Source organism: Sorangium sp. So ce693 (assembly GCF_051521375.1).
GTDB classification, from domain to species: domain Bacteria; phylum Myxococcota_A; class Polyangia; order Polyangiales; family Polyangiaceae; genus Sorangium; species Sorangium atrum.
This window is the reverse complement of sequence record NZ_CP150347.1, coordinates 8671313-8728983: the sequence shown is the minus strand read 5'-3', so window position 1 is coordinate 8728983 and position 57671 is coordinate 8671313. Positions and strand designations below refer to the sequence as shown.

The following is a 57671-nucleotide window of genomic DNA, read 5'->3' as shown; positions in this document are numbered from 1 at the left end:
TCGGAGACGACGAAATCGATGAGGCCGCCCGCGAGCGCGGCCCAGAGCTCCTCGCGGTTCTGCCGCTCCCGGATCGGCGGAGCGCACTTGAAGGGCGTCGCGCCGTCCGGGATCTCCTCGGCGGCGAAGTGCAGGTAGTGCGGCGTCGTCTCGGCGGACAGCGCGGCGCCGCCGTCGCGCGCCCGCCGCAGGATGTCGAGCGCCGTGGCCGACGAGAGGTGGACCACGTGCGCCGCCGCGCCCGTCGCCTGGCAGAGCGACGCGAGCAGGGCGATCGCCTGGTCCTCCGCCTCTCGCGGGCGCGAGCGCAGGTAGGCGGCGTACGTGCGCGGATCCAGGCCGGCGATCGCCGCGCGCGCCGCGTCGATGGGGCCGGGGAGCTCGGCGTGGACGAGCAGCGGCGCCCCCGTGCCCGCGAGCACCTCGAGCGCCGCCCTGAGGTCCGCCTCGGCGACGTGGCCGAACTCCGCCACGCCCGAGTCGACCATGAAGCACTTGAAGCCGAGCGCGCCGGCCTCGAGCAGCGGGACCAGCTCTCCCGCGTTGCCCGGGACGGCGCCTCCCCAGAAGCCCACGTCGACGAGGCATCGGCCCTGCGCCGCGCGCGCCTTCTTCTCGAGGTGCGCGACCGTTGTCGTCGGCGGGATGCTGTTGAGGGGCATGTCGACGAGCGACGTGACGCCGCCCGCGGCCGCCGCGCGCGTCGCCGTCTCGAAGCCCTCCCACTCGGTCCGCCCGGGCTCGTTGATGTGCACGTGCGCATCGACCAGCCCGGGCATCACCGCCGCGCCCTGAGCGTCGACGACGGGGCAGCCCTCCGGCAGCTCGTCGTAGCCGGCGACGGAGACGATGGTGCCGCCCTGGATGTGCACCGAGGCCGGCCCCGCGGCGCCCCCGGTGACCACCCGCAACCCGCGAACGATGAGGTCCGGCGTCATCAGGGACGCGATCGTACCACGGCGCCCGGCGGACCGAGGCGGGCCGCTCGCCGAAGCGCGCGCCTGTCCGCGCGTCACGCCATCTTCATGCGATCGATGAGCTCGGCGAGCTCGGCGTGCATGGCGTCCTCGGAGGGAGCGCGGTACCGGCGGAGGTGGCCGGGCAGGACCCACGTGAACCGGTGCTGGAGGAGGCGCTCCATCGAGCGGATCTGCTCCGCCCAGGAATACCAGCAGACGTCGCGCGACGCGTCGAGTCGCCCGAGCTCGCCGGAGAAGAAGAGATGATCCCCGGTGAAGAGGTATCGGTCCCTGAGGAGGAGCGCGACGCTGCCTCGCGTGTGGCCCGGGACGGGGATCAAGGTGAGATCGGGCGCGAGGGCCACGGGGTCGAGCCCCCCGATCTTCACCTCGGCGAGCGCTGTTCCGTCGTCGACGTCGCTCTCGTGGATCACGCGATCACACCCGAATGTGTCGCGGAAGATCCGGTGATCGGCGACGTCGTCGCGGTGGGTGAGCACCAGGGTCCGGACGCCGCCGAGCTCGCGGATGCGCTTCATGAGCGGCCTGGCGGCGCGGGGCGAGTCGACGAGCACGTTGCCCTCGGGTCGCCGGATGAGGTAGCTCGCCGCCCCGAACGAGGACGACGAGGAATAGCCGCAATAATAGACATCCTCGTCGATCGGCTCGGGGAAGGCGAAGGTGGCGGCCGCCATTCCAGCCGCCGGCGCGGTGGTGCCGATGGAGGCGGTCGGACACGACACGAGCGCCATGGCCGCGCGGAGGTGCTCGTCCGGCGTCGCGGGCTGGCGAGTCACGATGCTCTGCTCGAAGGCCGGCGCGCGCGCGAACACAGAGGGGGCGAGCTGGCGGCAGACGTCGCAGTCGATGCACGACCGGTCGACGAAGTAATCGCCGGGTGCGTTCGCTGGCAGGCGGTCCTCGAGGCGAGCCATCTCGTTCTCTCAGGATGACACGCGGACGGCGGGCGTGGGGGCAGATCCGTCGCGACCACGTCCACGGTGAACGGCCATCACTCCAGGCTTGGCGCGAGTTCTCGTTCCGTGATGGTTGTGTGAGGGCGAGAATGGATGTCGTGGGAAACCGGGTGAGCTGAAACAGGGAGTCTCGGGGATACCGGCGCCCTCTGTCCCGCTGCGTGCGCTCGGTCCACCGCGGGCCACCCGGGCGACCAGCGGCCCAGCTCTCGGCGCGTGGCCGCCGCCTCGCGCTCAGCGCGCCCCGGCGCCGCCTCCCGCGCGGCTTGAGCTCTCGCCGCGCTGCTCCTACCCTGCGTCGCGTGAGCGCCGCCGACCGAGCTGCGCCGCACTCGAGCGGCGCGCCAGGGAGCACCCCCGCTCCCTGGGAGCCGCTCTTCTACGAGAAGAGCCGGCTCTACTGGCCCATCCGCCCCCTGGCCAAGGCGTTCGCGGGGTGCGCCGGCTGGCCGCCTGTCGAGGACTACAACCGGGCGCTCGGCGAGGGGTTCCCCGTGCGCTTTGCGGAGCAAAAGCCGCGGCCTCGTCGGCGCGGGCGGCGCGGGCCCGTCGACCCCTCGGCGCTCTACGACGCGCGCATCCACGTCGAGGGCTGCGTGCCCACGCGTCCGAGGAACTGGCACGACTTCCTCAACATGCTGGTGTGGGCCGCCTTCCCGCGCGCGAAGGCCGAGCTCCACGCGCGCCAGCACCGGGCGATCGCCGCGCGCCTCCATCCAGGCGCGGAGGCGCTCCCTCCGGCGCGCACGCGCGAGCTGGACGGGCTCGCGCTCCTCGACGAGGGGGGGCTCCTGCTGCTCGCCGACGCGCGCGCGGCGCCCCTCCTCGGCGACGCCTCCGATCTGGAGCGCTGCGCCGGCGAGGTGCGGGACGCCGTGCAGCGGGGCGAGGCCGCGGCGCTCGTCTTCGGCCACGCGCTGTACGAGAGCCTCCTCCAGCGCGGTCCGATGGTCCACGCGATGGTGCAGCCCATCCCGTGCGACGGACCGCTGCCCGCCGCGCCGGCCGCGCTCGTGGCGCTGGCCGACGCGCGCCTCCGCGACGTGCTCCGGTCGTCCGACAGCTTCGCGCGCCCGGAGCGCAGCCCGCGCCTCCCCCTGGACGAGCGCGTGCTGTGCAAGTGACGGCGAGTGACGGCGAGTGACGGCGAGTGACGGCGAGTGACGGCGAGTGACGGGAGCGCTCATGTCGCGCCCCGCAAGACCCGATGAAACAAGGAGACGGCGGGGGAGCGGGTGGCTCGGCCGCGTCCAGGACCTCTACGGCGATCTCGGCCGGACGAGCCCGCTGAACGCGATCGCCGCCTGAACGCGGCTCTCAGGGACGCCGTCGCGCCGTGAGCGCATAGCGGCTCTCAGGAGCGCCGTCGCGCCGTGAGCGCATAGACGAGCGGCAGCCGGCGCTCGAACTTCTTCATGCGGAACTGCCCTGGCGGTCCCTCCACCATGTCCGGAAAGATGTCGTAGGGCGACCAGTCGAGCTCGCGCAGGCGCTCCAGCGTGAGGCCCGCGTCGAGGAGCGCTGACACCACCGTCCCGATCCCGTGGTTGAAGCCGATCTCCTTCAGCGTCACGGGCGCGCTCCTGTCGGCGTACGTGCCTGTTTGTTCGGTGACGATCGGCTCCCCGTGTCCGTCGTATGCGTAGGCGATCTGCTCGAACGCGTCGTCGAAGATCCACACGAGAGGGTGGAATTCGACGAGGTGCAGGGCGCCCCCGGGCTTCAGGCACGCCGCGGCCGCGCGCGCCCAGCGCGTCATGTCCGGGAGCCACCCGAGGACGCCGTACGAGGTGAAGACGATATCGAACGTCTCGCCGCCCAGGGCCTCGGGAGCGTCGTAGACGTTGGCCTCGACGAAGCGCGCGTCCACAGAGAGCTCCTTCGCCAGCGTGCGCGCCGCCGTGATGGCCTCGTCGGAGAGGTCCAGCCCGGTGACACGGGCGCCCAGCCGCGCCCAGGAGAGCGTGTCCTGCCCGAAATGGCATTGCAGGTGCAGCAGCGACTTTCCGCGCACGTCGCCGACCTGCTCGAGCTCGATCGGCTTGAGAGAGCTCGCTCCGGCCCGGAACGAGGCCAGATCGTAGAATTTGGACGCCAGGTGCACGCGGGTGCGCGCGTTCCAGGCGGCGCGGTTCAGCGCAAACCAGTCGGCTTCGGACATGGGGATGTTGTTATCACAAGGCTCGTCGCGCGGTCTGCGTCGGATTGCTGCCGCGCTCGGACGCCGTCCCTGCGATGACCCTGCGATGAAACGTGCGCCCCTGGGCTCATCCCCGCCTACGTCGGTCGTCACGCCGCCACGACGGCGCTCACCTCATCGACAGCCGCCTTCGGGTCATACCCCAGGTTCGGCGACAGCCACCGTTCCACCTCCTCGACCGTCATCCCCTTGCGCTTCGCGTAGTCGGCGACCTGATCCCTGCCGAGGCGGCCCACCATGAAATACCGCGCCTTCGGGTGCGCGAGGTAGATGCCGCTGACGCTCGCGGCCGGCGTCATCGCGCAGCTCTCCGTCAGCTCGATGCCGACCGACGGCGCGTCGAGCAGCGCGAACAGCTTGCGCTTCTCGGTGTGATCCGGGCACGCCGGGTACCCGAACGCCGGCCGGATCCCCCGGTACTTCTCCTCGATGAGCTCCTCGCTGGTCAGCGCCTCTCCCGCGCCGTACCCCCAGTCCTTGCGCGCGCGCTCGTGGAGCAGCTCGGCGAACGCCTCCGCGAGCCGGTCCGCCAGCGCCTTCGCGACGATCGCGCTGTAGTCGTCCTTGTCCTTCTCGTACGCGTGCACGATCTCGTCGAGCCCGAGCCCCGCCGTCACCGCGAACGCGCCGACGTGATCGGCGAGCCCGCTCTCCCGCGGCGCCACGAAGTCGGCGAGCGACAGGTGCGGCCTCACCCCGCCCGCGGCCTTGTCGCCGCCGTCTCCGTCCTCCTCGGCGCCGCCCTGCCCCTTCACCTGCTGCTGGCGCAGCATGTTGAACCGGAGCAGCTCCCGCGCCCTCGCCTCGTCCGCGTAGACCACGATGTCCCGCTGCTCACCGCTCGCCGGCCAGAAGCCGTAGACGCCCCGCGCCGTGAGCAACCGGCCATCGATGATCCGCTGCAGCACCTTCTGCGCGTGATCGAACAGCTCGCGCGCCGCCTCGCCATACTGCGGGTGCTCCAGGATCTGCGGGAACGGCCCCCTGAGCTCCCACGCGGTGAAGAAGAACGTCCAGTCGATGTACCTCGCGACCTCCGAGAGCGGCACCTCCACAGCGCGGCGCCCCGCGAACGACGGCCTCGCGATGTCCTCCGGCCGCCACGCGAGCTCGAGCCGCCCCCTGTCCGCCGCCGCGAGCGTCACGAGCGGCTTCGCCCGCTTCCTCGCGAAGAGCTCGCGCAGCCGGGCCTGCTCCTCCCGGTTCTGCGCGTCGAAGGCAGGCCGGTTCGCCCGATCGAGCAGGCTCGACACAACGCCCACGGCCCGCGACGCGTCGAGCACGTGCACCACCGTCCCGCTGAACTCCGGCGCGATCTTCACCGCCGTGTGCTGCCGGCTCGTCGTCGCCCCGCCGATGAGCAGCGGCAGCCGGATTCCCCGGCGCTCCATCTCGCGCGCCACGCTGACCATCTCGTCGAGCGACGGCGTGATGAGGCCGCTCAGCCCGATCATGTCGGCCTCCTCGCGGAGCGCCGCCTCCAGGATCCTGTCCTGGTGCACCATCACGCCGAGGTCGATCACCTCGTAGTTGTTGCACCCGAGCACCACGCCCACGATGTTCTTGCCGATGTCGTGGACGTCGCCCTTCACGGTCGCCATCACGATCTTCCCCTGCGACGACGAGCCACCCGCGGCGGCCTTCTCGGCCTCCATGAACGGCAGGAGGTGCGCGACGGCGCGCTTCATCACGCGCGCGCTCTTCACCACCTGCGGCAGGAACATCTTCCCGGCGCCGAACAGCTCGCCGACGATCTTCATCCCGTCCATCAGCGGCCCCTCGATGATGGAGAGCGGCTTGTCGTACTTCCTCCGCGCCTCCTCCACGTCCGCCTCGATGAAGTCGACGAGCCCCTTCACGAGCGCGTGCGACAGCCGCTCCTCGACCGGGCCGTCGCGCCAGGCGAGGTCGAGCTCCTTCTTCTTGCCCTTGCCCTTCACCTGCTCGGCGAACTCGACGAGCCGCTCGGTCGCGTCCGGGCGCCGGTTGAAGAGGACGTCCTCCACCCGCTCGAGCAGGTCCCTCGGGATGTCCTCGTAGACCGCGAGCTGCCCCGCATTCACGATGCCCATGTCCATTCCGGCCCGGATCGCGTGGAACAGGAAGGCCGAGTGCATCGCCTCGCGGACGACGTTGTTCCCGCGGAACGAGAACGACAGGTTCGACACGCCGCCGCTCACGCGGGCCCCCGGGCAGGTCGCCTTGATGATCCGCGTCGCCTCGATGAAGCTCTTCGCGAAGTCGCTGTGCTCCTCGATGCCGGTCGCGATGGCGAGGATGTTCGGGTCGAAGACGATGTCCTGCGGATCGAAGCCCGCCTCCTCGGTGAGCAGCCTGTACGCGCGCTGGCAGATCGCGACCTTGCGCTCCACCGTCTCGGCCTGGCCGATCTCGTCGAAGGCCATCACCACGACCCCCGCCCCGTAGCGCCGCACGGCGCGCGCCTTCTCGAGGAAGTCCTCGGGCCCCTCCTTGAGGCTTATCGAGTTGACGATCCCCTTGCCCTGGATGCACTTGAGCCCCGCCTCGATGACCGACCACTTGGAGCTGTCGACCATGACCGGGATGCGGGCGATCTCGGGCTCGGTGGCGACGAGGTTCAGGAAGATCGTCATCGCCTGCTCGGAGTCGAGCATGCCCTCGTCCATGTTCACGTCGAGGATGTTCGCCCCGCCGCGCACCTGATCGAGCGCCACCTCCAGCGCGGTCGTGAAGTCGCCCTTCTTGATGAGCTCCATGAACCGCGCCGAGCCGGTCACGTTGGTCCGCTCGCCGATCATCAGGAAGTTCGTGTCGGGCCGGATGACGAGCGTCTCCAGGCCGGCGAAGCGCCCGAAGCCGTCGCGCTCCGCGGGCACGGGCCGCGGCCGGAGCTCCGCCGTCGCTCGGGCGATCGCGCGGATGTGATCCGGCGTCGTCCCGCAGCAGCCGCCGACGATGTTCACGAGCCCGCTCTCCGCGAACTCCGCGAGCAGCCGCGACGTCGTCTCCGGGAGCTCGTCGTACTCGCCGAACGCGTTGGGGAGGCCCGCGTTCGGGTAGCAGCTCACCCGCGCCCGGGCGAGCTTCGCGAGATCCACGAGGTACGGCCGCATGTCGCTCGCGCCGAGGGCGCAGTTGAGGCCGACGCTGAGCGGGCTCGCGTGCTCCACGCTCGTCCAGAAGGCGTCGATCGTCTGGCCGGAGAGCGTCCTGCCGCTCCTGTCGGTGATCGTCACGCTGAGCAGGATCGGCAGGCGCCGCCCCTTCTCCGCGAAGACCTCCTCCATCGCGACGAGGCACGCCTTCATGTTCAGCGTATCGAGGAACGTCTCCGCGAGGATCACGTCGACCCCCCCGTCGACGAGCCCGCGCACCTGCTCCGCGAACGCCCGCCGCAGCTCGTCGAAGCTGACGGCGCGGAACGACGGGTCGCTCACGCTCGGCGAGATCGACAGCGTCTTCGGCGTCGGCCCCATCGAGCCCGCGACGAAGCGCGGCTTGCCGGGCGTGCGCGCAGTCCACGCGTCGGCCGCCTGCCGGGCGATCTGGGCCCCTGTCAGGTTGATCTCGTAGGCGAGCGACTCGAGCCGGTAGTCGGCCTGGGCGATCGAGGTGCCCGTGAAGGTGTTCGTCTCGATGATGTCGGCGCCGGCGTCGAGGTACGCGCCGTGGATCTCGGAGATGACGTCCGGCCGCGTCAGCACGAGGAGATCGCTGTTGCCCTTGAGGTCGATCGCGTGATCGCGGAAGCGCTCGCCGCGGTAGTCGGCCTCGCCCAGGCGGTAGCGCTGGATCATCGTGCCCATCGCGCCGTCGAGGCACAGGATCCTGTGTTCGAGGATCTCTTCGATGCGCGCGGGGCGTTCGCTTCCGTTCATGACTCTGCTCATCTCCTGCGCTTCTTTCCCGTGGGGGGTTGCGGCCGCAGGGCAGCCGTTCTGCTGCGAGGGCAGGGCGGCCCGGGGCCCGCCGCCGTCCGGCTCGCGGTCCGGGTGGGGAGCGGTCGAGGCCGGCCCCAGGCGACGGCTCCAGACCGAGATTTTTATCTCTCAATCCGGATTAACAGATTGAACACTGCCGGGCCTGTCGGCCGGCGTCAAGCGTCGGTTGCGAGCGGGCGGCGGCGGTCCCGGCCGCGGACTCATCCGTCGACGCTGCGACGCTGCTGGATGAGCGGTCGGGGTCGCGTCTGGGCGCACGGGCGGGGCGAATGGCGGGCTGGTGGTATCCTTGGACGAACGGGCGGCCAGGGCGCCGCCCGACGCCGCTCCGGCTGAGGCACTGGCGGACATCGCTGAAGGTGCGTATCTTTGGCGAGCCCTGAGCACCCCACCCAGGGCACGGCCGGCCGGGCTCACCGCACGGTTCGCCTTCTGGCGGGGCGAGCGCTCCGTCAGAGACAGGACCTGCCGTCCCCCGCCGACAAAGCACGCAGAGGAGATTCCAGGATGATCACGATCACGCAGAAGGCAGCCGAGAAGGTGATGGAGATCGCGACAGCGGAGGAGCTGCTGGGGCAGGGGTTGCGCCTGCGCGTCGTGGGCGGTGGGTGCGCCGGCTTCTCGTACGACCTGTACTTCGAGGACAAGCCCACGGAGTTCGACGAGGAGTTCGAGGACAGAGGAGTCAAGCTCTACATCGACCCGTTGAGCTTCCAGTACCTGGACGGCACGGAGATCGACTACGTGGAAGGCCTCCACGGCTCGGGCTTCAAGTTCAGCAACCCGTCGGTGAAGAGCACCTGCGGCTGCGGCTCCTCGTTCTCCGTCTGATTCCGTCAGATTCCGTCTGATCAGGCGCCCGCCCTCTTCGCGGGCGTCGCTTCCGTCCTGGTTCGCGCCGCTCATCTCTGGAGCGGCCGACGCGAGATGCACACGGGTCGCGAGAGCGCGTCTGCCCGGAGCATCGCGGACTTCCTGGCTCTCTAGCGCCTCCGGTTTGGGTCGTCCCTCGCGCGGGCGAGCCTGAGGCGCATGCGCCAGCGCTTCGCAGCCATGGTGTACAAGCTGCCCGCCCGGGGCGGCATGCCAGCTGCATCGCAGCCTGGGTGGGCTGCTCTCTTCGGAATCTCGAACCAACCACTTCGGCGGCAAGTGCCGGCGAGGCGATCAACGCGATCGAGGTCCGGCCCCGGCCGACCTCGACAGCAGGAGCCGGGGTCCGGCATCGGCCGGCCTCATCAACCGAACCGGGGTCTTCGGACCTCGAAGGAAACCCTGTGCAAACGTCCCGAGATCAGGCCAGCGCGGTTTCGCGCTACATCACGCATGTTCGGCAGATCCCGGAGCTGTCGCGCGAGGAAGAAGTCGAGCTCGCTCGACGGTGGCGGGACCACGGCGACGAGCAGGCCGCAGCCGCGCTCGCGCTCGCAAACCTGAGGCATGTTGTCTCGATAGCCATCAGCTACCGGCGTTACGGGATCCCGCTCGCCGATCTCATCGCCGAGGGGAACTTCGGGATCGTCCACGCGATCCGCAAGTACGACCCGGACCGCGGAAACCGCTTCGTGACCTACGCGGCCTACTGGATCCGGGCGTACATCCTGAACCACGTCATCCACTCCTGGAGCCTGGTCGGCGTGGGCTCGGGCCCGCTCCGCTCGAAGATGTTCTTCCGGTTGCGGCGCGAGCGGGCGCGCATCGCGGGCCTCGTGGGCGAGGGGGAGGAGGGGGATCGGCTGCTGGCCGAGAAGTTCGGCGCGCCCGCGGAGAAGGTGCTGGAGATGGCTCACCGGCTGGAGGCCCGGGACGTCTCGCTCGACACGAAGGTGTTCGAGGACGGCGCCCGGTCGCTTGTCGACACGCTGCCCGCGGACGATCAGGACCAGGAGGAGCGCTTCTCGCGCGCAGAGGAGGGGGCCCTGCTCCGGGAGCGGCTGACGCAGGCGGTGGAGAACCTGGACCCGCGGGAGCGGTACATCGTCGAGACCCGGATGATGGCGGATCCCGAGGAGGAGCTGTCGCTCGCCGAGATCGGGCGTCGCCTGGGCGTGTCGCGCGAGCGGGCTCGGCAGCTCGAGGCGCGCGCCAAGAAAAAGCTGCGCGACCGCCTCCAGCCGCTGGCAGCGTAGCGATTTGCCACAGGTGAGCGGCGGGCGAGCACAAAAGCACGAAGCCCCGCCGGGGCGGAGCTTCGTGGTCGCAGGAGACGTAAGCCGAGTTCTGTTGCGCGGGGAGTCGCCCCCCTCGCGCTGGCGATCATTCCTCTAGGACGCGCGTCGCCGCGCGCCTCAAGCAGCCAACCCGGAGGCCTGGGGCGGGCAACCCTTGCCGCGGCGGCTGTCGCCGTCGCGGACGCCTCCCTACGCGGCCTTGCTCCAGGTGGGGTTTGCCGTGCCGCCCTTGTTGCCAAGGGCGCGGTGGGCTCTTACCCCGCCGTTTCACCCTTGCCGCGCGGCGAGCCAGCGGAGGCTCGGAGCCCAGCCCATCCGGGCAGGAGGCTCCTTGCCCTCGCGAAGCGCGCGGCGCGGCGGTCTATTCTCTGTTGCACTTTCCTCGAGATCGCTCTCACCGGGCGTTACCCGGCACCCTGCCCTGCGGAGCTCGGACTTTCCTCCCGCGGCCGGGTTTCCCCGCCCGCCGGCGATCGCCTGTCCCGCTGCGACGCGGCAAACATAGTCAAGAGCCGGCCGAACGCCAACACCTGAGGTCGGAGAACGGGCGGCGCGAGCCAGGGGGTGGAGCGCGCAGCGCGCGTCGTGGACCTCGGGGCACGTCACGGGCGCGATCTCGCAGAGCGCCTCGATCGCGGTACGCGGTAAGCGGTACGACAGACATCGCCGCCGCTGGGACCCGTCAAACCACCCCTGCAAGGAGAAGTCGTGTTGTCTGCATGCCGTGGAGTGTCTCGTCTTGTAGTTTCGAGGCCAAGCTCCGGCGGTGACACCGCGCGTGGTGCGGTCGACGGGGAGTGGAAGTACGGCTGAACGAGAGAGCGATATCTCGACGCGAGTCCATACCGATCGATCCTGAGGATGCCCGGCGAACGCCGGCTCCGCGTGGTCGAACTCTCTGGAGGGGCGGGAGCGGGAGCGCTGTAGAGATCCCGGGTGAAACGCTCTTTGTGTGGCGTGCTTACTCAGCGTGCCTCGTGGACACACCGCACTTCGGCGGAGGTGGCAAACGCTCCGCCTGGGGTTGCCCCCATGCTCGTATCCAGCGATCAGGGACAGGCGCGCTCCCTGTCAGGTTCAGGTGCGGCGGAGCTTCTGCGCCATCTGGGCGCCCAGTTCGGCCGAGCGGTTGGACGCCGCCTCGACCGCGTCGATCAAGGTGCGGCGGAGGCCGCCTGCCTCCAGCGTGTGGAGCCCCGCGATGGCCGTGCCGCCGGGGCTCGTCACCATGTCCTTCAGGCGGCCCGGGTGCTCGCCGGTCTCGAGCTGGAGCTTGGCGGCGCCGTACACCGTCTGCGCCGCGAGCAGCAGCGCCGCGTCCCGGCCGAGGCCGACCTTCACGCCGCCGTCCGCGAGCGCCTCGATCATCAGCATGACGTAGGCGGGGCCGCTGCCCGACAGGCCGGTCACCGCGTCGAGCAGCGACTCGTCGAGCACGACGACGCGGCCGACCGCCTGGAACAGGGTCCGGGCGATCTCGACGTCCTCGTTCGTGGCGTGGCTCCCGGCGGCGATCGCCGTGGCGCCGGCGAGCGCGATCGCCGCTGTGTTCGGCATGCTGCGGATGACGCGCGCCCCCTCGGGCAGGCGCGCCTCGATGGCGTCGATCGGCACGCCGGCCGCCACCGAGATCACGACGTCCGAGCGGCCGAGCCCCGACGAGATGGGGGCGAGGATGCGATCGACGACCTGCGGCTTGACGGCGATGACGAGGACGTCGGCCCACTGGCAGAGCGCCTCGTTGTCCTCGGTGGTCTCGATGCCGTAGCGCCCGCGGAGAAACGAGAGCCGCTCGCCCTTGAGATCGCTCGCGCGGATCTGCTCCGCGCCCACGGCGCCGCCCTGGACGAGGCCGCGGATGAGCGCCTCCGCCATGTTTCCGCCGCCAAGAAACCCGATCTTGCGTCCTCGCAGCAGACCCTCATCGCTCGCCATCGCTCGCCTCTCCTCCAGGAGGGCGCACCCTAGCAGCCTTGCCGAGCGCGCGGCTCAAATCTCGACGGACACCGCCGTCCGGCTGCGTGCCGCCGTGGACGGGCAGGCAGGCGCGGGGCCCGCTCGCCAGCACCGAGGCGAGCGCCCTTGTCAGCCGAGGCTGCGGCGTTATTGGTGCGGCGGAATGAACGCTGTCGCTCCCATGTTCGTCGATGGCAGGACGGGACCTTTCGACTGCCTGACGGAGATTTCATGATTCAAGCGGTTTCCTATCGTTCGCGCGCTTCGGCCCTCGCCTTGCTCATGGCAGCGGGGCTGGCCCTTGGCGGCTGCGGTCAACAGGCCCACGCCGCGCCGCCTTCCACCCAGGCCGCTGCCTCGCCGCAGGCCGCGGCGCCGCCGGTGGCGACCGTGACGCTCCCGCCGGCGACGGCGCCGGTGCCGGCCACCTTCGATGTCGCCGCCCTGTCAGAGCGGGTCAAGCCGATGGTCGTCAACATCACGACGACGCATGAGGTCCAGGGACCCGAAGGGCTCGACCCCTTCCAGTTCTTCTTCGGTCCGCAAGGCCCGCAAGGCGGCGGCCGGCTCAACCCGCGGGGCCAGCAGCCGACCCAGACGGCGCTCGGTACCGGCTTCATCATCGACCCGAGCGGCTACGTCGTGACGAACGAGCACGTCATCCACGACGCGTCCGGCGTCCGCGTGCGGCTCGCCGACGAGCGGGAGTTCGATGCCGAGGTCGTCGGCCGCGATCCCAAGCTCGATCTCGCGCTCCTCCGCCTGAAGGGCGCGAGCGGCCTGCCTGTGGCGCCGCTCGGGGCGAGCGAGCAGCTGCGGGTCGGCGAGCACGTGCTCGCGGTCGGCAACCCCTTCGGGCTCGGCCACACGGTCACGCTCGGCATCGTCAGCGCGAAGGCGCGCGCGATCGGCGCTGGGCCGTACGACGACTTCATCCAGACCGACGCGTCGATCAACCCGGGCAACAGCGGCGGCCCGCTGTTCAACTGGCGGGGCGAGGTCGTGGGCATCAACACCGCGATCCGGGCGGGCGCGAACGGCATCGGCTTCGCGATCCCGATCGACGCGCTGAAGGACGTGCTCCCGCAGCTCCGTGAGAAGGGCTTCGTCGAGCGCGGCAAGCTCGGCCTCCTGTTCCAGCCCGTCACGCGCGATCTCGCCAGCGCGCTCCACCTGGACGGGCCTCGGGGCGCGCTCGTCGCCGAGGTCGAGCCGGGCGGCGCGGCCGCGCGCGCCGGCATCAAGCCGGGCGACGTGATCGTGAACGTGAACGGCGTCCCCATCAACCACGCCGAGGAGCTGCGGCGCAACGTGGCGCGCAACGCGCCCGGCGCGGAGATCGCGGTGACGCTGGTGCGCGCCCAGAAGCAGCAACAGGTCACGGCCAAGCTGGACGCGCTGCAAGACGAGGAGGGCGACGCGGCGGGCCGTGAGCGGCCGAGCCAGGGCGCCCGGCCCGAGCGCCAGCTGAGCGCCGAGAAGCTCGGCATCCAGGTCTCCGAGGCCCCGGGCGGCGGGGTGCGGGTCGACGGGTTCGCCTCGGGCAGCAAGGTCCAGGAGATCGAGGTGGGCGACGTGATCCTCGAGGTGAACGGCGCCCCCGTGAAGGATGTCGCCGGCCTCCGCGCGGCCATCGGCAAGCTCAAGGACGGGTCGGTCGCCCTCCTCAAGGTGCGGCGCGGGAAGCTCGTCCAGTTCGCGGCCGTGCCGATCCCCGCGCGCTGATCCTGCGCCGGGCGTGGCTGGCGCGGCTGGCGTGCGCCGGCCTGCGCCAGCCAGGCCAACCCCGTTCCCGCGTCACCCCACGCCTCGCTGCCGGTCGGCGGCGTCCTCCCCATCCAGCGGCGCCCTCCCGGCGCGCGCCGCCTCCGCGAGCGCGCGCTTCTCTGCCTCCGTCTGCTTCACGCGCTCCTCGAGCACGTCGGTGCCGAGGTAGCGGAAGACGTAGACCCCCCCGACGAACATGCAGAGGAACAGGGTGAGCACCCGCCAGAGGATGACGTACGGCACCACGAACGCGCCGTGGACCCAGGGCGACATGAGCGCGTTCGAGCCGAGCTCGGCGACGCCGCTCGCGCCGGGCGTGGGGGTCATGTAGAGCGCGAAGTTGAGCAGCGTCTGGATCAGGACGACCTGCACGATCGGCGGGCCTACCGCGACGAACGTCGAGGGCGAGGTGGGAATGCCGAGCCCGAGCAGGATGAAGTAGGCGACGGCGAACCGCGAGCAGAAGAAGCCGAACGTGAGCAGCAGGGCGGCGGCGTAGGCGCGCTTGCCGCGGCGCATGTAGATGCGGAAGCCCTGGTGGAACTCGTCCACGCTCAGCAGCAGGCGCGCGGTCGTGGCGCCGGGGGCGGCGAGCGCGGCCTCGGCGCGGGCTCGCAGCCGGGGCACGCGCCGGGCGCCCAGCAGGGCGGCGCGCAGCAGCTTCCCGAGCGGCACCGACAGCGCGCGGACGATCCCCTTGAGGAGGGGCGGGTACGCCGCCGCGGCGATCAGCGCGACGAGGGCCGAGCCGAACATCGCGACGGTGAAGATGAGCAGCCACTCGATCTGCGGGCCCGCCTGCACGACCAGCATCCCGCCCTGCTGGAGCGCGAAGATGACGAGGGCGGACAGGAGGAAGAAGGTGATCGTGCACGAGGCGGTGAGGAGCTCGGCCGTGGCCACGTCGACGAGCCGCATGCCGCCGTGCACGAGCACGGCGGCCTGCGACGGCGCCGCGCCGGCCTGCCCGGGGGTCACCCCGGCGCAGAACATCAGCACGAACTCCGAGGTCACCGCGGTGCGGAGGCGGAGCTCGGGCCAGAGGACGCGCCCGAGGCTCCAGATCCTGAGGCCTCCGAACACGCCCTCTTGCAGCGCCAGCACGGCGCCGACGAGCAGCCAGCCCGGGCGCACGTGCGCGAACGCGGCGGTGAGGCTCGCCTGCTTGTCGTGGATCTCGCTGTAGAGGACGTAAGCGAACGACGCGAGCGTCAGCGTGACGATGAGCTGGATGCCTCGGATCAGGGTGGCGCGGTTCATACAGGGGCACGCAGCCGGGGTGATCGCATGCGCACGCCCCCTATACCCTGTCGCCGGCGCTCGCGACCGTCATGCCTGCGCTCCTCCAGATCGACACCCTCCCCGCGGCGGACCCGACCACACGACGCACGCGCGCGCCGGGTGCGAAGGCCGCTTCGCGCAGGCACTCCCTCCCTCGCCGCGCTCCCTGGGCTCCTCCAGCGCGCCGCGTTCGCCGCGGTCCTCCGTCGTCGCACCGTCGCATCGTTGCGCGCATTCGTGCCTTTCGGGGCCAGGCCGAGGAGATGTCTATTGCGTCTCCGGGGGCGGCTCGCGATGCTGCGAGCGTCATGGCGGGACGAAAGATCGCTATCAGTACCGGCGGAGGCGACGCGCCGGGGCTCAACGCTGTGATCCGCGCGGCCACGCTCGGCGCGCTCGAGCGTGGCTGGGAGGTCTGGGGGATCCGGCAGGGGTACCGCGGGCTGCTCGACGACGCTCCGGACGGGCTCATCCGCCTGGATCGCGAGCGGGTCCGGGGCATCGCGCACCTCGGGGGCACCATCCTGGGCACCGCGAACCGCGGCGATCCGTTCCACTACCCGACGCCAGGCGAGCACGGGCTCGTGCCCCGGGATCGGTCCGAGGATCTCGTGCGGCGGTTCCGCGCGGAGGGGTTCGATGCGCTCATCTCGGTGGGCGGCGACGGCTCCATGCGGATCGCGCACCAGCTGCTCCAGCGCGGGCTGCCCCTCGTCATCGGCGTACCGAAGACGATCGACAACGACGTCTGCTGCACGGACCTCACGTTCGGCTTCGACACGGCGGTCTCCATCGCGACCGAGGCGCTCGACCGGCTCCACACCACGACCGAGGCGCACGAGCGGATCATGGTCGTGGAGGTGATGGGGCGGCACGCGGGCTGGATCGCGCTCAACGCCGGGATCGCCGGCGGAGCCGACGCCATCCTGATGCCGGAGATCCCGTTCCGGTTCGAGGCGATCGCCGAGAAGATCCGCCTGCGGGAGTCGCGCGGGCGGCGCTTCTCCATCGTCGTGGCGGCCGAGGGGGCGCACGCGCAAGGGGGCGAGCTGATCATCAAGGACGCGGGCGACGCCTTCCGCCGCACCGCCGTGCTCGGGGGCGTGGCCGAGCGCGTGGCGAAGGAGCTCGCGGCCCGCACCGGCAAGGAAGCGCGCTCGATGGTGCTCGGCCACCTCCAGCGAGGCGGCGGACCCACGACGGCGGATCGCTTGCTCGCCCTCCGCTTCGGCGCGGCCGCGGCGCGCTGCCTCGTCGAGGACTGCGGCAGCGGGATGGTGGCGCTGCGAGCGAACCGGATCGAGCTCGTCCCCCTCGAGGAGGTCGCCGGCAAGACGAAGACGGTGCCGCTCGACTCGGACACGGTCGTCACGGCCCGTGAGATGGGCCTGTGCTTCGGAGACGAGGCGCCCGGCCACTTCGTCGCGCCCTGATCGGCGAGCGCGCGGCTCCTCCGCGGTCTTCCCCCTTCCCGGCAAGGGCCATGTAGGATTGTGCGGTATCGCGCCCGGCCGGGCGATTTCCGCTCGGCGCGCCGTCGACAGGATTGGCAGGCGGACGGCGACCGCGCGACCTGAGCTACGCCGCCAGCCTCGTGTTTGACACTCGTCGAAGGGGGCCGATATCTTGGTTTCCCCTCCGAACCCGCGCACACCCCGGAACATGACGAAAGTCCTCGTATTTGAGAGCGATCCGGCGTTTGCCGGGGAGCTCCGCACGGAATTGGGCCGCCTCGGCTGCACCGTTCAGGTGGTCGACGACGGCAACGTCGGCCTGCAGGCGGCTGCGGCCGAGCGCCCTGACCTCATCCTGCTGTCGATCGAGCTGCCACGCATGAACGGCTTCTCGGTCTGCAACAAGCTCAAGAAGGACGTGCAGCTCAAGGACGTCCCGCTCGTCATCATGTCGAGCGAGTCGAGCGAAGAGACGTTCGAGCAGCACCGGAAGCTCAGGACGCGCGCGGAGGACTACATTCACAAGCCGATCGCGTTCGGCGAGCTCCTCGAGCACATCCGCAACTATGTCCCGATCGACGGGGACGACGCGGAGGCCGATCCGATCATGATCGATGAGGCCGAGGTGCTCGAGGCCGACATCGACGAGGACTCGGGCGATCCCACGATCATCACGGCCGCCGTGTCCTCGAACGGTACGCCCGCGAGCGTCGCGCCCCCGCCCGCTGCTGCGCCGTCGGTCCCGCCGCCGGTGCCGAGGCCGCCGTCCGCCGCGCCCCCGCCGCCCGCCGCCGCCGCCCCGTCCGTGGTGCCGCCGTCCGCGGCGCCGAGGCCGCCGTCCGCCGCGCCGAGGCCGCTGTCCGCGGCGCCGCCGCCTGCCGCCATACCGTCGGCGCCCCCTGTCGCCGCCGCGCAGGAGCGCGCCCGGGCGTCAGCTCCGCCGAGGCCCCCGCAGGGCGCCGCGCCGCGGTCCGATGTCCGCAAGTCGGACGAGGACATCGAGGAGTTCATCGGCGGCGCGTTCACCCGGCTGATCCGCGACGAGGAGGAGGAGCGGACCGACGTCAGGCCCTCGGTCGCGCCGTCGACGCGGACGCTGGCGCCCACGAAGACGCCCGTACCAGCCTCGGCGCCGCCGCCCGTGAGCTCGTCGCCGGTGGCCGCGTACCGGGCGCCGGTCTCCGAGCGCGGGGCCGCGTACCGGGCTCCGATCTCCGAGCGCGGAGCCGCGTACCGGGCGCCGATCTCCGAGCGCGGGCGGCTGACCCCTGCGCCGCCCGCGCCGCCCCGCTCCGACGCCGACCCGGCCGAGATCGAGCGCCTGCGTGGCGAGCTGGACAGATCCAAGGGCGAGATCGTCCGCCTCACCAAGGAAGTCGCGGCCGCGCGCGCGACCTCGCTTCGCCTCGAGGGCGAGCTCTCCTCGGCGAACGACGGCAGCCAGGAGGCGGCCCGCCTGCGGCGCGAGCTCGACGAGCTCAAGGTGAAGCTCGCGGCCGGCGGCGGCGCCGGCTCCAGGCCCGGCGGCGTGTCGAGCCGCGAGTTCCTGGATCTGCGCGAGGCGCTGAACAAGAAGGACAAGGAGATCCTCGCGCTCCGCGACCAGATGTCGCGCAAGGACAAGGAGCTGCTGGAGCTCCGGGATCAGTCGCTGTCGCTCGAGCGGGAGAAGGCCGATCAGGTCGACAGGATCCTGGAGCTCGAGCGCGCGAGCGAGGACCTCGACGGGCAGGTCGCGTCGCTCCGCGCGGACAAGGAGCTCGCCGCGAAGCGCGCCGACGACTTCAAGGCGCGCGCGGAGAAGCTGCAGGGGCAGATCGCCGCCCGCGACGCGGATCTCTCGGCGGCCCGGCAGGCGCTGATGGACGCGGAGGCGGCGCACACCGAGGCGCTGCGCGCGGCGGCGGACGAGAAGACACAAGCGATCGCCGCCGTCGAGGCCTCGGCGCAGCGCGAGCTCGAGGAGAGCGCGCAGGCGGAGCGCGAGCGCTTCGAGCAGGCGGCCGCGGGGCACCGGGCGGAGATCGAGCGGCTCAACGCCGAGCACGCCGCCCGGCGCGAGCAGCAGGCTGCCGAGCATCGCGCCGCCACCGAGAAGCTGACCGGCGAGCACGCCGCCGCCACCGAGAAGCTGGCCGGCGAGCACGCCGCGGCGCTGGACCGCCTCCGGGCCGAGCATGCGGCGGCGGCGGAGGGGGCGAAGACCGAGCACGCCGCTGCCATGGAGGGCCTGCGGTCCGAGCACGCCGGGGCGCTCGACGCGGCGAGGCGCGAGCACGAGGCCGCCGTCGAGGCGCTGCGGCGCGAGCACGAAGCCGCGACGGAGCGGCGCGACCGGGAGCACGCCGCTGCGCTGGACACGGCGCGCAGCGAGCACGCCGCCGCGCTGGACACGGCGCGCAGCGAGCACGCCGCCGCTCTGGAGCGCGCGCAGGCGGAGCACGCCGCCGCGCTCCAGGGGACTCGCGCCGAGCACGCCGCCGCGCTCGAGAAGCAGCAGGCTGGGCACGCGTCCGAGCTGGAGTCGCTGCGGGGCGAACACGCGTCCGAGCTGGAGTCGCTGCGGGGCGAACACGCGTCCGCGCTGGAGTCGCTGCGGGGCGAACACGCGAGCGCCGTCGAGGCGCTCCGGAGCGAGCACGCGGACGAGATCGGACGGCGGGATCGCGAGCACGCGAGCGCGCTGCAACGCCTCCAGACCGAGCACGCGCGCGCGCTCGAGGGGCAGGCCGAGGAGCACGCGCGGGCGGTCGCTCAGCAAACGGAGGAGCACGCGCGGGCGCTCGCGGCCGCGCGAGAGAGCTTCGCAGCGCAGCTCGCGGCGCGGGAGCGCGAGTTCATCGAGGAGCGCGAGCAGGCCGTCCGCGACGCCGAGCAGGCCCACGCGAAGCGGGTGGCCGAGCTCGAGGAGCGCGCCGCCGAGCGGCAGGCGCAGCTCGAGGCCGCGCACGCGCAGACGCTCGCCGACACGCGCGCGGCGCACCAGGCCGAGACCGCCGAGCGGGAGGCCGCCTGGGCGGCGCAGCGGCGCGAGCTGGACGAGGTCGCCCGCGGCCTCTCCACCGAGCTCGGGCAGGCGCGCAGCCAGATCGCGAACCTCGAGGCCCGGACGCAGGAGCTCGATCAGCAGCTGGAGCAGCGCGCGGGCGAGCTCTCCGCGGCCGCCGCGGAGCGCGAGCGCTTGCTGGGCGAGCTCGCCGAGCGGGCGCAATCCATCGAGGCGCTCCAGGGCCGGCTCGCCGAGGCCGAGCGGCGCGGGAGCGAGCTCGGCGCTCAGCTCTCGCAGCGGACCGAGGAGCGCGACACCCTGCGGGCGCACGGCGAGCAGCTCACCGAGCATCTCGCCGTCGAGCGCGCCCGCCTGCAGAAGGCACGCTCGAAGTGGGGCGAGGACCGCGTCTCGCTCGAGCGCGCGCGGGAGGCGCTCGCCGCGGCGCTGTCGCAGATCGATCAAGCCGAGGCGCTCTCGATCGAGTGAGCCCTCGGCGCTCCCTGGAGGGCGCTCGGGGCGATCAGCGCGAGAGCGCGGCCGCCCCGAACGCCTCGGGGAGCAACGCCGACAGCGAGGTGGTCCGCGGCGCGACGCCGTCGGCCTCGGCGGCGATGAGGCGGATCGGGAGATCCACGGCGAACTCCGCGAGGGTCTGCCGGCACATGCCGCACGGACTCCCGAGCACGGGCCCGCTGGTGGCGACGGTGAGCGCGATCGGATCGCGCTCGCCGGCCGCGACCATCTGCACGATGGCGGAGCGCTCCGCGCAGATGGTGAGCCCGTACGAGGCGTTCTCGACGTTGCAGCCGGTGAACACGCGGCCGGATCGCACGACGATCGCCGCGCCCACCCGGTAACTGGAGTACGGCGCGTGCGCCCTCGTCCGGACGGCGAGGGCGGCCCGGTCGAGCGCGTCCCAGTCGATCGCCTGCGCCGCCTCGGTGGAGGCGGGCGCGTCGCCGGCGTCGTGGCGGGCGTCGTGCGGAGCGCGGCTCACGACGCCGAGCTCCCGGCCGCGACGTCGGCGCCTACGCGGCGGACCCACGCCGAGAGCAGCGCCGTGAACCGGGCGCGCGCCTCCCGGGCCGTCTCCTCGACCTCCTTGTGGTCGAGCTCGCGCTTGGTCAGCCCCGCGGCGAGGTTCGTGACGCACGAGATGGCCGCGGCCGGCACGCCCATGTGCCTGAGCGCGATGATCTCCGGGACCGTGCTCATCCCGACCGCATCGGCCCCGAGCGTGCGCAGCATGCGGATCTCGGCGGGCGTCTCGTACGTCGGCCCGAGCAGCGCGGCGTAGACCCCCTCGCGCAGGGCGACGCCCGCGTCGTCCGCCGCCGCCCTGGCGAGCTCGATCAGCCGCGGATCGTGCGCGTAGGTCATGTCGGGGAAGCGCTTGCCGAGCGCCTCGTCGTTCGGCCCGACCAGCGGGTTCGCTCCCATCAGGTTCAGGTGATCGGTGAGCAGCATCAGGTCGCCGGCGGCGAACCCCAGGTTGATGCCGCCGGCCGCGTTGGTCAGCAGCACGGCGCGACAGCCGAGCCGGGCGAGCACCCGCACGCCGAACACCACCTTCGCCAGCGGGTGCCCCTCGTAGAGGTGCGCGCGCCCCTGCAGGCAGGCGACCGGCACGTCCCCGACGCGGCCGGCGCAGAGGAAGCCGGGGTGCCCGGCGACGGCCGGCCGGGGCATGCCGGGGATGTCCGCGTAGGGCACCTTCACGAGCTCGGCGAGCTCGTCGCCCCAGCCGCCGAGCCCTGATCCCAGCACCACACCGACGCGCGGAGGCACTGGAATTCGTTCACGAATGACGCGCGCGGCTTCGTCGAGCTCAGGCAGGAGGGTCACCGCGACAAGCTACCCCAGGGCCGCGCAAAGGGTAAACGTCGCAGCGTAAACGTCGCAGATGCACGGCGGCGCCGCGCGTGATAGGGTCGCCGCCCTTTCGGGGCAAGTGACGACGATGGGTACCAAGATCGAAGATTTCTTGAAGGAAAAGAAGATCGACCCCCGCCGCATCATCGCGGCGTCGGTGAAGATCGAGCGGCTGCAGCCGGAGGATCGGGCGATCCGCCTGACCAAGCGGCTGGCGCGTGGCAGCGAGGACGCCGCCAAGAAGAAGGAGGCAGCCGGGACCAAGAAGCCGCGCAGCGGTCGTCCCGTGACCGACCGCACGCTGAGCGCCGCGCTGCAGGGCAAGCCGATCAGCGGCCCCGCGAAGACGCGCGTGCTTCGCGCGGTCAACCGGCTCCTCGAGCAGAAGAAGCAGGAGAAGGTCGAGCTGTCGGCGCTCTTCGACCTGCCGAAGAAGGGCGGCGCGGCGGGGGCCGAGGCCGCGGGCTGAAGCCGACGGGGACGACCCGGACGGCGCCGCGATCTTTCGGACTCACCCGGCTGGAGCGCTCGTTGGCCTGAGGCCGGCGCGGGCTCCAGCCGGGCCTTTTTTGTCAGGGGCTGAAGGCGCTCGCTACACGCGATCGCGGCGGCGGGAGCCGAGATCGAGCAGGTCGGCGGCGACGAGGGCCACGGTCAGCGATACGGCGATGAAGATCATGCGCCGGAAGGTCGCGCCAATGTGGCTCAAGGAACAACTTTTCTGCGTTCGGCGTAACCGCCGCCCGTGGGGGAGCGACCGTGCGGCGCCATGAATGATCCGGCGGCTCGGCGCATCAGAGCCCTCCGTGCATACCGTGGCGGTCGAGACGGGGGCGCTGTGGGTGCACCTCTCGCGGTCGTTCTTCCCTGGTGACACGGCTGCGCCGGACGGCCGTGGCGACGACCTGCCCGAGTGCGCTGCCAGAGACGCCCACGCGGCGCTCGACGTCGCGTTTGCGGGCGGTGACCGCGCTCGTCGTCCGGCGCTCGTCGTCTCTCCGTCGAGCTCCATGAGCGCCGAGGGGGCGGGTAGGCTTCCGCAGGTGACCGAGCCCGACGACGGGGGCGAGTGGATACGCCGCTTCCAGAGCGGTGACCCGACGGCGTTCGCAGAGATCTTCCGCCGCTACCGCCGCGACGTCGCGCGGCTCGTCTTCAGGATGCTCGGGCCGACCGCCGACGTCGAGGACGTCATCCAGGAGGTGTTCATCCAGGTGCACCGGAGCCTGGGCGACTTCCGGGGGCAATCGAAGTTCACGACGTGGCTCCACCGGGTGACGGTCAATGCCGTGCTGATGGCGCGGCGCGCTGCCCGCTGCCGGCCGGTGTTCGTGGGCGAGCTCGGCGTCGATATCGAGGTGGACCGCGGCATGCTCCCGGACGAGGACGCCGCTCGCGCTCGCAGGATCGACGCCTTTCGGCGGGTGCTGGAGCGCCTGCCCGAGAAGAAGCGGGTCGTCTACGTCCTGCACGAGCTCGAGGGGATCCCGCCGACCGAGATCGCCGAGATCGTCGGCGCGCCGGTCCTGACGGTGCGGACGCGCCTGTTCTATGCGCGCCGCGAGATCGAGGCGATGATGCGCGCCGAGCCCGCGCTCGCCCAGCTCGCCGCCGAGCTGGCCGAGGGCGGCGCGGACAAGCCGGACGGCGCCGGTCCGGCAGCGGCGCGCGCGCGCGTTTCCGTGGGGGGCGCCGCCGTGGGATATCCCGCGGCGGATCCATCGGCTGTCGACGCGGAGGACGCATGAGCGGCGCAAAGCACTACGACCGGGCACGCGAGCACATGGAGCGGTTGCTCCGTGCCGAGGAGCCGCCCGAGCCGCGCTGGGAGACCATCGAGCGCGAGCTGTTCGCGCGGATCGAGCGGGCCGCTCCTGTCCACCGCGCCGCGCCGCCGCAGCGATCGCCGCTCGGGCGCGCGCTCGGGTTCGCGGCGGCGGCGGCGGCCATCGCGTTCGCGGTCCTCGCGGCCGGGCGCTCCGCGCCGCCCGTCACGGCGACGTCGACGCCGCCGCGCGCCCGCGATCTCGCCGAGGTCCCCGCGGCAGCCGGCGGCGACCGGGCGTCCGGCGACCTGGACTTCCGCGCCCTCCGGCCTGGCGACTCGATCGAGACCGCTGACCACGCGGTCTCCTTCGTCGACGTCGGCTCGGTGCGCTGGACGCTCCTGCCGGACAGCCGCGCCGTCGTGCGCGCGGTGGGCGCGGCGGGGGTCGGCCACGTGATCTCGCTCGAGCGGGGCTCGGTGCGCGCCGACGTCGTCACGCGCGCGCCCGAGGAGGGGCTCGTCGAGGCGTTCGCCGTCGAGGTGGACGGCACCCGCGTCGCGGTGCACGGCACGCTCTTCACCGTGACCCGGCTGGAGGGCCGCGTGGAGGTCGACGTGGAGCACGGCACCGTCGCGGTCGGCCCCGCGGCGTACCGCGGCGCCACCACCGCGCACCTCCTCGTCGGCCCGTCGCGCGGCACCTTCTCGCTCGACGGCGGCCGCGAGGCGCGCCTCCTCGATCGCCCCGCGCCGCAGGGCGGCGCCGCCGAGGTCGCGCCGCCGGAGCCTGCGCCTGCGCCTGCTCCGCCCCAGCCGGCCATCGGCGCGCGTCCGCCGGGCGGAGCCGCTCTGGCCCCGGCGGTCGTGGCTCGCGCGGAGGAGCCCGCCGCCCCGTCGGTCGCCGAGCCGAATGCGCCGCTGTCGCCGCTGACGACCGAGCCCCAGCCTGCCCTCGCGCCGCCGGTCCCGGAGGCGCAGGAAGCACCTAGCCCGCCGGCGCTCACGCCGGCCTCCGTGCAGTCGCTGCTCTCGAGCTGCTTTGCGCGGGAGAGCGCGGGCAGCAGGTCCTCGGTCCGCCGCTCGATCGTCTCGACGCTGCACGTCTCCGTGCGCCCCGACGGCAGCGTCGCCGCCCTGCGCTTCAACCCGCCGCTCCGCCCGGCGCTGCAGTCCTGCGCCGAGGGCCTCTACCGAGGTCGCTTCGCGGGAGGATCGAGGCAGCTCGACATCCCCCTGACCATCGACGACTGAGCGGCGGCCACCCGCTTCGGAGACGGGCCCATCTCGACGTTTTCGGTGCTCGAGTGCGCCTGCGCGCCGAAAACGTCGAGATGGACCCGTCTCCTGTGCGGGTGGCCGCCGCTCTAGACTGCCGCTCTAGAGCGAGCCTAGGAGCTGGGTGAGCGCGTAGGTTTCTCGCGCGCCCATCACGCCGAACTGCACTCCCATCCCCTCGGGGGTGGTCCATCGTACAACCGACGGGATCACGGCGGCCTGCTTCAGTCCTTGCAGGGACAGCAGCACCTCGACGGTCGCGCCGAAGGGAGCCGGCGAGCTCGTCTCGATGAACATCCCGCCGAGGCTTAGGTCGCGGCATATCGCGTCGACGCGCGGGCCGTCACCGATCCGGAACGCGATCGAGAGCTCGATTTGCTTGCGCGGGTGCTTCCGGTGATCTCGCACGTTCCTCGCTGGCTAGCTGCGCGGCGCTGAGGCGCGCCGCGTGGGGTATTCTGGAGCGCAGAGGAGACGATCAATGTCGCGAGCCGAGAGCGTCGCTGTCAAGCGCCGGGAGCCGCACTCGAGTTCTTCTTCGAGTCGCTCGAGTCGCTCGAGCAAAAGCGGCAGCAGCAGCACCCCCGCGGTCGCGTCGTCCACGAGGGCCGACGCGGGGGCGCGCCGCGGCTGGAAGCGGCACCTCGAGGGCTGGGAGCCAGGGCTCGTGGCCGTGTTCATCGCGGGCTCGGCCGCGGTCCTCGCCGTGCCGCGGTCGGTCGAGCCGGCCGAGCTGCCGCTGCCGCTCGCGGACGCGCGAGCCCTCGCGCGCGTGCGAGACGCGGACATCACCCGCGCTCGCGAGGCCGAGGAGCTCGGGCTCGACACCGAGGTGCGCGAGCTCGGCTCCGCCGTCCGCGCGTTCGGGCTCGTGGACGCCGACGCGGATCATACCGAGGCCGAGCTCCTGGCCGCGCGCGCGCGCGTGACCGGCGCCGTGGGTCCCGCCCTCGCTCAGGGGGACGAGGCGGTGCTCCGGCTGCGCGCCTACCAGCTGAGAGCGTTCGTGCGCGAGGTGCGCCGCTTCGAGGCGACAGGCGAGGAGTCCGACGAGCTGCGCGAGCTCGGCGGCGACTTCGTCGGGCTGCTCCGCCGAAACGCCTGGCTGGAGCAGGGGGAGGCGCAGCGCGGCGGCGGGGAGGGGGCCCGCCGCGTCGCCATGGATGGCGTCGTGCTCGGCGTGCTCTTCAAGAAGCGCTGGAGCGCCATCGTCGGCGTCCAGCGAGATCCGTTCGCCCCGGCGCTCGACGAGGAGCGCGCGCTGTTCAAGTTCTTGCTCGCGCACCCGACCGTCGCCGCGAGGAGCGCGCAGGCCCTTCCTGCTCCTCCCGACGAGGAGACCGCGGCGCGTCTTGAGCAGGCGGGCGGCTCGGGGCCGCGCGCGCCCGCGGCGGCGATCCGCGCAGCGGAGGCGCGGCGCGCCGAGGAGCAGTATCGCCTGAAGAAGATCGACGAGATCGCCGCGCTCGACCCCTCCTATCCCAGGCACCTCGCCCGCGGCGTCACCCTCTATCGGCTGGGGAGCTTCATGCAATCGGCGGAGGCGTTCCGCAGCCACCTGGACCAGCACCCCGACGGGGCGCACACGCTTCGAGCGCAGAACTACCTGCGCGCCGCGCTCGAGCGCGCGCGCGAGGAGCAGTTCTAGGAACGGTCTCCAGTCGACCGCGCCGAGCGATCGCGGCCGCGACGCATCCCCCGGGGCGGGTGCTACGGGCCCCTGCGCATCCCGCCCGGGCGGTAGGGTCGCCCGCTGATGCCCTTGGCAGGGTTGCCTTGCCCGCCGCGCCCTCGGCGCGTCTCCATCTCGTTCCAGATCCCCTGCTTGGCCGAGGCCTGTAGGAACCGGCGAGCGGCCGGAAATACCTCCTGCTCCTCGCACTCGACGTGGCGATGGTGCGCGACGCGCAGGTCCTCGATGAGCTGAGGGATCGTCTCCACGGCCTCGGGGCCGCCGTCTCTGTCGATCGCGGCGCGCAGCGCGTCGATCGCGCGCTGTTGCGCCTTGTGCTCCTGCCGGAGACGCTCGAGGGTCGGCGCGATCGCCTCGAGCACCGCGAGCCGCGGGTACAGCGAGCGCTCCTCGTCCTCGCGATGCCGGCTCATCGACCGCTCGAAGTAGGACACCACGCTGGAGAGACCCTCGAGCGCGGCGGCGCGCCCGCGCGGCTCGCTGAGCGCCCGCGCGGCGCGCGCGAGATCGTTCAGGTTCTCTTCCAGGCTCCGGTGAGCGGCGGTGAGCTTCTCGAGCGGATCGTTCCGGTCATCGGACATTCATCGATGATCGAACGACAAGGCGCACGCGTGGAAGCCCTTTATTCCTTCCACGCGCTGTTGGCGCGCAGCGTCGCGCGCTCCGCGCGCCAGTAGCGCTCCGCGTCGCGCGCTCCGCGCTGGTCATCCGACCAACTCGCCACCTGACCAGCGGAGACCCCATCACACATCCGGCGCCGGCCATCCCGCGCGGGATCGCTGGCGCGGTCTACGGAAGGCCCGCGTTGCGGGGCAGATCGAGGTGCAGCACGGGCGCAAGCATCTCGCGCGCGAGGTGCACCTCGAGCAGGTCGATCACGGGGCTCTTCGACACCGCGCGGAGACGCTCGTCCGCGCCGGCATCCCCCGCCGCCTTCCTGGCCATCGCCGTGTAAAATTGCGCCTCCACCCGCTGCGCCGCGCTCCGGGCGAGCCTGCCGAGATCCGCGTCGTTGAGCCCACCGTTCGCCCAGGCCGCGAGCTTCCCCGTCCAGGACGCGCGGCTCGTCGCGCTGTCCAGCGCGCGGCCCGCGGTGCCGTCGGTCGCGACGCCGAGGGCGCGCTCCAGCAGCAGGACCCAGAGCCCGCCGTAGACGAGATCCTCCTCGTCCACGTTCGCCTCGAGGCCGCGCTTCAGCGCGCGCCGCGCGGCGGGGAGATCGCGCTCCACGAGCGCACGCCCCACGGCGTCGAGCATCGTGGCGCCGAGCTGCGGCGGCTCGGCCGCGACCAGGGCGAACGCCCGGTCGTACGCCCGGGTCGCGCCCTTCTCGTCGCCATAGCCGTCGAGGATGCGCCCGAGCAGCCGCTCCGTCCGCGCCTTCGCGCCGGGATCCCGGGCGCGCTGCCGGGTGTCGAGCGCGGCGGCGAGCGCCGCGTCGAGCGACTCCTTCGCCCGGTCCTGCGTGCCAGCGTCGCGGTGGAGCTCGAACGCGAGCAGGTGCGCCTGGATGATCTCGAGCGGCGCGCTGCGCGCGTCCGGCGCGCCCAGCGCCCGCCGCACGTCCTCGAGCGCGGCCTGGGGCTCGCCGGACTGCCGCTCGGCCATCGCGAGCAGCGTGAGCCCGTTGACCGTCGGCTCGGCCGCCGTCGCCGCGCGGAGCAGCGGCAGCGCGGCCACGAGGTTGCCAGCGCGCAGCTCGACCGACGCCATGAGGGAGCGGACGCGCGCGCCCGACGGATCGAGCGCGCCGCCGCCGCGCGCCGCCCGATCGGCGAGCACGAGCAGCGGCCCCGCCGCGTTGTAGGTGCGCCGGGCCGCCTCGAAATCGTCGTTCGACGCCTCCTCCGAGAGCGCGCTCAGCACGAGCCCGAGCGCGGCCCCGAGCGCGCCGGGGCTCGGCCGATCGCCGAGCGCGCCGGCGATCACGAGCGGCGTCGCCTCGGACATGCCGAGGCGGATCATCACCTGGGAGAGGAGCGTGGCGCTGTCGTAGTTCAGCGGGTCGCGCCGGTAGGCCTCGAGGGCCGCGCCCCAGATCGCCCCGTCGAGCAGATCCTGCCGCATCCCGGTCTCCGCGTCGCGCTCCTGCGCCTCGTGCTGCGCGAAGGCGGCGGCGAGCGCCTGCCACGAGACCGCGTCGTCGTCGGTGGCGGCGGCCTTGAGCCGCTGGTAGAGGCCCGGCGGGATCACCCGGCGCACGCTCGTGCGGTCGATCTGGTCGATCGCGCCCTTCGCGTCCCCGAAGCGGAGGAACAGCGCCGCCAGGCTCGCGCCGCCCGACTCCAGCGCGCGCGCCGCCTCGACCGCCTCCTCGCGCTCCGGCCTCGCGCCGCCTTGCCGGTACTCGATGTTGAACTCGATCGCTCGATCGATCCACGCCACGGTGGCGGCGGCCGCGCGCTGGATGGACTCCGCGCGGCCGTCGACGAGGGCGCGCGAGACGGCCGCGCGCTGATCCGCGCCGAGCTGCTCGAGCGGCCCGCCGGTGCGCGTCTCCTTCATCCATTGCTCGAGCGCGGCGAGGTGCTCGTCGCTCTCGGCGCGGGCCCGGCTCCCGCTCGGCAGCGCGGCGGAGCGGAGCTCCATGAGGGCCCGCACCCGCCCCTCGTCGCCGCGCGGGCTCAGCCGCTCGATCGCGCCGGCGACGGCGCGCTCGCCCACGGCGTCGATCATCTCGGCGCGCCCCTCGCCGGGACGGACGAGGGAGAGCGCGCCGAGGACGCTGTCGACGGCCCGGTCGGGCTGCCCCGCGTTGAAGCGCCCCGCGGCGTGCGCGAGCTGCCTGCGGACCACGCCGATGAGCAGGCCGGTGCGCTGCGGGCTCTGCTTGCCGTCGCGCACGATCGTGTACAGGCTGGCGGAGAAATCGGCGTCGCGGACCTCGACGGCAGCGACGCGGCCCTCGGCGCCTGGCGGCCCCTTCGCCCCCGGCGAGCCAGAGGCCGCGCAGGCGACGGGAGAGAGCGCGAGGGCGAGCGCGGCGAGACCCCGAGCGAGACGGCGCCGAGGGAACAGGGGCGGCAGCGACATTGCGAGCCAGTGTACACGGGGGAAGCGTGAGCGCATCCCCTCGGGGGCCGCTCCGTCTCCGGCGCTACCGCGAGCCGTCGCCGAGCTTGCGGCCGAGCAGCTTGGAGGCGAGCGTCTCGCCGAGCTCGCTCATCATCAGCTGCTCGACCACCGCCTCGGTGGCGCCGCGCTCCGCGTCGCTCGCGTACTGGAACTCGATCCCCATCCCCGCCGGAGCCGACTCTGTCGCCTCGGCGGACGTGACGATCCACTTCACCCGCCCGCGAAGGCGGAGCGGCTCGGCCAGGTTCCGGATCGAGAGGGCGAACACGAACTCGGTGCCGATCGCGAGCGGGCGATCCGTCCGGATGAACGTCCCGCCTTTCGAGATGTTGCGCGTGTAGTCGGCGAAGAACGTGTTGAGCCGTTTGTACTCTACGCTCAGCTCGATCGCGGCGCGCTGGGCTGAGCGGCGGTCAGCATCCGTCACGGGACCCACCCTACCACGGCGCATGCGGGCCAGAGTAAAGTCGCCGGTCATGGAACTCGGTGGGGTCAGGGCCGCGCTGGCGGCCGGGCGAAACACGATCGAGGCGACGCTCGCCGCCGGCCGGGCGGTGACGCAGGCAGGGCTCCTCGCCGCGCTGCGTTGGCCGGGGCTCAGGGTGCTCGCGCGCGAGCTCGCGAGGGGCAAGGCGAACCCGTCGCTCCTGTTCCGCTTCCACGCCGAGAACAGCCCGCACCGGATCGCCGTGATCGAGCCGCGGAGCCTCGCAAGCCTGGCGTCCCGCGCGGAGGAGCGAGGCGCGGGGCCGCCGGCCGAGGATCGGGTCTACTCGTTCTTCGCGCTGAACGAGGCCATCGATCGGCTGGGCTACGCGCTCGACCGGCGCGGCGTCGGCCCGGGCGTCACCGCGCTGCTCGCGCTCAAGAACCGCCCCGAGTTCCTGATGTGCCAGGTCGCGCTGGCCCGCGTCGGCGCGTCCGTGGTGACGGCCTCGTGGCGATCGACCCCCGCGGAGCTCGCCTACCTCGCCGGCCACGCCGGGGCACGCCTGCTCCTGTTCGACTCGGACATCGCCGGCGTGATCCGCGAGGCCGCGCCGCGGCTCGAGGGGATCCCGCCCGAGGAGATGATCGCGATCGGCGAGCGCGTCCCGGGCTTCTCGCACCTCGACGACGTCCTCGCCGCGTTCGACGATCTCGCCGCCGAGCGGGGCGCCTCGCCGGATCGGAGCGAGCGCGCCGCGGTGGTGATGTACACGTCCGGCACCACCGGCAAGCCGAAGGGCGCGGTGCGCGGCTTCGGCGGCGGCATCGTCCTGCCGGCGCTCGGGGCCATCGGCGCGACCCCGATGCGCGCGGGGGACGTGCACCTCGCCGTGTGCCCGCTCTACCACCTCACGGCGCTCGGCTTCGTCAACCTGTCGCTCATCGTCGGCGCCACGATCGTGATCCTCCCGGAGTTCCAGCCCGAGCTCTTCCTCGAGGCGATCCAGCGGTACCGCGTGACCACCACCGCGGTCGTCCCGACGATGCTCCACCGCGTCCTCGAGCTCGGCGAGGCGCGGCTCCGCGCCTACGACACGTCGTCGCTCACCGCGATCTTCGTGGGGGGCGCGCCGCTCTCGCCGACGCTCGCGGCGGAGGTGATGGCGGCGTTCGGCGACAGGCTCTTCAACTTCTACGGCGCGACCGAGACGGGCATCGTGACGATCGCGGGCCCCGAGGATCTGCGCGCCTCGCCGGGCACCATCGGGCGCCCCGTCGCCGGCAGCGAGCTGCTGCTCCTGCGCGAGGACGGGACGCCGTGCCGGGACGGCGAGGTGGGCGAGCTTTACGTGAGGAGCTCCTTGCTGGTCTCCGGCTACCACGGGGATCCCGGCGCCACGCGCGAGTCGACGCGCGACGGCCACTTCTCTGTCGGCGACCTCGCCCGCCGCGACGCGCGCGGCTGCTACCACCTCGAGGGCCGCAAGCGGGAGCTCATCATCTCGGGGGGCGAGAACGTGTACCCCGCCGAGGTGGAGTCGGTCCTCCACGAGCACCCGGCGGTCGCCGAGGCGGCCGTGGTGGGCGTCCCGGATCGCGACTTCGGGGAGCGCGTGCGCGCGGTCGTCGCCCTGCGCCCCGGCGCGGCCGCGAGCGAGGGCGACATCAGGGCGCACTGCCGCGCGCGGCTCGCGGGCCCGAAGGTCCCGCGCGAGGTCGTCTTCGTCGGCGCGCTGCCGCGCAACCCGACGGGCAAGGTGATGAAGCGCGAACTCGCCGGGCCTGAAGGGAAATCAGCGGATTAGGCGGCCCGGTAGCCGCTGTCCCGGGAGGGCGATCGATGCTATTTCGCACGTCGTGCGGGATCCGTACGAAGTATTGGGCGTCGAGCGTTCCTCGACGCAGGATGAAATCAAGAGCGCCTTCCGGCGGCTCGCCGGCCAGCACCATCCCGACAAGAACCCGGGGGATCAGGGCGCGCACGTCCGCTTCAAGGAGCTGAACGCGGCCTACCAGATCCTGAGCGATCCGCAGAAGCGCGCGGCGTTCGATCGGTTCGGGCCCGCCGCCGTCGGCGCCTCCGCCGGCTCGGGGGTCCCGGGCGTGCCCTTCGACATGCAGGACCTCAACCTGGACGCCATCTTCGGCGATCTCCTCGGCGCCCTGGGCATCCGGGTCGGCGACCGCGGGACGCTGCAGAAGGAGGTGCGGATCACCTTCGAGGAGGCGGCGTTCGGCTGCGCGAAGGAGATCACCTACGATCGCGTCGAGCCGTGCGGCGACTGCGCCGGCTCGGGCTCCGCGCCGGGCGCGTCGACCGAGCGCTGCTCGGCGTGCTCGGGCCGCGGCCGCGTCCGGATGCAGCAGGGGATGTTCCCCATCGCGATCGAGCGCCCCTGCGGGCGGTGCCGCGGCACGGGGCGGATCGTGACCGACCCGTGCAGGACGTGCCGCGGCGCCGGCCTCGCGGCGAAGCAGAAGACCATCGAGGTGACGATCCCTCCGGGCGTGGAGAACGGCGCGACGCGGCTCGTGGAGCGCGGCGGCAACGCCGTCCGCTCCGACCGGGGGCCGGGCGATCTGGAGCTCACCATCCGCGTCTCGCCGCACGAGCTCTTCCGCCGCGTCGGCGACGACGTTGTGTGCTCCGTGCCGATCTCGTTCGCGCGCGCGGCGCTCGGCGGCGAGCTGGAGATCCCGACGCTGGAGGGGAAGGGCCGGCTCCGCATCCCCCCGGGCACGCAGCCCGGCGCGGTGCTCCGGATCAAGGGCAAGGGCATACCGCGCCGCGTCGTGGGCGGGCGCGGCGACCAGCTCGTCGAGGTGAGCGTCGAGGTGCCGACGCAGCTCACCGCGCCGCAGCGGGAGCTCATCGCGCAGCTGGCGAAGGAGCTCGGCGAGAACGTGCAGCCTCAGCAGGCCACCTTCATGGAGAAGCTGAAGGGGCTGTTTGGTTGACCTGGCGCGCGGCCGCGCGCGATCCTCCGCGCTGTGCTGAACGCCGAGGCACGGGCCCTGCCTCGAGCGCCTGAGCCGACATGGCGACGGAGGGATGGGACATGGACAAGGCGAAGTTCATCGACGTCCTGAGCGACTCCACCGGAGAGACGGCGGAGAAGGCCGTGCGCGCCGCGCTCCTCCAGTACCCGGACGCGGGGGTGCAGATCCGACTCCACACCCGGGTGCGCACGCCGGAGGTCGCGCGGCCGGTGCTCGAGCGCGCGGCCCGGGAGGGCGCGCTCGTCGTGTTCACCGTGGTCAGCCCCGAGCTGCGCGAGTTCGTGCACGCGTCCACCGCCGAGCTGAACATCGAGGCGATCGATCTGATCGGCTCGCTCATCGTCCGGCTCGGCACCTTCCTCGACCGGGAGCCGATCAACCTGCCGAGCGCGATGCTCCCGCTGAGCGAGGAGTACTTCCGGCGCATCGAGGCGGTGGAGTTCGCGGTGAAGAGCGACGACGGCAAGGAGCCGCGGAACTTCAGGCGGGCCGACATCGTGCTCGTCGGCGTCTCGCGCACATCGAAGACGCCGCTGTCGACGCTGCTCGCGCAGCGCGGCCTCAAGGTCGCGAACCTCCCCCTGGTGCTCGGCGTCCCGCCGCCGCTCGAGCTGATGGAGGCTCCGCAGGATCGGGTCATCGGCCTGACCATCGGGATCGATCAGCTCTGCGAGATCCGGCAGGCGCGGCTGCGCCAGCTCGGGATGCCCTCCGAGACCAACTACGCGATGCGCGAGCACGTCCGGCAGGAGCTGGACTACGCGAACCGTCTCTTCGCCGCGCACCCGGAGTGGCCGGTGGTCGACGTCACCCGGCGCGCCATCGAGGAGACGGCGGTGATCATCCTGGAGCACCTGAAGGAGCGCGACGAGCGCGCCAAGGTCGCGCGCTCGTCGCTCGTGTGAGGCCGCGCGGCCGAGCGGCGCGCCGGGCAGCGCGACTCGGCGCGCACGCGGGGTGGGGGCGTGTCCTGATGGGGCGCGGCGTGTCCTGATGAGCGTGTGGCGTGTCCTGATGGGCGGGTAGCGTGTCCTGATGGGCGGGTAGCGTGTCCTGATGGGCGGGTAGCGTGTCCTGATGGCGGGTAGCGTGTCCTGATGGCGGGTAGCGTGTCCTGATGGCGGGTAGCGTGTCCTGGCTTTCCTTCGCCGTGGATCTCGAGCTCGACACGAACGTTGCACACCGCTCCGCGTCGCCACCGGGATCAGCTCACGATCTTGAGGGCGCGGCCGACGAGGACCTCGTTGTGGCTGCCGGTCCGGTACCCGCCGAGGTCGAGCGTCACGTAACGGAAGCCGTGCCGCTTGCCGGCGGCCACGATCTCGGCGCGCACGGGCGGCTCGGCGGCGCGCGCGAGCTCGCCCGCGTCGAGCTCGATGCGCGCGAGGTCGTCGTGGTAGCGGACGCGGACCTGGCGGAAGCCGAGGCCGCGCAGCGCCGCCTCGAAGCCGCCGATCTGCGCGAGACGCTCGCGCGTGACGCTGGTCCCGTAAGGGATCCGGCTGGAGAGGCAGGCCGCGGCCGGCTTGTCCCAGATCGGCAGGCCGACGCGCGCCGCACCGGCGCGCACGTCGGCCTTGCTGAAGCCGAGCTCGACGAGGGGGCTCAGCACGCCCGCCTCCCGCGCCGCCTCCAGCCCGGGGCGGTAGTCGCCGAGGTCGTCGGTGTTGGTGCCGTTCACGATCGCCGCGATCGCCCACTCGGATCGCTTTCGCGCGGCGATCCGGTAGAGCTCGCTCTTGCAGTGGAAGCAGCGATCCGGGTTGTTCGCGACGTAGCGCGGATCGTCGATCTCGGACGACTCGACGAGCCGGTGGTCGGCGCCGATCAGCCGGGCGATCGAGGTGGCCTCTTCCTTCTCGGCCGGCGCGAGGCTCGGAGAGACCGCGGTCATCCCGACGGCCCTCGGGCCGAGCTCCTGGTGCGCGACCGCGAGGACGAAGGCGCTGTCGACCCCGCCGGAGTAGCAGACGAGGACCGAGCCGAGCTCCCGGAGCCGGGCGCGCAGCCCGGCGAGCTTGGGATCGATCGGCGAGCCCTCGGGCGTGGACGACAGCGCGGACATGGCGATCCTCCCTTTACCACAAGCCGCGTTCCGCGCCGGCCGGCCCGGCGTCCGCCAGGTTACTTGCGGTCCGAGCGCCGGTTCTGACACGCTGCAGGGCGAGATGGACCCGAAGAGGAAGCAGGCCGCCCGCACCTCCCTGCCGTTCGCGCTCGCGGCGGCGCTCGCGGCCGCCGCGTTCGCTGGCCAGGGGTGCAGCGACAACCGGCTGCCGCCGCGGGAGCTGCCGCGCGCCGAGGACCAGCGCGCGCTCCCGCGATGGTACCCGGAGAAGCCCTGGTCGGAGCAGGACGGGGAGAGCCAGGTCTACATCGAGGGCAAGATCGTCTTCGACACGAACAAGGCGACCCTCCGGCCGGGCAGCGAGAAGACGCTGGAGACGCTGCTCCAGTTCATCAAGGAGCACCCCGAGGTGACGCGGCTGCGGATCGAGGGGCACACGGACGCGCAGTCGAGCGAGGAGCACAACCAGTCGCTCAGCGCGCGGCGCGCCCTCGCGGTCGCCGACTGGCTGGTCGATCACGAGGTCGAGAGCGACCGGCTGATCGCGGTCGGCTTCGGCGAGTCGCGCCCGCTCGGGCCGAACGAGATCGCGGCAGGCCGCAGCGAGAACCGGCGGGTCGAGTTCCACGTGGCCGAGGTGAACGGGCGCCCCTTCCTGGGGCAGGACCCGTACAGGGGCGGCCTGGCGCTGGAGGTGCTGAGCCTCGAGCAGCGCAAGCAGCGCGCGGCGCAGGCCGCGCAGCTCAAGGCGCCCCCGCCCCGCAAGGGCTTCGTGGCGACGGGCGACGAGATCAAGCCGGTGCCGGTCAAGCCGCGGGCCACGTCGGAAGCGCAGGAGGGTGAGCCCCCGGCGCCGAGCGCGCCGGCCAAGGAGAGCGCGCCCGCGAAGGGCGGCGCGGCGCCCGCGGGCGGGGGCTGAGCGACCTCCGGGCGAGGCGCCCGCGGGGGGCTGAGCGACCTCAGGGCGCGAGGTGCCGCGCGCGCGGCGACCGCGTCCGGTAACGCTCGAGGAGCGCGAGCGTCGCGTCGAGCGACGCGCCGTACGGGAGCACGTTCCCCTTCGGCGTGGCGTACTCGAGGTAGAGGTTGTCGTCCGTGGACACGATCGGCCCGCCGTCCTCGGCCGCATCGGCGACGAGGCGGTCGAGATCGTCGTCCGAGGCCACGAGGGCGTCGAGGAGGTCCTCGAGCCGCGCGCCGGCGAGCGTCGCCTGGAGCGACGGGCGCGCGTCGAGCCCGGCGAGGCGCGCCCCCGAGGCGACGAGCGGCGCGCCGCTCGCGACGAGGATGCCCTGCGCGCCGCCCACGAACAGCGCGACGTGCGGGAACGCGCTGCGCATCGTCCGCACGACGACGGCGAGCTCGCGCCGCCGGATGTGGTGGAGCTGCACCCATTGCTGCAGGACGCCGCCCTCGGTGAGCCGGGACCGGGCGAGCTCGTAGAACTCGTGGCTGTAGAGGCTCGCGGCGCCCGCGAACCAGACGCTGGTGAGCTCGATGGCGATGAGATCGTAGCGGCCCGGGGCGGCGACGAGCAGCTCGTTCCTGCCGTCGTTGAGCGAGAGGCGGACGCGGGGATCGTCGAGCGCGCGAAGGCTCGGGCCGGCGAAGAAGCGCCGCGACGCCTCGACGATCGCGGGCGAGATCTCGGCGACGTCGATGCGCTCGAAGGGGTAGGCCGCGATGGTGCCGGTCGTCGTGCCGGTGCCCAGGCCGATGACGAGCGCGGCGCGCGTGTCGCGGAGGAAGAGCGACGGGAAGTGCGCGAACCGCCGCTGCGCCGTCATCTCGGGGCCGTCGTCGCCCTGGAACTTGCCGTTCGTGTACATGGTCGTGACGCCGGCGAGGCGCGCGACCGTGGTGACGCCGCCGTGCACGTCCTCGCGCACGAAGTCGATGCGCTCGGGGCGCGGCCCCATGGCGAAGTAGACGTTCGCGCCGCTCGTGAGGCGGGCCATGTCCCAGCGGGGCGCGAGCACGGCGAGCGCCCCCGCCGCGGCGGCCAGCGCGAGGGCGCGGGGGAGCTCCGCGCCGGCGCGCGCGGCGGCGAGGACGGCCGTGAGGGCGAAGGCGAGCGCGATCGCCAGGAGCGCGCGCTCGGAGCCGAGCGCGGGCAGGATGAGGTAGCCGGTGACGATGGAGCCGGCGATCGTGCCCAGGGTGTTCGCGGAGGTCAGCCTGCCGACGCGCGCGGCGACGTCGGCGTGCGCGGCGGCGCGCGCGAGGAGCAGGGGGAAGGTGGTGCCCATGCAGAGCGTGGGCAGCGCGAGGATGGCGAGGGCGGCGAGCGCGCGGCACGCCTCGCGGCCGGCCCACCCGTCGACGTGCTTGCCGGCGAAGGCGAAGAGCCGCGGGAGCTGGTCCCAGAGCGGGACGGTGGCGGCGAGCGAGAGCGCGGCGGCGGCGAGCCCCCGGGAGAGCGCGCCCTCGCCGTGGCGGCGCGCGAGGGCAGGCGAGCGCGCGGCGCCGGCCGCGAGGCAGACGAGAAAGACGGCGAGCATCAGCCCGAAGGCGTAGGCGCTGTTGCCGATGAGCAGCGCGAGCAGGTGCGTCTGGACCACCTCGGCGGCGAAGACCAGGAAGCCCGACGCGAACGCGAGCAGGAGCAGGAACGGCGGTTCGGCCCGGTCGGTGGAGGCGGCGAGCGGGGCGTCCGCGGAGCGGGCCTCGGGGGAGCGCACCTCCGGGAAGCGCGCCTCGGGGGCGGCAGCGGGCGCCGGGCCGCGCAGCCCGGCGGAGATCGCGATGACGCCGAGGGCGACGTTGGCGATCGCCGCGGACCAGAGCGCGCCCCGGATGCCGAGGTGCGGGAGGACCACGTAGGCGCCGGAGAGCGCGCCGGCCGCGCCGCCCGCCGTGTTGATGGCGTAGAGCGAAGCCAGGCGGCGCGCGGCGTCGTGCTCGGCGGGGGGCGCGCCGCCGTCCGCCGCGGCGCCGGCGCGGAGGATGCGCGAGAGCACCGGGAGCGTGGCGCCCATCGCGACCGTGGGGACGACGACCACGAGCGCGGTCAGCGCGGCGCGCGCCGCGGTGAGCAGCGCGAGCGAGTCGGGCGCGGCGCGGGCGACGGCGACGTAGGCCGAGGTCAGCGCCTCGAACAGGAACGGCGAGACGGCGCAGATCGCGCCGACGATCGCCTCGAGCGCGCCGTAGACGACGAGCGGGCGGCGCGCGGACGCGGCGTGGCGGCCGCCGAGGTGCGCGCCGAGGGCGAGGCCGCCCATGAAGGCGGCGAGGACCGTGCTCACGGCATACGCGGTGGCGCCGAAGACGTAGGCGAGCAGCTTGGAGAAGGCGACCTCGTAGAGGAGGCCGGTCGCGCCGGAGACGAAGAACAGGGCGGCCACGAGCGGGAAGCGGGAGCGCACGGGCGCGCACGCTAGTACAGGCGCCCGACGAGCAGGCACCTCAGAGCGCCGCGCGAGATCTCCCTCGCCAGGCGGCCGAGGGCGGGCGCGCCGCGCCGTCCTCGGCGGCGCCCCTCCGGCGAGCCCGGACGCCCAAGGAGCGCCGGCGCGACTGGCGCCACGACAGGTCGGGCCGCTTGATCCCCGGCGTGGTCGCCCAGCGCCGCCCCGCCCTCGCTCGACCGCCCTCGCCGCGGAGCCCCGCTTCATGACGGCCCCGCCGGCCCCCGGGATGCCCGCGCCGCCCGTTCCTGCAATGCCCTCGCCGCTCGCCCACGGCGGCGCGGCGATCGAGCTCGACCGCGTGAGCCGCAGCTTTGGCGCGCAGATCGCCGTGCGCGCCGCCTCGCTCCACCTCGCGCCCGGCGCGCTCCACGCGATCATCGGCGAGAACGGCGCCGGCAAGTCCACGCTCCTCAAGCTCTCGGCCGGCGTGCTCGCGCCCGACGCCGGCGTCGTCCGCGTCGACGGCGCCGCGCTCCGGCCGGCGACGCCCGCCGAGGCCGCCCGCCGCGGCGTGGGCATGGTCCACCAGCACTTCATGCTCGTCGGGAGCTTCCTTGCCCTCGAGAACGTCGTGCTCGGCTGCGAGCCCGTGCTCCGAGGCGGGCGGATCGACCTCGCCGGCGCCCGCGCCCGCGCCCGCGCGCTCATGCAGGCCGCGGGGCTCGAGATCCCGCTCGACGCCATCACCTCGTCGCTCACCGTGGGCGAACGGCAGAAGCTCGAGATCCTGCGGGTGCTCTACCGCGGCGCCCGGGCGATCCTGCTCGACGAGCCGACGGCCGTGCTCTCCCCGCTGGAGGCCGACGCGCTGTATGCGACCCTCCGGCGCCTCGTGCGCGAGGGCCACACGGTCGCGGTCGTGACCCACCGGCTCGACGAGGTGATCCGGTTCGCGGACCACGTCACCGTGATGCGCCGCGGGCAGGTGGTGCTCTCGCGGCCCGCGATCGGCTGGTCCACGGACGCCGAGGGAGAGCTCACCCGCGCGATCATGGGCGGCGAGCCGCCGCCTCCGGTCGAGCGGCCGCCGCTGCCAGAAGACGCGCCCGCGGCGCTCGAGATCGCGGGGCTGACCGTGGCCGGCGCCGGCGGCCAGCGCCTGCTCGACGGCGTGACCCTCACGGTGCGCGCAGGGGAGATCGCCGGCGTGGCGGGCGTCGAGGGCAACGGCCAGCGCGAGCTCGTGCGCGCCCTCGCCGGGATGGAGCCGCGCGCGGCCGGCCGCGTCACCGTTGGCGGGGTCGAGCTCTCCTCGTGGGGCATCGCCGCGCGACGGGCCTGCCTCGGCGTGGTCCACGAGGATCGCCACGCCGAGGGGCTGCTCCTCGACGCGTCGGTCGGCGACAACCTCGTCCTCGGCGACCTCGCCGCGCTGCCGCGCGGCGCCCGGGGGCGCGACGCCGAGGTGGCCCTCATCGCGCGCCGCATCGCCCGCTTCGGCGTCGTGCCGCCCGATCCGTCCCGCCTCGCGGGCGAGCTCTCCGGCGGCAACCAGCAGAAGATCGTCGTCGCGCGGGCGCTCGATCGCGTCGCGCTGGCGGCGCCCGGCCCGGGCGAGGCCGCGCCCGGCCCGGGCGAGGCCACCCGGGCGCCGCGCCGCGCGGCTGCGATCTTCGCCCAGCCGACCCGGGGCGTCGACGTCGGCGCCGCCGCCGTGATCCACGGGGCCATCGCCGAGGCCGCCAGGGCGGGGCTCGCGGTCCTCGTGATCAGCGCGGATCTCGGCGAGCTCCGGCGGCTCTGCCACCGGATCTTCGTGATGCGCAAGGGCAGGATCGTCGCGACGCTCCCGCCCGCGTGCTCCGACGAGCAGATCGGGCGCGCGATGCTCGGCGTGGAGGCGGCGTGAGCCCGGCCGGCGAGCGGCCCGGCCCCGCGCGCTGGCGGCGCCGCCTGCGCGACCTCCAGGGGGCCGCCCTCCCCGCGGCGCTCGTGCTCGGGGGCATCCTCCTCGCCCTGAACCTCATCTCGTTCGGCTTCGGCGAGGCGCCCGTGTCGACGCTGCGCCGCGCCTTCGAGGGCACGTGGGGCACCCCGTACGGCGTCGGCCAGGTGCTCTTCAAGGCGACCCCGCTCCTCTTCACCGGGCTCTCCTTCTCGATCGCGCTCCGCGCGGGCCTCTTCAACATCGGCGCCGAGGGGCAGGTGACGATGGCGAGCCTCGCGGGCGCCGTGGTCGCGGCCGAGCTCCCTGCGCGCACGCCGTGGCTCGTCGCCGTCCCGGCGTCGATCGCGTGCGCCACGGCCACGGGCGCCGCCGTCGCGCTCGTCCCGGCGGTCCTGCGCGCGCGCCTCGGGGCCCACGAGATCATCAGCGGGATCATGATGAACCGCATCGCCGACGTGCTCGCGCCGTGGCTGCTCGCGTCGGTCTTCAGCAGGGCCGCGATGCGCACCGCGGACGCGATCCCCGCGGCGAGGCTGCCCCGGCTCGAGCGCCTCGTCCCCGCGCTGCACGGCAGCGCCGCGAGCGTCGCCTTCCTCCTCGCGGTGGCGCTCGCGTTCGCGGCGCACCGCGCGCTGTCGCGGAGCCGCGCGGGCCGCGAGGCGCGCTTCGTGGGGCAGGGCGCCGAGGTCGCGCGCGCGGAGGGCATCGACGTGCCGCGCCGGCGCCTCGAGGCGATGCTCGCCGCCGGCGCCGTGGCGGGCGCCGCCATGACCGCGACGACGCTCGGCTACAAGGGGTACTACGAGGTCGGCCTCGGCGCGGGCGCGGGCTTCGCCGGCATCCCGGTCGCGCTGCTCGGCCGCGGGACGCCGCTCGGGCTCGTCCTTGCCGCCGTGCTCTTCGGCACCCTCAATCAGGCCGGCCTCGCCATCAACGCGCGCGTGCCGAAGGAGGCGATGGACGTGCTGGAGGCGCTGGCCATCGTCCTCGTCGCCTCCGCCACGGCGCGCGGGGGCCGCTCCGGGGAGGCGCCTCCGTGAGCGCCTCCGCCCTGGTGATGTTCGCCGAGACGCTGCGGATCGCCGCGCCGTACGCCTGCGCGGCGATCGGCGGCATCTGGGCGGAGCGCTCGGGCATCGTCCAGATCGGCCTGGAGGGGGTGCTGCTCGCCGCCGCGTTCACCTCGGTGGCGGTCGCCCACGCGACCGGCAGCGCGGCCACGGGCCTCGCTGCCGCGATCGCCGCGGGCGCGGCCCTCTCGCTCGGCCACGCCCTGCTCGTCGAGCGCGCCCGCGTCGACCCCGTCGTCAGCGGCATCGCGATGAACCTGCTCGCCTACGCCGGAACGCGCCTCCTCCTGCGCGGGCTGTACGACAGCGCCTCGAGCTCCCCCTCGATCGAGGGCTTCCGCGCCGGTCCGACCGGGAAGAGCGGCGCGGCGCTGCTCGCGCGCGTGCTCCTCGATCCGGTCTCGATCGCGGCGGCGCTCGCGATCGCGGCGACGCCGCTCTGGATCGCCCGCACCCGCTTCGGGCTCCGGGTGCGCGCCGCGGGCGAGAACCCGGCCGCGGCCGCGGCGGCGGGCGTCCCCGTGACCCGCGTCCGCTGCGCCGCGCTCGCGCTGTCCGGCGCGATCTGCGCGATCGGCGGCGCGCACCTCGCGTACGACCAGCGCCGCTTCGACTCCGGCATGTCGAACGGCCGCGGCTTCATCGCGCTCGCGGCCGTCGTCGTGAGCGGCCTCCGCGCCGGCCGCGCGGCGCTCGCGTGCCTCCTGTTCGGCGCGCTGGAGGCGCTGCAGATCGCGCTCCAGTCCGCGGCGCGGGGGGCGTCGCGCGCGGGCGATCTGGTGCAGCTCCTGCCGTACGTCGCGACGCTCGTCGCGCTCGGGCTCGCGGCCCGCCGCGCCGCGCGGTGAGCGCGCGGAGCCGTGATCGCCTCGCCGCATCGCAGGGGCCCGCCCGGTCGAACGAGCGCCGCGCCGCCCCGTCACCAGCCGAGCCGCTGCAGCCGCTCCCTGGCCCCCTTCACCCCGAAGATCGTCGCTTCGCCGGGCGGCACCACGGGCGCGAGCAGCACGGCCGCGAGCACCGCGGTGACGACCAGCGGCGCTCGCGCGTCGTCGCCGGCGATCGGCGGCTCTCGCACCTGCCAGACCCGCCGCGCCCGCGCGAGCAGCGCGTCGAACCCGCGCCCGCCGATCGCCTGCACCCCCGCCGCGGCCGCCGCTCGCACGAGCGGCGCACGATCCAGCGGCACCGTCATGACGAGCACGCGGCTCGCCGCGCGCGGCGTGGAAGACGAAGAAGAGGAGGTGCGCGCGATGTCCACCTCGACGGCGTCGGCCATCGGCGTGGTCCCCGACGGGTACGCCTTCTTCTGCACGAGCGTGAGCTCCGCTCCGAAGAAGACGCGCGCCTGATGCGCCCAGCGGTGCTCGTCGATCCTCGCCTCGGGCTCCGGCGAGAGCAGCGACCAGCCCTCGCTCGGAGGCAGCAGCTCGATACGTCCTTCCGCCCACCCGCTGCCGTCGAATTCCATACGCGCGCCCGCTGCCACGGTAATCCCTGGTTTGACCTAGTCCGGATCGCACGAATGCGCGGCCGGTGGTCTATAGTTCGTGCCATCTAGGGTAAAGGTGAGCCCTGCATGCCGAAGTCCGATCAGGCGTCGGAAGAGCAAGGCCTGGCTGCCCTGAGGGCGGCCCTCTTTGTACACCGACGCGCGCCGCTCTCCCGTCTGCTCGCTCGCCGAGGGCTCGGTCCCTACCGCGGGTACGGCGAGCTCCTGGAAGCGATCGACCGGCTCGCCGACCGCGGAGCGCAGGTCACGCTGATCGGGCGCTCGATCCGGGGCGAGCCGCTGCTCGCCGTTCATCTCGGCGCAGCCAGCTTGCCCGCTGTGCGCGCCGAGAAGCAAGCCGCGGGCCGCCTGGCGCCGAGCGGCCACGGAGGAGGGAGCGTCGCGAACGGCGTCTCGCTCCGCCCGCTCGATCCCGATCTCCATCTCAGTGGCACGCCGGATGCCGATGCGGATGCCGATGGCAGCCGCGCGCCGGGCGGCGCGGACGATCCGGCGGCGAGCGACGCCGCCATCGCTTCGCTGGCCGAACGCGCCGAGCGCGCCAGCCTGCGCCCCTCGACGGGAGCCGGGTCGCGCGAGCGCGTGCGGACGACGGTGATCCTGTCCGGGATCCACCCCCTCGAGTGGATCGGCATCGAGGCCCACCTCGCGCTGCTCGATCGCCTCGCGACCCAGGACCTCGGCGGCCGGTCGATCCTCGCCGTCCCGATCGTGAACCCGGACGGGCTCCTCCGCGTCGAGATGAACCTCCGCGCCGGGCGACACCGCTACGTGCGGGGCAATGCCCGGGGCGTCGACCTGAACCGGAACTTCGACGCCGGATGGTACGAGCGCGGCCTCATCCAGCGCTTCATCGGGCTCCTCTTCTCGCCCGGCAGCCGCCCCGCCAGCGAGCCGGAGGTGGAGGCCATCGCGCACGCGCTGTCTTCGCGCCGGATCGACCGCGCCCTGTCGCTGCACAGCGCCGGCGGCGCCGTGCTGTACCCGCCGGCGCACAGCCTCTGGCCCGTGGCCGACGCCGCCGAGCACCGCGCCTTCGCGCTGCGCGTCGCGCGCGCCGCGGACCGCAGGCCGTACCGCGCCATGTCTTACGTCCGCTTCGCCTGGGGCGTCCGCAAGGCGGGCCTGGAGATCGACTGGCTCCACGATCGCCACGGGGCGCTGTCGCTCCTCGTGGAGTGCTCGCGCGGCAAGCTCGGCCTTCGGCCGTCGCGCCTCATCGAGCCGTTCGCCTGGCATAACCCCCGTCGGCTCGACGACGCCACGCCGCCGCTCGTCGACGCCCTGCTCCCCTTCGTAAAGGGCGCGCGCGCCTGAGCGGCGGTCACCCGCTTCGGATACGGGCCCACCTCGGCGTTTTCGGTGCTCAGCGCACCGGAGTGCGCTTGCGCGCCGAAAACGCCGATCTGGGCCCGTCTCCTGTGCGGGGGACCGCCGCTCTGCTGTGCAGATAGCAGAGGGGGGCGGAGACCGATGTGGTTCTGCGCGGAACCAGGCGCGCGCTCAGAGCTCGATCGGCTCGCTGACGGGGATCTTCTGGAGGCCTAGGAGGACGCCTAGGGCGGCGAAGCTCGCGGCCATCAGGCCGTACGCGGCGAGCGCGCGGTGCTCGATCAGCCAGCCGGCGCCGATGGGGCCGATGATCTGCGAGATGCTCGCGAGCGACTGGCTCACGCCGAGCGCCGCGCCCTGCTCGTCGCGGCCGACGCTCTTCGTGAGGAGCGTGGTGACGGCCGGACGCACGACCGCCGCGCCGAACGCGGCGATCCCCACGAGCGTGAGCAGCACGGGCAGGGTGTACGCGACGCCGAGCAGGCCGTAGCCGACCACCATCGCGCCGAAGCCGAGCAGCGCGAGCCGCTCCTCGCCGTACCGCTTCGCCAGCCGGCCGATCAGGCCGCCCTGGATGCTGCCGCCGATGAGCCCGGAGAAGGCATAGAGGTAGCCCGTCTCCTTGACGCCGAACGCGAAGCGCCGCTCGAGGAAGAGCGCCAGGCCGCCGATGAGCGTCGAGAAGGAGAGGGAGAAGGCGAAGAACTCGAGCAGCCGGCGGCGCGGGAGCGGCCGGTCGAAGTACCGGCGGAAGGCGTCCCCGCGGCGCATCGACGCCGGCCGGGCGGCCCCGGCGGCCGCCCCTTCCTGGGCCGCGGGCAAGGGCGGCTTCGCCGGGAGCAGCGTGGCCGTGAGGAGGACCGACAGGAGCGACAGCGCGGCCGCGCCGTACGCCGGCGCGCCGTAGCCGAAGCGGCTCGCGAGCTCCCCCGTGATGGCCGGGCCGAGCAGGAACCCGGAGCCGAAGGCGATGCCGATCAGGCCGAACGCCTTGGTGCGCTCCTCGGGCCGGGTCACGTCGCTGATGTACGCCTGTGCGATCGTCAGGTTCCCGGCCGTGAGCCCGTCGATGATCCTCCCGAGGAAGAGCATCCAGAGCGAGCTCGCCGAGCCGAGCACCAGGAACCCGATGAACGTGCCGGTCTGGCTCGCGAGCAGCGTCGGCTTGCGGCCCACCCGGTCGGAGATCCGGCCCAGGATCGGCCCGGAGACGAGCTGGCAGACCGCGTAGCTCGCCGCGAGCACGCCGACCACGAGCTCGCTGGCGCCGAAGTGCTCGGCGTAGAACGGGAGGAGAGGGAGGACGAGCGTGAGGCCGAGGACGTCGACGAAGACGGTCAGGAAGATCGGCAAGAGCGGCGAGCGGCGCATGGTGGCTTTCGGTGGCGATGGACTGCGGTGACGGCCGCCGGCGATCCGGGCCGGCGACGGCCGGGCCTCTGGACGGGCGCCTGGACGGCGTTGTCCTCATGACGCATCTGCGCCGCGGCGGGTACCCTCCAGCGCGCGTCCAGCGCTCGTGCGGGGCACGGGCCGGCCGCGGGCGGGCCCCGGGGGCCGCCCGGGCCGCGGCTCAGCGCTCCGGCGGGGCGACCGCGCGCGGGTCGGGAGAGCGGAGCGCGAGGGTCATCTGGATGTCATCGAGGATGGCGCCGTCGACCCGGAACGCGTCTTCCCGGGTGCCGATCGGGACGAACCCCATGCCCGCGTAGAGCCGCCTGGCGCGCTCGTTGTTGGCGAAGACGCCGAGGTCGAGGTACTCGAGGCCCGCCTCGTCGCGGGCCCAGGCGATCGCGGTCTCGAGCAGGCGCCGGCCGTGGCCCTGCCCTGTGTGGGGGCCGAGGATGCCCATCGCGACGACGGCGCGGTGGCCCTCGGACCAGACGCGGCCGCCGCGCAGCTCGATGTGCCCGATGACGCGCGCCCGCGGCTCGCTCGACCGGAGCAGCCAGGCCCGCCCCCAGAGCGGCTCGTCGAGCGCCTTGCCCCAGCGGTCGCGCGCGCTGTGCTCGACCTCGTCGCGGCTGAGCGACGTCGCGACGGCGAAATGGGGTACTCCGCGGCGGCCGGACTCGGCCACATGCTCGATGAGGTAGGTCGCGAAGGCCCGCGTGTCCGAGCGCTGGGCCGGGGCGATGGCGTGGAGGGCGGGGGAAGGGATCATGCCGCGGCGCGCGCAGCGCCATGGCGAGCGTAGTGCCGCCCTGGCGCCCGCGCGACCTCCAATGGCAGCAGGGTGGGCTCGGCAAGGCGAGCTCGGGCCGTAGGGTCGCGGCCGTCCGGCGCCGCGCAGGGCGTCACCAACGTGAACGTTTACGTAATCGTAATCGTGGTCGTGGTCGTGGTCGTGGTCGTGGTCGTGGTCGTCAACGTCAGGCCGTGAACGACCACGGCCACGACCACGACCACGTTCACGACCACGTAAACGTTCACGACCACGTAAACGTTCACGACCACGTAAACGTTCACGACCACGTAAACGTTCGGATGGTGGGAGAACGCGGCGCGAAGCTTGGTTAACGCCTAGGAGGGGAGAGGGGGGGAGAGGCGAAGAAGAGAGGAGCGCGGGGCCCCGGCGCGGGGCCCCGGCGTGGGGAGGCGCGGATCAGTCGGGGAAGATGCCCAGCTGCTCCGGGTCGGCGAGGCCGAACTGGGCCATCATCTTGAGCAGGTAGTCAGGCACCGACTTGTAGCCCTTCAGCTCGTACGCGTAGTGGTTCTTGTAGATGGTGAGCTGGGTGCAGTTCGCGTTGACGTTCTGATCGCACGGCGGCACCTCCTTGAGGTCGCCGACCGCGGGAACGTCCTTGATCGCCGGATCCGGGATGATGATCGCGGTGCCGTCCGGGTGGTACGTGATCATCGCGCGACCGTACTTGTTGAAGCCGGGGCCGTAGTCGCCGACGTACGCGGGATCCGCAGGGATGCTGTCCGCCGGGTTGCCCGGCTGCGCCTCGTGCCTCGGGTCGAGCTGGTAGCCCTTCGCGGTGAGGGCGTTGGCGTACTCGAGCACGCGGGCCGCGATGCCCTTCTGCACCCACCTGCCGCCGGAGTCCTCGCAGGCCGCCCTGCTCTTGCCGGCCCCGAAGAGGCACTCCATTCCGTACGTGCGGGCGTAGTAGATCTGCCCGGACGTCGGGTCCTGCCACTCGATGCGCTGCTCGATGCCCGGGTCCGAGTCGCTGCCGAGCCGGTAGATACGCATCATGTCGAGCCAGTTCGTCTTGCCGTTCGCGGGGATGTTCGCGAGCGTCCACGCGATCAGGAACTTCTGCACCTCCCAGCCGATCTGCGGATCGACCGCGATGGTCCGGTCCACGACGGCCGGGTCGAAGTCGCCGCCGGTGTAGTTCGTGCAAAGGTTCTTCCCGTCGGTCGGGAAGCAGACCTTCGGCCCCTCGTTCGGCCACCAGCTGACCCAGCCCATCGCGCGCGCCGGGAACTCCTTCGCCAGCGGGTCGGGATCCTTGCTCTCCTTGTCGAGCAACGGGAGGCCGTCCTCGCCGGCCTCGAGGCGAGGCGCGAGGAGCGAGCGGTCGCCGGTGAGGGCGTTGGCGAGCACGCGGCGGTAGCCCTCGGGCAGCACGTCGGCCATGCCGACCGCGCGGAAGCGGGCGTCGTAGAAGTCGCGGCGTGACTGGCTCACGAACCGGTCCTCCGACTCGGAGAGCAGGATGGCCGTGTGGATCTTGTCGTAGTAGCTGCCCGCGTTGAACGAGTAGTCGGTGTCGAAGTCGCCGTGGTCCTCCGAGTTCCTGTTCTCGAGCGGGTGACCGCCGAACCCGACGTCCTTCAGGTAGCCGGTCGAGCCGTTCGGGATCTGCACAAGCACCGGGGTGTTGATCGTGCCGCCGAAGCCGCTGAAGTCCTCGCCGGCGCCGTAGTCGTCGCCGTCGTTGTTCGAGCGCAGGACGTTCCACTCGGACCACGGGTTGGGCCGATCTTCGGCCTCCCAGTTGCGCAGGTAGTGCGGCCCCTCCTCCGGGCGGGCGAGCTGCCTCGCGAAGTGATCGAAGGCCACCGTCGCGGCCACGACGTTCTCCTGGAGGCTGCCCTCGATGAGGAGCGGCCACAGCGTGTCGAACGACAGGCCCTGGTTCGTCGCGAGATCCTGGTAGATCGTCCCGTAGAACCCGATGCCGCCGGCGATGCCGAGCATCTTCTCGTTGTAGCGGCTGTAGGAGCGATCCGCCGCGGCGCGGACGCTGAACGTCGTGCGGTTGCGCCGGAAGTTGTCGAGGATGTGCCTGTTCTCCTGGGTGGTGATCAGGAACATCAGCTGCTCGTACGGGTCGGCGCCGTTGTCGTGGCGGAAGACCGAGACGTTGCCGGTGTCGGCCCAGTTGTCGGTCGCGAACCCGTACGGCACGCGGACGCGGCTCTTGGCGTCGACCGCCGGACCGCCGCGGAAGCCGCCGATCGCGGTCTCGCTGTCCTGCGGCTTGCGCAGCTGCGTCCAGCCGACGTAATCGACAGGCTGCTGGCGGCAGCGCTTCGTCTCCCCGCCGACCGTGACGATGCCGCCGTCGAGGAGCGGGTGCCACTTGCCGTCGAGCTGCTCGTTCCACGTCGCGGGCGGGGTCGACTCCACGTCGTAGCAGTCGCGGATGACCTGGTACTGCGATTGCAGCTGGGAGTAGTGGAAGTCGTTGACGCTGGGCGCGCTCGTGGCGTTGCCCTTCGCGAACGTGCCGTACTTGATGCCGGCCAGCCCGCCGAAGTTGTCCGTCGCGGCGAGGAGCCCGCCGCCGACCCTGCCGCCGGCGAGGTATTTGCTGTCGCCGTTGTCGTAGACGCTCACGTTGTCGCCGTAGAAGAAGCGCGCGGCGGCGAAGTCGTAGACGCCCAGGCCCACCAGGTCCTGCGAGACGTCGCCCGGGTAGTCCATGACCGTGGAGTGCTGGAACATCCAGATCATGTTCTTCTGCTCTTCGTCGGTGATCGCGTCGAAGTAGCGGGGGCCGACGCACGCCTCCGGGCTCTCGTCCGCCTCACCCTTGCACTCCGCCTTGACCTTTCCGTTCTTCGTCCTGAGCTGCCAGTACTGGGGCCGGAAGAAGAGCGAGGCGTAGCTGCTCACGAAGTTGTGCCGGAGGCCGATGGAGTGCCCCATCTCGTGCGCGATGACCGCATACTGGTAGCGGCGCTGGATGTACTTGAACATCTTCTCGTAGCGCCCCCGCCTCTCGTCGGCCGTCTCGCCGTCGCCGACGGGGAACTTCTCGCGGAGCGCCTCCGCGAGGCCCGTCATCGCCGAGGCCTCGGGGGCCTCGTGCAGGATGCAGGCGCCGCGCTCGGCGAGCGCGTTGTCGTGCATGCGGCGGAGCTGCGAGTGCATCTTCGGGTTGTTCATCGCGAACGGCGACGCCGCGTCCGCGAGCGGGCCGTCGATGGGCAGGCCGGCGGGGACGCCCGCGCGCTTCAGCATCGCCGGGTTCATGAGCTCCGACTCGGCGAGGCTGCCCCGGGCGGCCTTCATGCGGGCGCCCACGACCGCCTGTTGCGGGGAGGGGATGTCGCCCCGCACCGCGATGTCGGCGACCTTCGCCTTCATCGGCTCGATGAGCGCCTTGAGCTGGGGGGAGACGCCCTGCGCGACGAGGCCCGCGTACGCCTCGGCGTCGAGCTTCGTGGCGCTCGCGAGCCGCGACGTGACCTCCTGCTTCGTCATCGTGGGCCCCTGGCCGCCGCCGGACATGCGGCTCGCCTGCGCCCAGTCGCGGACGTACTTGCCGTCGGTGATATCGGCGGTCGGGATCTCGCCGTTGATGTAGCGGACGATGTCGACGAGCTGCTGCGCCGCGGAGTCGGTGACGTGGCTCCAGATGTTGATGCTGGCGGCCACCTTCTCGCCCGTGAGCGGGTCGTCGGCGTCGACCATGATGCCCCAGGGCGACGGGGTCTGCGGCTTCTCGACGATGAGCACGCTGTTGTAGCGGAGGTCGCCGAGCCGCGGGGCGACGCGCTCCTCGAGGGGAACGCTCGTGTCGCCGCAGGCGGGGTGATCGCCCTCCACGACGGGGTTGTGGCAGAGCACGATCACCGAAGGCTGCGTGACGACGCTCCCGATCGCGAGCGTCGCCGGGTCGCCGCCGCGCCGCTGAGCGAGCTGCTCCGCGGCCTGCTTGACCTGGTTGTCGCACGCCGGCGCGTCCCAGCCCTGCTCGCGGCGGCACGCGTTCAGCGCGCGCGAGAGCGCGACGGCCTCGTCGATGTCGTCCTGCTGGCCCTTCCACATCGGGAACTTCGCCTCGCAGTCCTGGCCGCCCGTCTTCCGGCACTCGACGAGGCGCGAGGTCTGGATCGCGGTCTTCATCGCGAGATCCCACTCCTCGGTGGCCCACTCGGTCGCCTCGAAGATGTCCTCCGACGTGTTGCCGCCGACGTACCAGGGGATGACGACGGCCTTGCGCTCCGTGTAGGGCAGCGTGCACTTCTGCTTGTACACGTCGCACTGCGAGCCCGCGCCGGCCGCGGCGCACGCGTCCGCGGTGCCGTCCCCGTCCTCGTCGAGGTTCGGATCGGCGGCCTGGGCCGCCTCCGAGGTCGCGCAGGCGATCGCGCCCTCCATCGCCTCGGGGTTCTCGTAGAAGTGGCTGCGCTCCCAGAGGTTGTAGCGGGCCGCGAAGCGCCGCCACTGGTTGTCCACGATCCCGTAGTTGCGCTCGTAGCCGTAGCGGGAATCGGCGGTGAAGATGCCGAACGCCTGGAACCTCACGCCGTCGACGTCGACCGGCTCGTAGTCGCTGTCGACCACCTTCTTGAACGACTGCCGGATCGTGATCTCGACCGGGTTGCAGTTGCCGTACGGGTCGGTGCCGCCCGCGAAGTCGCCCGGGAGCATGCAGGCCGGGAACTTGTCGATGCCCCAGCCGAGGCTCGAGAGGTCGAGCAGGACAGGCGTGGCGAACGCCTTCGTCGTGACGTCGAAGTAGCCGTTCTCGCCGTCGAACCGCGGAGCGTCGGCGGACGCGGGGTCGCTGACGTAATAGGCGAGCGGCTCGTACTCGACACCTCCGTAGAGGCCGACCTGCGACAGGGTGTCGAAATTGTAGGCGTCGGTGGCCAGGTTGCGCGACCAGTCGACGCGGAAGTACTCGCGCTCGTACCAGAGCCGGTCGCTCGTGTTCTCGGAGATGACGTTGGACTCTTCGCCGGTCGACGGGTTGTACTCGCGGACGATGTCGAAATGCGACTCGATCGCGTAGCTCGCGACGATCTGGCCGTCGTTCGTCGTCTTCTTGGCGAGCCCGTTGTAGCTGTTGCCCTTGCCGTCGGTCCCCTCGATGCGCTCGTAAGCGAGCCGAGCGTTGAGCTGGTGCTCGGTGATCTCCCACTTGATCCGGGAGACGGGCTGAGCATAGGTCGACGTGAAGAGGCCATCTTGGGCTGCGCCGTACCCGACGTCGACGACCGTACCCCGCATGTAGAACTCGGGGTCATCGACGATGTCTTTCAGGTTCCCTCCAACGAAGAAGGACTTGGCGAGCGCATCGCTCTGCACCCTTCTGATGGACGGCCGCTCCTCGGCGCAGCCCGCCCCCACGACGGTCAGCGCGACGGTGCCGAGGAGCACCGCACGCCTAAAAATTCGATTCATCAACGATCCTCCGGAAGCTGCCTGTCGAGATCGACGCACAAGCTGACCCTTCACGGCGCACAGAGCGCAGCGCGAGGCAGCCCCCTCCAGGCAAGAATGTTGCCAACGCTCGCCGACGTTCGAACGCGAGCTCTTTCGATAAGTTAAGCACCTGTCGCACATGCGCACCGGGGGTGGCGTTAAAGAGTTAACTGTTGCCGGACGAGCTTGCGGCCTGCGCCCGTCTCGGCGGTGACGGCGGACGGGAGCGGTGCTCGGGACGGTCGGTGGCGTCGGTGGCGCGCGCGCGGCGCGCCACCAACCGCGCGCCGCCGGGGGCCGACAAGTCGTCGGCTGTCGAGTTCTTTGGTATGGTCGCCGCGTGCACTCTCCCTCGCATCGGACGCGCGGGTCGCGCGGGCGCGCGGACAGCCATGGGCGCAGCGCTCTCGTGCGCGAGGGGCAGGGCCGCCCTGGGGCGGGCACGCGGCGCGGTCGCCCGGAAGCGGGCGAGCGGGGCAGACGCCGGCAGGTGCCGGGCGCATGAGGCATGAGGCGCTCCTCGGCCGCAAGGTGGCCGGGCGGTTCACGATCACCCGCTTCCTCGGGGAGGGCGGCATGGCCAGCGTCTTCATCGCCGAGCGCGACGCCGAGCCCCGCCGGGTGGCGATCAAGATCATGAACCCGGAGTTCACCGCGGACCGCGCGTTCATCCGGCGCTTCCAGCGCGAGGCGAAGGCCGCGGCGCGGGTGAAGCACCCGAACTCCGTCAAGATCTTCGAGTACGGGGTCGAGGGCGCCCTCAGCTACATCGTGATGGAGCTGCTCTCGGGGGACGACCTCTACGTCCTCCTAGAGCGCCATGGCGCGATCGGTCAGGCGCGGGCGGTCCGCATCCTCTCGGAGGTGTGCGAGGCGCTCGCGGTCGCCCACGAGATGGGCGTCGTGCACCGCGATCTGAAGCCCGAGAACATCATGGTGGTCCCCGACCCCACGCACCCTCACGGCGAGCGGGTGAAGGTGCTCGATTTCGGGATCGCCAAGGTCCTCGACACCGGCTCGTCCGGTGAAGCGCCCGAGCTCCTCGCCGACCCGCTGTCCGTCGTGACGCGCGCGGGCACGTTCGTCGGCACGCCGGCCTACATGGCTCCGGAGCAGTGCGGGCTGCTTCCGGTGGATCAGCGGGCCGATCTGTACACGTGCGGGGTCCTCTTGTTCCAGCTCGTCACGGGGCGGCTGCCGTTCGAGGGCGAGACGCCGCTCCACACGGCGACGCTCCACATCCATGCGCCGGTGCCGGCGCCGAGCAGCTGCGCGCCGGGGATCCACCCGCGCCTCGAGGCGCTGATCGTGAAGGCGCTCGCCAAGCAGCCGGCGGACAGGTATCAGACGGCGCGTGAGCTCGGGTACACGCTGCACTGCCTGCTGGCCGAGCTGCCTGACACGGCCGTGGGGCTCGGGCCGATCTCGCGCAGGCAGCCGAGCTCGCTGTTCTCGCGGGACGCGTCGCTGCAGCGGGGGCCGATGTCGCTCCCGCCGTTGACGTCGCTGCCGAGCTCGACGTCGGGGCCGCTCTCAGGCCCGGCGCCGAGGTCGGAGCTCTCGATCGAATCGGCCCGGACGCTCGTGTCCGGGGGGGGCGGGACCGAGGTCGCGCCTCCGCCGCCGGTGCTGCTTCACCACGCGCCGCCTCCCTCGGAGCTCCCGCAGACGCTCGATCCGCAGGCGGTTCCGCCGGGGGCGGGCGCCGATCCGCAGCGCTGGGCAGGGGAGTCGGTGCCGGAGATCTCGCTGCAGCTTCCGTCCTGGTCCCACGGCCCCAGCGAGGCGCTGCTCTCGGGGAACGGCCTGGCCGAGCCGGGCGCGTACGACGACGTGAGCGGGGACGACGACAGCACGCTCACCATGGTCCGTCGCGACGAGCTCCTCGCTCCGGCGAAGGTGCGAGTCCACACGGCGGCCTATGACGAGGGCGACGAGCTCGACATCACGCCTCCTGGCCGCGATGTGAAGGCGACGCTCCGCTCGGCCGAGGACTTCGGGCTGGGCACACCCGAGAGGCGGGCCGAGGTCGGCCTCGTGCGCGTCGATTCGGTGCCTGTCCCGGCGACGCCGCAGAGCCCGCTCGACGGGGGCGCGGCGGGGGCGTGGGACAGGAGATCGCCGCGCGTCGCCAACACGCTCCGGCTGGTCTCTTCCCACCCCCCGGCCGAGAGCCAGATGCCCACGGTGACACCCGGCGAGCTCCAGGCGGCGAGCCCGCAGGGGTTCGGGGCGATGGGGTTCGGCGCGGCGAGCGCAGAGACCGCCGGGGACTCCTCGGCGGCGGTCGTACAGAGGGCGCCGGCCGCGGCCGACGGCGCCTCTCCGGCGACCCCGGCGGCGTCGGTGCCGTTCGAGCTCGCCGCGACCATCGCAGAGCAGCGCACGGTGCTGGAGCGCCGCGCGACGATGCCCGATCACGTCGTCGCGCCCCAGGCGCCGCCAGCGCCTCCGCCGGCGCGGGAGCCGAGCTGGCTCGCAGGCAAGCGGGGGCTCATCATCGGCTTCGTCGCCGGGATGCTCCTCACGGCGCTGGCCATGTTCCTCGTGATGCGCCTGCTCTCTTGACGTCTCGCACGTCTCGCACGTCTCGCACGTCTCGCACGTCTCGCACGTCTCGCACGTCTCGCACGCGCCCTCTCGCGCGGCGCGCCCTCTCCAGCACCGCGCACCGCGCGCCGCTTCAGGGGATGTCGTACGTCAGCAGCCGGCACTCGATGGGGCCGTTGAACACGACGAGCGATCGCTCCGGCCTCCGGCGCATGGCGTGCTCGATGTCCTCGGTGCCGGCGAGGATGGCGACGCGGTGGCCCGCGAGCCGGGACAGCGCCGCCGCCATGTCGCGGTAGAGGGCCATCGTGCCCGGGAGGCGCTCGCCGTACGGCGGGTTGGTCAGGACGTGGCCCGGCGGCGCGGTCGGGGCGAGCGCGGTGATGGACTGACAGCGGACCTCGATCTGCACGCCGGCCATCCGGGCGTTGCCGCGGGTGATCTCGGCGGCGCCGGGGTCGATGTCGGCGGCGACGATCGCGGGGCCCTCGGGCCGGATCCGCGCGCGGGCGGCGTCGCGGAGCTCGGTCGTGCGCCGCGCGGCGGCCTGATCGTGGCAGGCCCACCGCTCGAAGCCGAAGCGCTGCGCGCGCAGGCCCGGGGCGATGTCCCGCGCCCAGAGCGCCGCCTCGAGGGCGATGGTGCCGGCGCCGCACATCGGGTCGACGAGCGGGCGGGCGCGGTCCCAGCCGGAGAGGCGGAGCAGCGCGGCGGCGAGCGTCTCCTTGAGCGGCGCGCCGCCGATGTGCGTGCGGTAGCCGCGGCGGTGGAGCGCGGCGCCGCCGAGGTCGGCGTAGAGCGTCGCGCTGTCGCGGACGAGGTGGAGGAAGAGGGCCAGATCCGGGTCCTCGAGGTCGACCGACGGGCGAGCGCCGACGCGGCGCCGGATCTGGTCGACGATGGCGTCCTTGGTCCGCTGGGCGATGAACTGGGTGTGGGTCAGGGCGCTCGAGCGGCAGGAGGCGCGCACGGCCAGCGTGTGGACCGGGCTCAGGTAAGGGGCCCAGTCGACGCGCGAGACGCCCTCGTAGAGCGCGTCCCCGCTGGGCGCGTCGAAGGAGGCGAGCTCGACGAGCACGCGCACGGCGGTGCGGAGCTCGATGCACGCGCGGAAGCCCTCGTCCGGCGGGCCGGAGAAGTGGACGCCGCCGCGATCCGCGCGGACGCCGCGGAACCGGTGCTCGCGGAGCTCGTCGCGGAGGGCGGGCTCGGTTCCTTTGGCGGCGGTCGCGAAGAAGTCCATGGCGACGGGGCTTCTAGCCGAACCGCCGCGCGGCGGCCCTCACGAACGCGGCCTCTGGCCGCGCGGCCGCTCCCAGGGCGAGGCGCGTGGCACTGGATTCGCACGGCGTTCGCCGAGCTCTCGGGTGTGTGGACCGGGCGCAGGGACGCCGGCGCTCGGCAAATGGGGTGAGCGGGCTCCGCGCTCGGCGGGCCGAGGCCGCTCGGGGCAGGGCGCCTGGCCGGAGGCCGCGGCGAGCGGGCAGAGCGAGGGAGCCAGGGCGTCGCGCGGCGGAGGTGCCGGCACGGCGATCCGCGAGGGAGGAAGCCAATGGAGCATCGGATGGCGGCTTTGCGTGGCATCAACATCGCGCTCGGGATCTGGTTGTTCATCTCCGCGTTCGCCTGGCGCCACGGCCGGGACGAGTTCACCAACACCTGGGTGGTGGGCGCGCTGTGCGTCGTCTTCGCCCTGATCGCGCTCTGGGCGCCCAAGGCGCGTTACGTCACCGCGATCCTCGCGGTCTGGCTCTTCGTCAGCGCCTGGACGCTCCCGGCGCTGCTGATGGCGACGGTGTGGAACAACGCGCTCGTCGCCGTCGCCATCCTCGTCGTGTCGCTCCTCGCGACCGAGGCCGCGGTGCGGGGCTCGCGGGCCGCGCCGCGCGTGTAGGCGTCGAAGGGCCGGCGGCGGGAACGCCAACGGCGCTCCTCCACCAGCTGCGCGCTGGCGGCGCGCTCCCGGCCGCGCTGGCGGCGCGCGGCGTGTTCGCCTCGCGGCGTCGATCGTGTATAGCGGCGTCGCGAGCGCCGCGCACGAGCCGGCGAGAGGATGTCCCATGAAGCTCAGCGTCAACGTGAACAAGATCGCGCTCCTGCGGAACTCGCGGGGGCACGATGCCCCGAATGTCCTCTCCTTCGCCCGGAAGATCGTGGACTACGGAGCCCATGGCATCACCATCCATCCGAGGGCGGACCGGCGGCACATCACGCCGGACGACGCGCGGGCGGTGACTCGCCACATCACCACGGTGGAGACGAACTTCGAGGGAGATCTCCGCGAGGAGTTCCTGGACCTCACGCTCGAGCTCAGGCCGACGCAGTGCACGCTGGTCCCGGTCACGCCGGGCGAGCTCACCTCGCACCGCGGCTGGGACGTCGCGAAATGGCGCTTCGTCCTCCAGCCGGTGGTGAAGCGGCTCAAGGAGGAGGGGATCCGGACAAGCCTCTTCGTCGAGGCGGATCCGGCGGTGGTGCCGGTGGTCGCGGAGCTCGGGGCCGATCGTATCGAGATCTACACGGGTCCTTACGCCCAGGCGTTCGATCGCGGCGATCACCGCGCGGAGCTCGACAAGATCGTCGCGATCGTGAGGGCCGCCGTGGCGGCCGGGGTCGGGATCAACGCGGGGCACGACCTCACCGTGGAGAACCTCGCGCCGCTCGCCCGCGAGGCGCCGCAGATTCAAGAGGTGTCGATCGGTCACCACCTCGTCGCGCATGCGCTCGAGGTCGGGATGAAGCAGTCCGTGCGCGACTACCTCGCGGCCGTCGAGGGGCGCCCCGCGCCCGCGCAGTAGCGCTCTCTTCGAGAGCGGGCAGGTCCGGCCGCTCGCGCTCTCCCCGGACGGTACACGGCTCTTCGCCGTGAACACACCCGACAGCCACCTCGAGGTCCACCGCGTCCGGCAGGGCGCCCCGTTCCACCTGACGTTCGCGGGGCCCGGGCGGCAGCCGCGTTTACGCGGCCCGCGTCCACTCGGGCCACGGCACCACCAGCCGCCGAGGCGCCGCGAGGGCGAGCGTCCATCGACTCTTCTTCTCGGCTTCTCGGCTTCTCGGCTTCTCGGCGCGCCGGGCGCGCCCGGCGGGTGAGGGCGTTTCGGGACGTCATGAGCCCGCTCGTGCGCTGCTCGTGCAGGATAACCAAACTCGATTCATCTGGCGACATGGAATTTCCATGTCGATTTTGATGTGCCCTGTCGCACAGATTGGCAATTGGCGATTGCCATCGATGAATCGAGTCCTGTAGGGTCATCACAGTACGGCTTGCGGTTGAGAGCGCCGGTCGAGACCTCCTGCGCCAGGCAGCCGAGGGCGGGCCATCGCGTCGCTGCTCCGCGTCGCCCTGATCCATCAGGGCACATCGTCGCGCCCAGCGCCGCGCCCACCCTGGGCTTCCTTGTTCGATCCGGTCTTGTTCGGC

The 57671-nt window shown here is 72.7% G+C and carries 41 protein-coding genes and 1 other RNA gene (1 of these 42 cut by a window edge); 21 read left to right on the top strand and 21 right to left on the bottom strand.

The window, feature by feature from the left end; all coding sequences use genetic code 11:
• Positions 1 to 938, bottom strand: partial view of an allantoinase AllB gene (allB, locus tag WMF14_RS32460; protein WP_437792554.1) — the 5' portion only. Its footprint begins 418 nt before the window's first position; the window shows 938 of its 1356 coding nt (coding positions 1-938); the start codon lies at positions 936 to 938; its stop codon lies off the left edge, out of view.
• Positions 939 to 1012: 74 nt separating this feature from the next.
• Positions 1013 to 1894: an MBL fold metallo-hydrolase gene (locus tag WMF14_RS32455; RefSeq protein WP_437792552.1), complete on the bottom strand. Its 882-nt coding sequence runs from the start codon at positions 1892 to 1894 to the stop codon at positions 1013 to 1015.
• 344 nt (positions 1895 to 2238) lie between these two features.
• On the opposite strand from WMF14_RS32455, the gene WMF14_RS32450 reads away from it, so the two are divergent.
• Positions 2239 to 3060 (top strand): DUF3025 domain-containing protein, encoded by an 822-nt coding sequence (locus WMF14_RS32450; RefSeq protein ID WP_437792550.1) that lies wholly within the window; start codon positions 2239 to 2241, stop codon positions 3058 to 3060.
• Between the two features lie 230 nt (positions 3061 to 3290).
• On the opposite strand, the gene WMF14_RS32445 is transcribed toward WMF14_RS32450, so the two are convergent.
• Positions 3291 to 4097, bottom strand: a complete 807-nt coding sequence (locus WMF14_RS32445) for a class I SAM-dependent methyltransferase (RefSeq protein WP_437792549.1) — start codon at positions 4095 to 4097, stop codon at positions 3291 to 3293.
• Between the two features lie 128 nt (positions 4098 to 4225).
• Positions 4226 to 7996, bottom strand: a complete 3771-nt coding sequence (metH, locus tag WMF14_RS32440) for a methionine synthase (RefSeq protein WP_437792547.1) — start codon at positions 7994 to 7996, stop codon at positions 4226 to 4228.
• Positions 7997 to 8566: 570 nt separating this feature from the next.
• On the opposite strand from metH, the gene erpA reads away from it, so the two are divergent.
• Both erpA and WMF14_RS32430 read left to right on the top strand, forming a co-directional pair.
• Positions 8567 to 8890, top strand: a complete 324-nt coding sequence (erpA, locus tag WMF14_RS32435) for an iron-sulfur cluster insertion protein ErpA (protein WP_272094801.1) — start codon at positions 8567 to 8569, stop codon at positions 8888 to 8890.
• 446 nt (positions 8891 to 9336) lie between these two features.
• Positions 9337 to 10188, top strand: a complete 852-nt coding sequence (locus WMF14_RS32430) for a sigma-70 family RNA polymerase sigma factor (RefSeq protein ID WP_012238497.1) — start codon at positions 9337 to 9339, stop codon at positions 10186 to 10188.
• A 66-nt stretch (positions 10189 to 10254) separates the two neighbouring features.
• Here the strand turns inward: WMF14_RS32430 and rnpB are convergent.
• Positions 10255 to 10719, bottom strand: an RNA gene (gene rnpB / locus WMF14_RS32425) — RNase P RNA component class A.
• A 588-nt stretch (positions 10720 to 11307) separates the two neighbouring features.
• Positions 11308 to 12165 carry a pyrroline-5-carboxylate reductase gene (gene proC / locus WMF14_RS32420; protein WP_437792544.1) on the bottom strand — a complete coding sequence of 286 codons (858 nt, stop codon included), beginning with the start codon at positions 12163 to 12165 and terminating at the stop codon, positions 11308 to 11310.
• 252 nt (positions 12166 to 12417) lie between these two features.
• Here proC and WMF14_RS32415 point away from each other — a divergent pair, with 252 nt between their 5' ends.
• Positions 12418 to 13911, top strand: a complete 1494-nt coding sequence (locus tag WMF14_RS32415) for a Do family serine endopeptidase (protein ID WP_272094798.1) — start codon at positions 12418 to 12420, stop codon at positions 13909 to 13911.
• Positions 13912 to 13983: 72 nt separating this feature from the next.
• Here the strand turns inward: WMF14_RS32415 and WMF14_RS32410 are convergent, their stop codons facing one another.
• Positions 13984 to 15213 carry a lysylphosphatidylglycerol synthase transmembrane domain-containing protein gene (locus WMF14_RS32410; RefSeq protein WP_437792540.1) on the bottom strand — a complete coding sequence of 410 codons (1230 nt, stop codon included), beginning with the start codon at positions 15211 to 15213 and terminating at the stop codon, positions 13984 to 13986.
• A 329-nt stretch (positions 15214 to 15542) separates the two neighbouring features.
• Between WMF14_RS32410 and WMF14_RS32405 the strand changes: the two genes are divergently transcribed.
• Together WMF14_RS32405 and WMF14_RS32400 are read left to right on the top strand one after the other, a co-directional pair.
• On the top strand, positions 15543 to 16667 hold the full coding sequence (locus WMF14_RS32405; RefSeq protein WP_272094796.1) for a 6-phosphofructokinase: 1125 nt from the start codon (positions 15543 to 15545) through the stop codon (positions 16665 to 16667).
• Between the two features lie 229 nt (positions 16668 to 16896).
• Positions 16897 to 20166, top strand: a complete 3270-nt coding sequence (locus WMF14_RS32400; RefSeq protein WP_437792538.1) for a response regulator — start codon at positions 16897 to 16899, stop codon at positions 20164 to 20166.
• 34 nt (positions 20167 to 20200) lie between these two features.
• On the opposite strand, the gene WMF14_RS32395 is transcribed toward WMF14_RS32400, so the two are convergent.
• The gene (locus WMF14_RS32395; RefSeq protein ID WP_437792536.1) at positions 20201 to 20677 is read right to left on the bottom strand and encodes a cytidine deaminase; all 477 of its coding nucleotides are present in this window, start codon (positions 20675 to 20677) and stop codon (positions 20201 to 20203) included.
• Complete coding sequence (locus tag WMF14_RS32390) at positions 20674 to 21525, bottom strand: purine-nucleoside phosphorylase (RefSeq protein WP_437323864.1); 852 nt, start codon at positions 21523 to 21525, stop codon at positions 20674 to 20676. Before WMF14_RS32390 ends, WMF14_RS32395 begins: the two co-directional genes overlap by 4 nt.
• A 115-nt stretch (positions 21526 to 21640) precedes the next feature.
• Between WMF14_RS32390 and WMF14_RS32385 the strand changes: the two genes are divergently transcribed.
• The 3 genes from WMF14_RS32385 to WMF14_RS32375 all read left to right on the top strand — a co-directional run bounded on the left by WMF14_RS32385 (position 21641) and on the right by WMF14_RS32375 (position 24571).
• The gene (locus tag WMF14_RS32385) at positions 21641 to 22021 is read left to right on the top strand and encodes a hypothetical protein (protein WP_272094792.1); all 381 of its coding nucleotides are present in this window, start codon (positions 21641 to 21643) and stop codon (positions 22019 to 22021) included.
• A 337-nt stretch (positions 22022 to 22358) separates the two neighbouring features.
• Positions 22359 to 23300: an RNA polymerase sigma factor gene (locus WMF14_RS32380; RefSeq protein WP_272094791.1), complete on the top strand. Its 942-nt coding sequence runs from the start codon at positions 22359 to 22361 to the stop codon at positions 23298 to 23300.
• A complete protein-coding gene (locus WMF14_RS32375; protein ID WP_437792533.1) occupies positions 23297 to 24571 on the top strand; it encodes a FecR domain-containing protein in 1275 nt (424 codons plus the stop codon). The genes WMF14_RS32380 and WMF14_RS32375 overlap by 4 nt, the downstream gene beginning before the upstream one ends.
• A gap of 126 nt (positions 24572 to 24697) precedes the next feature.
• On the opposite strand, the gene WMF14_RS32370 is transcribed toward WMF14_RS32375, so the two are convergent.
• Entirely contained in the window at positions 24698 to 25003 is a 306-nt protein-coding gene (locus WMF14_RS32370; RefSeq protein WP_272094789.1) for a PilZ domain-containing protein, read from the bottom strand.
• 73 nt (positions 25004 to 25076) lie between these two features.
• On the opposite strand from WMF14_RS32370, the gene WMF14_RS32365 reads away from it, so the two are divergent.
• Positions 25077 to 26243 carry a hypothetical protein gene (locus WMF14_RS32365; RefSeq protein WP_437792529.1) on the top strand — a complete coding sequence of 389 codons (1167 nt, stop codon included), beginning with the start codon at positions 25077 to 25079 and terminating at the stop codon, positions 26241 to 26243.
• A 62-nt stretch (positions 26244 to 26305) separates the two neighbouring features.
• Here WMF14_RS32365 and WMF14_RS32360 read toward each other — a convergent pair whose 3' ends face one another.
• The 3 genes from WMF14_RS32360 to WMF14_RS32350 all read right to left on the bottom strand — a co-directional run bounded on the left by WMF14_RS32360 (position 26306) and on the right by WMF14_RS32350 (position 29790).
• Positions 26306 to 26869 (bottom strand): hemerythrin domain-containing protein, encoded by a 564-nt coding sequence (locus WMF14_RS32360; protein WP_272094787.1) that lies wholly within the window; start codon positions 26867 to 26869, stop codon positions 26306 to 26308.
• A gap of 208 nt (positions 26870 to 27077) precedes the next feature.
• Complete coding sequence (locus WMF14_RS32355) at positions 27078 to 29321, bottom strand: hypothetical protein (RefSeq protein ID WP_437792526.1); 2244 nt, start codon at positions 29319 to 29321, stop codon at positions 27078 to 27080.
• Between the two features lie 64 nt (positions 29322 to 29385).
• Entirely contained in the window at positions 29386 to 29790 is a 405-nt protein-coding gene (locus WMF14_RS32350; RefSeq protein WP_272094785.1) for a PilZ domain-containing protein, read from the bottom strand.
• Positions 29791 to 29839: 49 nt separating this feature from the next.
• Here WMF14_RS32350 and WMF14_RS32345 point away from each other — a divergent pair, with 49 nt between their 5' ends.
• The 3 genes from WMF14_RS32345 to WMF14_RS32335 all read left to right on the top strand — a co-directional run bounded on the left by WMF14_RS32345 (position 29840) and on the right by WMF14_RS32335 (position 33697).
• Positions 29840 to 31597 carry a class I adenylate-forming enzyme family protein gene (locus WMF14_RS32345; RefSeq protein WP_437792522.1) on the top strand — a complete coding sequence of 586 codons (1758 nt, stop codon included), beginning with the start codon at positions 29840 to 29842 and terminating at the stop codon, positions 31595 to 31597.
• A 52-nt stretch (positions 31598 to 31649) separates the two neighbouring features.
• Positions 31650 to 32750, top strand: coding sequence for a molecular chaperone DnaJ (gene dnaJ, locus WMF14_RS32340; RefSeq protein ID WP_272094783.1), 1101 nt, complete (start codon positions 31650 to 31652; stop codon positions 32748 to 32750).
• Positions 32751 to 32830: 80 nt separating this feature from the next.
• Positions 32831 to 33697, top strand: a complete 867-nt coding sequence (locus tag WMF14_RS32335; protein ID WP_437792520.1) for a pyruvate, water dikinase regulatory protein — start codon at positions 32831 to 32833, stop codon at positions 33695 to 33697.
• A 299-nt stretch (positions 33698 to 33996) separates the two neighbouring features.
• Here the strand turns inward: WMF14_RS32335 and larE are convergent, their stop codons facing one another.
• The gene (gene larE / locus WMF14_RS32330) at positions 33997 to 34857 is read right to left on the bottom strand and encodes an ATP-dependent sacrificial sulfur transferase LarE (protein WP_437792517.1); all 861 of its coding nucleotides are present in this window, start codon (positions 34855 to 34857) and stop codon (positions 33997 to 33999) included.
• Positions 34858 to 34960: 103 nt separating this feature from the next.
• On the opposite strand from larE, the gene WMF14_RS32325 reads away from it, so the two are divergent.
• Positions 34961 to 35779 carry an OmpA family protein gene (locus WMF14_RS32325; RefSeq protein WP_437792514.1) on the top strand — a complete coding sequence of 273 codons (819 nt, stop codon included), beginning with the start codon at positions 34961 to 34963 and terminating at the stop codon, positions 35777 to 35779.
• A 40-nt stretch (positions 35780 to 35819) separates the two neighbouring features.
• On the opposite strand, the gene WMF14_RS32320 is transcribed toward WMF14_RS32325, so the two are convergent.
• Complete coding sequence (locus WMF14_RS32320) at positions 35820 to 38228, bottom strand: fused MFS/spermidine synthase (RefSeq protein ID WP_437792512.1); 2409 nt, start codon at positions 38226 to 38228, stop codon at positions 35820 to 35822.
• A 247-nt stretch (positions 38229 to 38475) separates the two neighbouring features.
• Here WMF14_RS32320 and WMF14_RS32315 point away from each other — a divergent pair, with 247 nt between their 5' ends.
• Genes WMF14_RS32315 through WMF14_RS32305 form a run of 3 tightly spaced genes read left to right on the top strand, consistent with a single transcriptional unit; the run spans position 38476 to position 42079 of the window.
• Entirely contained in the window at positions 38476 to 40122 is a 1647-nt protein-coding gene (locus WMF14_RS32315) for an ABC transporter ATP-binding protein (protein WP_437792510.1), read from the top strand.
• On the top strand, positions 40119 to 41201 hold the full coding sequence (locus WMF14_RS32310) for an ABC transporter permease (RefSeq protein ID WP_437792508.1): 1083 nt from the start codon (positions 40119 to 40121) through the stop codon (positions 41199 to 41201). The genes WMF14_RS32315 and WMF14_RS32310 overlap by 4 nt, the downstream gene beginning before the upstream one ends.
• Entirely contained in the window at positions 41198 to 42079 is an 882-nt protein-coding gene (locus tag WMF14_RS32305; protein WP_272094776.1) for an ABC transporter permease, read from the top strand. Before WMF14_RS32310 ends, WMF14_RS32305 begins: the two co-directional genes overlap by 4 nt.
• A 71-nt stretch (positions 42080 to 42150) precedes the next feature.
• Here WMF14_RS32305 and WMF14_RS32300 read toward each other — a convergent pair whose 3' ends face one another.
• The gene (locus WMF14_RS32300; RefSeq protein WP_437792505.1) at positions 42151 to 42702 is read right to left on the bottom strand and encodes a hypothetical protein; all 552 of its coding nucleotides are present in this window, start codon (positions 42700 to 42702) and stop codon (positions 42151 to 42153) included.
• Positions 42703 to 42810: 108 nt separating this feature from the next.
• Here WMF14_RS32300 and WMF14_RS32295 point away from each other — a divergent pair, with 108 nt between their 5' ends.
• Positions 42811 to 44061 (top strand): M14 family metallopeptidase, encoded by a 1251-nt coding sequence (locus WMF14_RS32295; protein WP_437792502.1) that lies wholly within the window; start codon positions 42811 to 42813, stop codon positions 44059 to 44061.
• Between the two features lie 186 nt (positions 44062 to 44247).
• On the opposite strand, the gene WMF14_RS32290 is transcribed toward WMF14_RS32295, so the two are convergent.
• From WMF14_RS32290 to WMF14_RS32275, 4 genes are all read right to left on the bottom strand, one after another.
• Positions 44248 to 45447, bottom strand: a complete 1200-nt coding sequence (locus WMF14_RS32290) for an MFS transporter (protein ID WP_437792499.1) — start codon at positions 45445 to 45447, stop codon at positions 44248 to 44250.
• Between the two features lie 202 nt (positions 45448 to 45649).
• Positions 45650 to 46240 carry an N-acetyltransferase family protein gene (locus WMF14_RS32285; protein ID WP_437792496.1) on the bottom strand — a complete coding sequence of 197 codons (591 nt, stop codon included), beginning with the start codon at positions 46238 to 46240 and terminating at the stop codon, positions 45650 to 45652.
• Positions 46241 to 46389: 149 nt separating this feature from the next.
• Positions 46390 to 46545, bottom strand: a complete 156-nt coding sequence (locus WMF14_RS32280; RefSeq protein ID WP_437792493.1) for a hypothetical protein — start codon at positions 46543 to 46545, stop codon at positions 46390 to 46392.
• A 136-nt stretch (positions 46546 to 46681) separates the two neighbouring features.
• Complete coding sequence (locus tag WMF14_RS32275; protein ID WP_437792491.1) at positions 46682 to 51676, bottom strand: zinc-dependent metalloprotease; 4995 nt, start codon at positions 51674 to 51676, stop codon at positions 46682 to 46684.
• A gap of 522 nt (positions 51677 to 52198) precedes the next feature.
• Between WMF14_RS32275 and WMF14_RS32270 the strand changes: the two genes are divergently transcribed.
• Complete coding sequence (locus tag WMF14_RS32270) at positions 52199 to 54265, top strand: protein kinase domain-containing protein (protein WP_437792488.1); 2067 nt, start codon at positions 52199 to 52201, stop codon at positions 54263 to 54265.
• Between the two features lie 115 nt (positions 54266 to 54380).
• On the opposite strand, the gene WMF14_RS32265 is transcribed toward WMF14_RS32270, so the two are convergent.
• Entirely contained in the window at positions 54381 to 55490 is a 1110-nt protein-coding gene (locus WMF14_RS32265) for a THUMP domain-containing class I SAM-dependent RNA methyltransferase (protein ID WP_272094766.1), read from the bottom strand.
• Between the two features lie 321 nt (positions 55491 to 55811).
• On the opposite strand from WMF14_RS32265, the gene WMF14_RS32260 reads away from it, so the two are divergent.
• Positions 55812 to 56141 (top strand): SPW repeat domain-containing protein, encoded by a 330-nt coding sequence (locus WMF14_RS32260; protein WP_272094765.1) that lies wholly within the window; start codon positions 55812 to 55814, stop codon positions 56139 to 56141.
• 166 nt (positions 56142 to 56307) lie between these two features.
• Entirely contained in the window at positions 56308 to 57045 is a 738-nt protein-coding gene (locus WMF14_RS32255; protein ID WP_437792484.1) for a pyridoxine 5'-phosphate synthase, read from the top strand.
• Positions 57046 to 57671: the final 626 nt, after the last annotated feature.

Bases quoted from the DNA above. Each gene is read 5' to 3' on its own strand.
- WMF14_RS32455 (WP_437792552.1), bottom strand. From the start codon at position 1,894: ATGGCTCGCCTCGAGGACCGCCTGCCAGCGAACGCACCCGGCGATTAC.
- WMF14_RS32445 (WP_437792549.1), bottom strand. From the start codon at position 4,097: ATGTCCGAAGCCGACTGGTTTGCGCTGAACCGCGCCGCCTGGAACGCG.
- metH (WP_437792547.1), bottom strand. From the start codon at position 7,996: ATGAACGGAAGCGAACGCCCCGCGCGCATCGAAGAGATCCTCGAACAC.
- erpA (WP_272094801.1), top strand. From the start codon at position 8,567: ATGATCACGATCACGCAGAAGGCAGCCGAGAAGGTGATGGAGATCGCG.
- proC (WP_437792544.1), bottom strand. From the start codon at position 12,165: ATGGCGAGCGATGAGGGTCTGCTGCGAGGACGCAAGATCGGGTTTCTT.
- WMF14_RS32415 (WP_272094798.1), top strand. From the start codon at position 12,418: ATGATTCAAGCGGTTTCCTATCGTTCGCGCGCTTCGGCCCTCGCCTTG.
- WMF14_RS32410 (WP_437792540.1), bottom strand. From the start codon at position 15,213: ATGAACCGCGCCACCCTGATCCGAGGCATCCAGCTCATCGTCACGCTG.
- WMF14_RS32405 (WP_272094796.1), top strand. From the start codon at position 15,543: ATGGCGGGACGAAAGATCGCTATCAGTACCGGCGGAGGCGACGCGCCG.
- WMF14_RS32400 (WP_437792538.1), top strand. From the start codon at position 16,897: ATGACGAAAGTCCTCGTATTTGAGAGCGATCCGGCGTTTGCCGGGGAG.
- WMF14_RS32385 (WP_272094792.1), top strand. From the start codon at position 21,641: ATGGGTACCAAGATCGAAGATTTCTTGAAGGAAAAGAAGATCGACCCC.
- WMF14_RS32375 (WP_437792533.1), top strand. From the start codon at position 23,297: ATGAGCGGCGCAAAGCACTACGACCGGGCACGCGAGCACATGGAGCGG.
- WMF14_RS32365 (WP_437792529.1), top strand. From the start codon at position 25,077: ATGTCGCGAGCCGAGAGCGTCGCTGTCAAGCGCCGGGAGCCGCACTCG.
- WMF14_RS32360 (WP_272094787.1), bottom strand. From the start codon at position 26,869: ATGTCCGATGACCGGAACGATCCGCTCGAGAAGCTCACCGCCGCTCAC.
- WMF14_RS32355 (WP_437792526.1), bottom strand. From the start codon at position 29,321: ATGTCGCTGCCGCCCCTGTTCCCTCGGCGCCGTCTCGCTCGGGGTCTC.
- WMF14_RS32345 (WP_437792522.1), top strand. From the start codon at position 29,840: ATGGAACTCGGTGGGGTCAGGGCCGCGCTGGCGGCCGGGCGAAACACG.
- WMF14_RS32335 (WP_437792520.1), top strand. From the start codon at position 32,831: ATGGCGACGGAGGGATGGGACATGGACAAGGCGAAGTTCATCGACGTC.
- larE (WP_437792517.1), bottom strand. From the start codon at position 34,857: ATGTCCGCGCTGTCGTCCACGCCCGAGGGCTCGCCGATCGATCCCAAG.
- WMF14_RS32325 (WP_437792514.1), top strand. From the start codon at position 34,961: ATGGACCCGAAGAGGAAGCAGGCCGCCCGCACCTCCCTGCCGTTCGCG.
- WMF14_RS32315 (WP_437792510.1), top strand. From the start codon at position 38,476: ATGACGGCCCCGCCGGCCCCCGGGATGCCCGCGCCGCCCGTTCCTGCA.
- WMF14_RS32300 (WP_437792505.1), bottom strand. From the start codon at position 42,702: ATGGAATTCGACGGCAGCGGGTGGGCGGAAGGACGTATCGAGCTGCTG.
- WMF14_RS32295 (WP_437792502.1), top strand. From the start codon at position 42,811: ATGCCGAAGTCCGATCAGGCGTCGGAAGAGCAAGGCCTGGCTGCCCTG.
- WMF14_RS32290 (WP_437792499.1), bottom strand. From the start codon at position 45,447: ATGCGCCGCTCGCCGCTCTTGCCGATCTTCCTGACCGTCTTCGTCGAC.
- WMF14_RS32285 (WP_437792496.1), bottom strand. From the start codon at position 46,240: ATGATCCCTTCCCCCGCCCTCCACGCCATCGCCCCGGCCCAGCGCTCG.
- WMF14_RS32275 (WP_437792491.1), bottom strand. From the start codon at position 51,676: ATGAATCGAATTTTTAGGCGTGCGGTGCTCCTCGGCACCGTCGCGCTG.
- WMF14_RS32270 (WP_437792488.1), top strand. From the start codon at position 52,199: ATGAGGCATGAGGCGCTCCTCGGCCGCAAGGTGGCCGGGCGGTTCACG.
- WMF14_RS32265 (WP_272094766.1), bottom strand. From the start codon at position 55,490: ATGGACTTCTTCGCGACCGCCGCCAAAGGAACCGAGCCCGCCCTCCGC.
- WMF14_RS32260 (WP_272094765.1), top strand. From the start codon at position 55,812: ATGGCGGCTTTGCGTGGCATCAACATCGCGCTCGGGATCTGGTTGTTC.
- WMF14_RS32255 (WP_437792484.1), top strand. From the start codon at position 56,308: ATGAAGCTCAGCGTCAACGTGAACAAGATCGCGCTCCTGCGGAACTCG.